Origin of the sequence: Streptomyces sp. TSRI0281, from assembly GCF_001905125.1 — a bacterium.
Taxonomy (GTDB): Bacteria; Actinomycetota; Actinomycetes; order Streptomycetales; family Streptomycetaceae; genus Streptomyces.
On the sequence record NZ_LWLE01000033.1, the window covers coordinates 240,508 to 295,578 of the forward strand.

Annotated in this window: 55 protein-coding genes, 1 other RNA gene and 1 pseudogene (2 of these 57 cut by a window edge); 26 read left to right on the top strand and 31 right to left on the bottom strand. The window is 70.7% G+C overall.

What is annotated here, in order from left to right; translation table 11 throughout:
* Nucleotides 1-590, top strand: partial view of a bifunctional RNase H/acid phosphatase gene (locus A6A29_RS30290; RefSeq protein ID WP_073724914.1) — the 3' end only. It extends 817 nt beyond the left edge of the window; the window shows 590 of its 1,407 coding nt (coding positions 818-1,407); its start codon lies off the left edge, out of view; its stop codon occupies nt 588-590.
* Between the two features lie 15 nt (nt 591-605).
* Here A6A29_RS30290 and eda read toward each other — a convergent pair whose 3' ends face one another.
* Together eda and yaaA are read right to left on the bottom strand one after the other, a co-directional pair.
* On the bottom strand, nt 606-1,262 hold the full coding sequence (eda, locus tag A6A29_RS30295; protein WP_073724917.1) for a bifunctional 4-hydroxy-2-oxoglutarate aldolase/2-dehydro-3-deoxy-phosphogluconate aldolase: 657 nt from the start codon (nt 1,260-1,262) through the stop codon (nt 606-608).
* Between the two features lie 77 nt (nt 1,263-1,339).
* Nucleotides 1,340-2,140, bottom strand: a complete 801-nt coding sequence (gene yaaA / locus A6A29_RS30300) for a peroxide stress protein YaaA (protein WP_073724919.1) — start codon at nt 2,138-2,140, stop codon at nt 1,340-1,342.
* A 270-nt stretch (nt 2,141-2,410) separates the two neighbouring features.
* On the opposite strand from yaaA, the gene A6A29_RS30305 reads away from it, so the two are divergent.
* From A6A29_RS30305 to A6A29_RS30325, 5 genes are all read left to right on the top strand, one after another.
* Entirely contained in the window at nt 2,411-3,853 is a 1,443-nt protein-coding gene (locus A6A29_RS30305; RefSeq protein ID WP_073724921.1) for an RNB domain-containing ribonuclease, read from the top strand.
* A gap of 73 nt (nt 3,854-3,926) precedes the next feature.
* Nucleotides 3,927-4,346, top strand: coding sequence for a DUF4260 family protein (locus A6A29_RS30310; RefSeq protein ID WP_073724923.1), 420 nt, complete (start codon nt 3,927-3,929; stop codon nt 4,344-4,346).
* Nucleotides 4,339-4,869: a TetR/AcrR family transcriptional regulator gene (locus tag A6A29_RS30315; RefSeq protein ID WP_073724925.1), complete on the top strand. Its 531-nt coding sequence runs from the start codon at nt 4,339-4,341 to the stop codon at nt 4,867-4,869. The genes A6A29_RS30310 and A6A29_RS30315 overlap by 8 nt, the downstream gene beginning before the upstream one ends.
* Before the next feature lie 94 nt (nt 4,870-4,963).
* An RNA gene (gene rnpB / locus A6A29_RS30320) (RNase P RNA component class A) lies at nt 4,964-5,364 on the top strand.
* A 310-nt stretch (nt 5,365-5,674) separates the two neighbouring features.
* Nucleotides 5,675-6,520: a hypothetical protein gene (locus A6A29_RS30325; RefSeq protein WP_143197118.1), complete on the top strand. Its 846-nt coding sequence runs from the start codon at nt 5,675-5,677 to the stop codon at nt 6,518-6,520.
* A gap of 304 nt (nt 6,521-6,824) precedes the next feature.
* Here the strand turns inward: A6A29_RS30325 and A6A29_RS30330 are convergent, their stop codons facing one another.
* Complete coding sequence (locus tag A6A29_RS30330) at nt 6,825-8,084, bottom strand: nucleotide sugar dehydrogenase (RefSeq protein ID WP_073724929.1); 1,260 nt, start codon at nt 8,082-8,084, stop codon at nt 6,825-6,827.
* Between the two features lie 65 nt (nt 8,085-8,149).
* Between A6A29_RS30330 and A6A29_RS30335 the strand changes: the two genes are divergently transcribed.
* Nucleotides 8,150-8,923, top strand: a complete 774-nt coding sequence (locus A6A29_RS30335) for a glycosyltransferase family 2 protein (protein ID WP_073724931.1) — start codon at nt 8,150-8,152, stop codon at nt 8,921-8,923.
* Between the two features lie 36 nt (nt 8,924-8,959).
* Here A6A29_RS30335 and A6A29_RS30340 read toward each other — a convergent pair whose 3' ends face one another.
* The 3 genes from A6A29_RS30340 to A6A29_RS30350 are packed head-to-tail and all read right to left on the bottom strand — an operon-like array spanning nt 8,960 to nt 10,755.
* Nucleotides 8,960-9,397 carry an ankyrin repeat domain-containing protein gene (locus A6A29_RS30340; protein ID WP_073724933.1) on the bottom strand — a complete coding sequence of 146 codons (438 nt, stop codon included), beginning with the start codon at nt 9,395-9,397 and terminating at the stop codon, nt 8,960-8,962.
* Nucleotides 9,398-9,436: 39 nt separating this feature from the next.
* Nucleotides 9,437-10,312, bottom strand: a complete 876-nt coding sequence (locus tag A6A29_RS30345) for an IS5 family transposase (protein ID WP_073724935.1) — start codon at nt 10,310-10,312, stop codon at nt 9,437-9,439.
* 20 nt (nt 10,313-10,332) lie between these two features.
* Nucleotides 10,333-10,755, bottom strand: coding sequence for a hypothetical protein (locus tag A6A29_RS30350; RefSeq protein WP_143197119.1), 423 nt, complete (start codon nt 10,753-10,755; stop codon nt 10,333-10,335).
* Between the two features lie 294 nt (nt 10,756-11,049).
* Here A6A29_RS30350 and A6A29_RS30355 point away from each other — a divergent pair, with 294 nt between their 5' ends.
* Nucleotides 11,050-11,922, top strand: coding sequence for a helix-turn-helix domain-containing protein (locus tag A6A29_RS30355; protein ID WP_073724939.1), 873 nt, complete (start codon nt 11,050-11,052; stop codon nt 11,920-11,922).
* A 5-nt stretch (nt 11,923-11,927) separates the two neighbouring features.
* Nucleotides 11,928-12,140, top strand: coding sequence for a DUF397 domain-containing protein (locus tag A6A29_RS30360; protein WP_198953388.1), 213 nt, complete (start codon nt 11,928-11,930; stop codon nt 12,138-12,140).
* Nucleotides 12,141-12,441: 301 nt separating this feature from the next.
* On the opposite strand, the gene A6A29_RS47670 is transcribed toward A6A29_RS30360, so the two are convergent.
* From A6A29_RS47670 to A6A29_RS30370, 4 genes are all read right to left on the bottom strand, one after another.
* The gene (locus tag A6A29_RS47670) at nt 12,442-12,570 is read right to left on the bottom strand and encodes a hypothetical protein (protein WP_274535847.1); all 129 of its coding nucleotides are present in this window, start codon (nt 12,568-12,570) and stop codon (nt 12,442-12,444) included.
* A gap of 123 nt (nt 12,571-12,693) precedes the next feature.
* Nucleotides 12,694-13,401, bottom strand: a complete 708-nt coding sequence (locus A6A29_RS30365) for a toprim domain-containing protein (RefSeq protein ID WP_241838727.1) — start codon at nt 13,399-13,401, stop codon at nt 12,694-12,696.
* Nucleotides 13,402-13,758: 357 nt separating this feature from the next.
* A complete protein-coding gene (locus tag A6A29_RS45510; RefSeq protein ID WP_158074488.1) occupies nt 13,759-13,905 on the bottom strand; it encodes a hypothetical protein in 147 nt (48 codons plus the stop codon).
* 40 nt (nt 13,906-13,945) lie between these two features.
* Nucleotides 13,946-14,290 (bottom strand): hypothetical protein, encoded by a 345-nt coding sequence (locus tag A6A29_RS30370; protein ID WP_241838728.1) that lies wholly within the window; start codon nt 14,288-14,290, stop codon nt 13,946-13,948.
* 152 nt (nt 14,291-14,442) lie between these two features.
* Here A6A29_RS30370 and A6A29_RS30375 point away from each other — a divergent pair, with 152 nt between their 5' ends.
* The 4 genes from A6A29_RS30375 (at nt 14,443) to A6A29_RS30390 (ending at nt 18,923) form a co-directional block, all read left to right on the top strand.
* Entirely contained in the window at nt 14,443-15,429 is a 987-nt protein-coding gene (locus tag A6A29_RS30375; protein ID WP_073725463.1) for a transcriptional regulator, read from the top strand.
* Between the two features lie 16 nt (nt 15,430-15,445).
* Nucleotides 15,446-15,799 carry a hypothetical protein gene (locus A6A29_RS30380; protein WP_073724941.1) on the top strand — a complete coding sequence of 118 codons (354 nt, stop codon included), beginning with the start codon at nt 15,446-15,448 and terminating at the stop codon, nt 15,797-15,799.
* Between the two features lie 461 nt (nt 15,800-16,260).
* Complete coding sequence (locus A6A29_RS30385) at nt 16,261-16,719, top strand: hypothetical protein (protein ID WP_073724943.1); 459 nt, start codon at nt 16,261-16,263, stop codon at nt 16,717-16,719.
* The gene (locus A6A29_RS30390) at nt 16,716-18,923 is read left to right on the top strand and encodes an NB-ARC domain-containing protein (protein WP_241838729.1); all 2,208 of its coding nucleotides are present in this window, start codon (nt 16,716-16,718) and stop codon (nt 18,921-18,923) included. The genes A6A29_RS30385 and A6A29_RS30390 overlap by 4 nt, the downstream gene beginning before the upstream one ends.
* A 25-nt stretch (nt 18,924-18,948) precedes the next feature.
* Here the strand turns inward: A6A29_RS30390 and A6A29_RS30395 are convergent, their stop codons facing one another.
* Entirely contained in the window at nt 18,949-20,664 is a 1,716-nt protein-coding gene (locus A6A29_RS30395) for a hypothetical protein (RefSeq protein ID WP_073724945.1), read from the bottom strand.
* A 409-nt stretch (nt 20,665-21,073) separates the two neighbouring features.
* On the opposite strand from A6A29_RS30395, the gene A6A29_RS30400 reads away from it, so the two are divergent.
* Nucleotides 21,074-21,577: a GNAT family N-acetyltransferase gene (locus A6A29_RS30400; RefSeq protein ID WP_073725467.1), complete on the top strand. Its 504-nt coding sequence runs from the start codon at nt 21,074-21,076 to the stop codon at nt 21,575-21,577.
* On the opposite strand, the gene A6A29_RS30405 is transcribed toward A6A29_RS30400, so the two are convergent.
* A complete protein-coding gene (locus A6A29_RS30405; protein ID WP_073724947.1) occupies nt 21,570-22,472 on the bottom strand; it encodes a glycosyltransferase family 2 protein in 903 nt (300 codons plus the stop codon). The genes A6A29_RS30400 and A6A29_RS30405 overlap by 8 nt on opposite strands.
* 175 nt (nt 22,473-22,647) lie before the next feature.
* Nucleotides 22,648-24,114 carry an MFS transporter gene (locus A6A29_RS30410; protein ID WP_073724949.1) on the bottom strand — a complete coding sequence of 489 codons (1,467 nt, stop codon included), beginning with the start codon at nt 24,112-24,114 and terminating at the stop codon, nt 22,648-22,650.
* Nucleotides 24,115-24,216: 102 nt separating this feature from the next.
* On the opposite strand from A6A29_RS30410, the gene A6A29_RS30415 reads away from it, so the two are divergent.
* Nucleotides 24,217-24,831, top strand: coding sequence for a TetR/AcrR family transcriptional regulator (locus A6A29_RS30415; protein WP_073724951.1), 615 nt, complete (start codon nt 24,217-24,219; stop codon nt 24,829-24,831).
* Between the two features lie 212 nt (nt 24,832-25,043).
* On the opposite strand, the gene A6A29_RS30420 is transcribed toward A6A29_RS30415, so the two are convergent.
* From A6A29_RS30420 to A6A29_RS30430, 3 genes are all read right to left on the bottom strand, one after another.
* Nucleotides 25,044-25,976: a PhzF family phenazine biosynthesis protein gene (locus A6A29_RS30420; RefSeq protein ID WP_079183092.1), complete on the bottom strand. Its 933-nt coding sequence runs from the start codon at nt 25,974-25,976 to the stop codon at nt 25,044-25,046.
* A 166-nt stretch (nt 25,977-26,142) separates the two neighbouring features.
* Nucleotides 26,143-26,610, bottom strand: coding sequence for a lamin tail domain-containing protein (locus A6A29_RS30425; RefSeq protein WP_073724953.1), 468 nt, complete (start codon nt 26,608-26,610; stop codon nt 26,143-26,145).
* Between the two features lie 223 nt (nt 26,611-26,833).
* On the bottom strand, nt 26,834-27,589 hold the full coding sequence (locus A6A29_RS30430) for an SDR family oxidoreductase (protein ID WP_073724955.1): 756 nt from the start codon (nt 27,587-27,589) through the stop codon (nt 26,834-26,836).
* A 142-nt stretch (nt 27,590-27,731) separates the two neighbouring features.
* On the opposite strand from A6A29_RS30430, the gene A6A29_RS30435 reads away from it, so the two are divergent.
* Entirely contained in the window at nt 27,732-29,399 is a 1,668-nt protein-coding gene (locus A6A29_RS30435; RefSeq protein ID WP_073724957.1) for an alkaline phosphatase D family protein, read from the top strand.
* Between the two features lie 93 nt (nt 29,400-29,492).
* Here the strand turns inward: A6A29_RS30435 and A6A29_RS30440 are convergent, their stop codons facing one another.
* Nucleotides 29,493-30,524 (bottom strand): Gfo/Idh/MocA family protein, encoded by a 1,032-nt coding sequence (locus A6A29_RS30440; RefSeq protein ID WP_073724959.1) that lies wholly within the window; start codon nt 30,522-30,524, stop codon nt 29,493-29,495.
* Between the two features lie 81 nt (nt 30,525-30,605).
* Here A6A29_RS30440 and A6A29_RS30445 point away from each other — a divergent pair, with 81 nt between their 5' ends.
* Nucleotides 30,606-31,937: a multidrug effflux MFS transporter gene (locus A6A29_RS30445; RefSeq protein ID WP_073724961.1), complete on the top strand. Its 1,332-nt coding sequence runs from the start codon at nt 30,606-30,608 to the stop codon at nt 31,935-31,937.
* A gap of 178 nt (nt 31,938-32,115) precedes the next feature.
* Here the strand turns inward: A6A29_RS30445 and A6A29_RS30450 are convergent, their stop codons facing one another.
* Nucleotides 32,116-33,435: a hypothetical protein gene (locus A6A29_RS30450; protein ID WP_073724963.1), complete on the bottom strand. Its 1,320-nt coding sequence runs from the start codon at nt 33,433-33,435 to the stop codon at nt 32,116-32,118.
* A gap of 152 nt (nt 33,436-33,587) precedes the next feature.
* On the opposite strand from A6A29_RS30450, the gene A6A29_RS30455 reads away from it, so the two are divergent.
* Nucleotides 33,588-34,583 carry a small ribosomal subunit Rsm22 family protein gene (locus A6A29_RS30455; protein ID WP_073725471.1) on the top strand — a complete coding sequence of 332 codons (996 nt, stop codon included), beginning with the start codon at nt 33,588-33,590 and terminating at the stop codon, nt 34,581-34,583.
* 4 nt (nt 34,584-34,587) lie between these two features.
* Here A6A29_RS30455 and ddaH read toward each other — a convergent pair.
* Nucleotides 34,588-35,424 (bottom strand): annotated as a pseudogene (gene ddaH / locus A6A29_RS30460) (dimethylargininase); the annotation flags it as partial.
* 238 nt (nt 35,425-35,662) lie between these two features.
* Here ddaH and A6A29_RS30465 point away from each other — a divergent pair.
* The gene (locus A6A29_RS30465) at nt 35,663-36,292 is read left to right on the top strand and encodes a TetR/AcrR family transcriptional regulator (RefSeq protein WP_073724965.1); all 630 of its coding nucleotides are present in this window, start codon (nt 35,663-35,665) and stop codon (nt 36,290-36,292) included.
* 139 nt (nt 36,293-36,431) lie between these two features.
* Nucleotides 36,432-37,178 carry a bifunctional DNA primase/polymerase gene (locus A6A29_RS30470; RefSeq protein ID WP_073724967.1) on the top strand — a complete coding sequence of 249 codons (747 nt, stop codon included), beginning with the start codon at nt 36,432-36,434 and terminating at the stop codon, nt 37,176-37,178.
* Between the two features lie 59 nt (nt 37,179-37,237).
* Here the strand turns inward: A6A29_RS30470 and A6A29_RS30475 are convergent, their stop codons facing one another.
* From A6A29_RS30475 to A6A29_RS30505, 7 genes are all read right to left on the bottom strand, one after another.
* Nucleotides 37,238-38,221, bottom strand: coding sequence for a hypothetical protein (locus A6A29_RS30475; RefSeq protein ID WP_079183107.1), 984 nt, complete (start codon nt 38,219-38,221; stop codon nt 37,238-37,240).
* Nucleotides 38,109-39,077, bottom strand: coding sequence for an iron uptake transporter permease EfeU (efeU, locus tag A6A29_RS30480; RefSeq protein WP_073724971.1), 969 nt, complete (start codon nt 39,075-39,077; stop codon nt 38,109-38,111). The genes A6A29_RS30475 and efeU overlap by 113 nt, the downstream gene beginning before the upstream one ends.
* A 35-nt stretch (nt 39,078-39,112) precedes the next feature.
* Nucleotides 39,113-40,378 (bottom strand): iron uptake transporter deferrochelatase/peroxidase subunit, encoded by a 1,266-nt coding sequence (gene efeB / locus A6A29_RS30485; protein WP_073724973.1) that lies wholly within the window; start codon nt 40,376-40,378, stop codon nt 39,113-39,115.
* A 25-nt stretch (nt 40,379-40,403) separates the two neighbouring features.
* Complete coding sequence (gene efeO, locus A6A29_RS30490) at nt 40,404-41,540, bottom strand: iron uptake system protein EfeO (protein ID WP_073724975.1); 1,137 nt, start codon at nt 41,538-41,540, stop codon at nt 40,404-40,406.
* Nucleotides 41,541-41,726: 186 nt separating this feature from the next.
* A complete protein-coding gene (locus A6A29_RS30495) occupies nt 41,727-42,566 on the bottom strand; it encodes a heme ABC transporter ATP-binding protein (protein WP_073724977.1) in 840 nt (279 codons plus the stop codon).
* The gene (locus tag A6A29_RS30500; protein WP_073724979.1) at nt 42,563-43,765 is read right to left on the bottom strand and encodes a FecCD family ABC transporter permease; all 1,203 of its coding nucleotides are present in this window, start codon (nt 43,763-43,765) and stop codon (nt 42,563-42,565) included. Before A6A29_RS30500 ends, A6A29_RS30495 begins: the two co-directional genes overlap by 4 nt.
* Entirely contained in the window at nt 43,762-44,826 is a 1,065-nt protein-coding gene (locus A6A29_RS30505; protein ID WP_073724981.1) for a heme/hemin ABC transporter substrate-binding protein, read from the bottom strand. Before A6A29_RS30505 ends, A6A29_RS30500 begins: the two co-directional genes overlap by 4 nt.
* Nucleotides 44,827-44,980: 154 nt before the next feature.
* Between A6A29_RS30505 and A6A29_RS30510 the strand changes: the two genes are divergently transcribed.
* The 3 genes from A6A29_RS30510 to A6A29_RS30520 all read left to right on the top strand — a co-directional run bounded on the left by A6A29_RS30510 (nt 44,981) and on the right by A6A29_RS30520 (nt 48,998).
* Complete coding sequence (locus A6A29_RS30510; RefSeq protein WP_073724983.1) at nt 44,981-46,384, top strand: HtaA domain-containing protein; 1,404 nt, start codon at nt 44,981-44,983, stop codon at nt 46,382-46,384.
* A 284-nt stretch (nt 46,385-46,668) separates the two neighbouring features.
* Nucleotides 46,669-48,222 (top strand): HtaA domain-containing protein, encoded by a 1,554-nt coding sequence (locus tag A6A29_RS30515; protein WP_073724985.1) that lies wholly within the window; start codon nt 46,669-46,671, stop codon nt 48,220-48,222.
* A gap of 104 nt (nt 48,223-48,326) precedes the next feature.
* On the top strand, nt 48,327-48,998 hold the full coding sequence (locus A6A29_RS30520) for a PhzF family phenazine biosynthesis protein (RefSeq protein WP_073724987.1): 672 nt from the start codon (nt 48,327-48,329) through the stop codon (nt 48,996-48,998).
* Between the two features lie 80 nt (nt 48,999-49,078).
* On the opposite strand, the gene A6A29_RS30525 is transcribed toward A6A29_RS30520, so the two are convergent.
* Together A6A29_RS30525 and map are read right to left on the bottom strand one after the other, a co-directional pair.
* On the bottom strand, nt 49,079-49,744 hold the full coding sequence (locus A6A29_RS30525) for a biliverdin-producing heme oxygenase (protein ID WP_073724989.1): 666 nt from the start codon (nt 49,742-49,744) through the stop codon (nt 49,079-49,081).
* Between the two features lie 188 nt (nt 49,745-49,932).
* Nucleotides 49,933-50,790: a type I methionyl aminopeptidase gene (gene map, locus A6A29_RS30530; protein WP_073724991.1), complete on the bottom strand. Its 858-nt coding sequence runs from the start codon at nt 50,788-50,790 to the stop codon at nt 49,933-49,935.
* 58 nt (nt 50,791-50,848) lie between these two features.
* Here map and A6A29_RS30535 point away from each other — a divergent pair, with 58 nt between their 5' ends.
* The gene (locus A6A29_RS30535; RefSeq protein ID WP_073724993.1) at nt 50,849-51,082 is read left to right on the top strand and encodes a hypothetical protein; all 234 of its coding nucleotides are present in this window, start codon (nt 50,849-50,851) and stop codon (nt 51,080-51,082) included.
* A 48-nt stretch (nt 51,083-51,130) separates the two neighbouring features.
* On the opposite strand, the gene A6A29_RS30540 is transcribed toward A6A29_RS30535, so the two are convergent.
* Nucleotides 51,131-52,378, bottom strand: a complete 1,248-nt coding sequence (locus tag A6A29_RS30540; RefSeq protein WP_385729659.1) for an MFS transporter — start codon at nt 52,376-52,378, stop codon at nt 51,131-51,133.
* A gap of 280 nt (nt 52,379-52,658) precedes the next feature.
* On the bottom strand, nt 52,659-53,261 hold the full coding sequence (locus tag A6A29_RS30545) for a hypothetical protein (protein ID WP_073724995.1): 603 nt from the start codon (nt 53,259-53,261) through the stop codon (nt 52,659-52,661).
* 140 nt (nt 53,262-53,401) lie between these two features.
* Between A6A29_RS30545 and npdG the strand changes: the two genes are divergently transcribed.
* On the top strand, nt 53,402-54,112 hold the full coding sequence (gene npdG / locus A6A29_RS30550; protein WP_073724997.1) for an NADPH-dependent F420 reductase: 711 nt from the start codon (nt 53,402-53,404) through the stop codon (nt 54,110-54,112).
* An 83-nt stretch (nt 54,113-54,195) separates the two neighbouring features.
* Complete coding sequence (locus A6A29_RS30555; RefSeq protein ID WP_073724999.1) at nt 54,196-54,375, top strand: hypothetical protein; 180 nt, start codon at nt 54,196-54,198, stop codon at nt 54,373-54,375.
* Between the two features lie 19 nt (nt 54,376-54,394).
* Here the strand turns inward: A6A29_RS30555 and A6A29_RS30560 are convergent, their stop codons facing one another.
* On the bottom strand, nt 54,395-55,071 hold the 3' portion of the coding sequence (locus A6A29_RS30560) for a site-2 protease family protein (RefSeq protein ID WP_073725001.1). Its footprint extends 133 nt past the window's final position; the window shows 677 of its 810 coding nt (coding positions 134-810); its start codon lies beyond the right edge, outside the window; it ends in the stop codon at nt 54,395-54,397.

Below are 55,071 nucleotides of genomic sequence, written 5' to 3' on the forward strand. Positions count from 1 at the left end.
GCGAGACCGCCCTCACCCCCGAGAAGCGGTTCTCCGGCAGCGGCGGCACCGACCCCGAGCTCTCCGCCACCGGCCGGGACCAGGCCGCCCGTGCCGCCGAGCACTTCGCCGCACAGGGCACCGTCCAGGAGATCGTCAGCTCACCCCTGCGCCGCTGCCGCGAGACCGCCGCGGCGGTCGCCGCCCGCCTCGGCCTGGAGGTCCGCGTCGAGGACGGTCTGCGCGAGACGGACTTCGGCGCCTGGGAGGGACTGACGTTCGCCGAGGTGCGGGAGCGCCACGGCGAGGACCTCACCACCTGGCTGTCCTCCCCGGAAGCGGCCCCGACCGGCGGCGGCGAGAGCTTCATCGAGGTCGCCGACCGGGTCGTGGCCGCGCGCGACGGCCTGATCGCCCGCTACGCGGGCCGTACGGTGCTCGTCGTCACCCATGTCACCCCGATCAAGACGCTGATCAGGCTGGCCCTGGAGGCCCCGCCGCAGTCCATGTTCCGCATGGAGCTCTCGGCGGCGTCGCTCTCGACCGTGGCCTACTACGGGGACGGCAACGCGTCCGTACGCCTGCTCAACGACACCTCGCACCTGCGCTGAGAGCTGCCCCGGCGCTCAGCCGCGCAGCGCCGCCGCCTCGGCGGCCAGCCGCTCCACCCGGGCCCAGTCCTTCGCTGCCACCGCGTCGCCGGGAACCATCCAACTGCCGCCCACGCAGCCGACGTTGGGCAGGGCCAGATAGGTGGGGGCGGAGGCGAGGGAGATACCGCCGGTGGGGCAGAAACGGGCCTGGGGGAGCGGCGCGGACAGGGCCTTCAGATAGGCCGTGCCGCCCGCCGCCTCGGCCGGGAAGAACTTCATCTCCGTGACCCCGCGCTCCAGCAGCGCGACGACTTCGGAGGTCGTGGAGACGCCCGGCAGGAACGGCAGCCCCGACGCCTTCATCGCGGCCAGCAGCGCGTCCGTCCACCCCGGGCTGACCAGGAAGCGGGCCCCGGCGGCGACCGTGTCGGTCACGTTGCGCGCGGAGATCACCGTGCCCGCGCCCACGACGGCACCCGGGACCTGGGCGGCGATGGCCCGGATCGCGTCGAGCGCGGCGGCCGTCCGCAGCGTCACCTCGATGGCCGGGAGCCCGCCCGCGACCAGGGCCCGCGCCAGCGGCACCGCGTCGGCGGCGTCATCGAGGACGACGACGGGGACGACGGGTGCGAGGTCCAGCACGGAGGCGGACGGGGCGGCGGGGGCGGCGGAGGGCGCGGAGGAGGTCATGGGGTCATCCTGCGCGCACCCAGCGTTCTATGCAACGAGCGTTGCGCATGATGCAATGACGCGACCCTGGGGGGCGGTCAGTGAATCTCCGTCACCACCACGTCGAGTGCCCACGCCTGCCCGGCCCGGGCGGGGGCCGCCGCCTCGACGGCGTACCCGAGATCCCGCAACACCTCCACCAGCTGCGCCGGGCCCTTCGGCCGCGCGCCCGCCACGAGCAGGTCGCGGACGATGCGGCCCTTGGTCGCCTTGTTGAAGTGGCTCACCACGGACCGCTTCTCGACCCCGTTCACCATCTGGGAGTGGAGCACCCGCACGCTCGCCGTGCGCGCGGCGACCTCGCCCTTCGGCTTCCACGCCGCGGTGTACGCGGACGACCGCAGATCCAGGACGAGCCCGTCCCCGGCCGCCTCCGGCATGACCGCGTCCATCGGGGCGCGCCAGAACCCGCCGAGAGCGCCGAGGCCCGGCAGCTTCACCCCCATCGAGCAGCGGTACGAGGGAATCCGGTCGCCCACCCGCACCGCGCCCCACAGCCCGGAGAAGACCAGCAGAGACTTTCCGGCCCGACGCCGGGCCGCCGCGTCCAGCGACGCCAGATCCAACGCGTCGTACAGCACGCCCGTGTAGACCTGCCCGGCCGGACGCGTCCCGGCCGTACGCAGCTCCACGTTCTTCGCGATCTCGCCCCGCAGGCCCTCGCTCAGCCCGAGCACCTCGCGGGCCTTCTCCTCGTCCGCCAGGCACAGCTCGACCAGCTCGTCCAGGACCGCCGCCCGCGCGTCGGCCAGGCCCGGCAGCGACAGGGACTCCGGCTTCAGGGGTGCTCCGCGCCCCGAGGCGGCCTTTCCTTCGGAGGGCGGCAACAGCACGAGCACGGCGGTTCTCCTTCGTACGCAAGCAGGGGACCCCGGCCTGCGCGCAGGGCCCTCGGCAAGGGTACGGGGCGCGGCCACGCCCACGGGGACACGGGACGACGACCGCCGCCACGGGCTCCTCCACGCCCTCCGACCCTCCGGACACAGGAGTGGCCACGCCCCCCGCCACGCGCTCCTCCACGCACTCCGACCCTCCGGACACAGGAGTGGCCACGCCCCCCCCCGGACCTCCGGGATGCCGGTTGTCCCGCCCCGCCATACGCTCGGTCCATGCCCCGCCGCCATCTCCATATGACCGGAGCGGCCGACACCGCGCTGGGGGCCGCGCTGGGTGCCCTGCGCACCGGGCTCGGCATCCCCGGCGAGTTCCCCGCCGATGTGCTGGCCGAGGCCGGGCGGGTGGCGAAGGACCCGGATGTGTCGGCGCACGAGGACGCGACGGACCTGCCGTTCCTCACGATCGACCCGCCCACGTCCACCGACCTCGACCAGGCGATGTACCTGGAACGCCGCAGGCGCGGCTTCCGGGTGCACTACGCCATCGCGGACGTCGCCGCGTTCGTCCGGCCCGGTGGCGCGCTGGATGCCGAGGCACACCGCCGGGTGACGACGCTCTACTTCCCCGACGGCAAGGTGCCGTTGCACCCCACCCTGCTCTCGGAGGGCGCCGCGAGCCTCCTGCCGGGGGAGACGCGCCCCGCCGTGCTCTGGCGGATCGACCTCGACCCGGAGGGCCGTGCCGTCACCACGGAGGTGCGCCGGGCTCTCGTACGCAGCCGGGTCAAGCTCGACTACGAGGAGGCCCAGCGACAGATCGACCGGGGCACGGCCGAGGAACCCCTCGCCCTGCTCCAGGACATCGGGCGGCTGCGGGAGGAGCAGGAGATCGCACGCGGCGGCATCTCGCTCAATGTGCCCGAGCAGGAGATCGTCGAGCACGCGGGCAGCTACGGCCTCGACTACCGTGTTCCGCTGCCGGCCGACGGCTGGAACGCCCAGATCTCCCTGCTCACCGGCATGGCCGCCGCCCGGCTGATGACCGAGGCGGGCACCGGCATCCTCCGCACACTGCCGGTCGCCCCGGACGGTGCCGTGGCCCGGCTGCGGCTGTCCGCCCGGGCCCTGCGCATCGACTGGCCGCACCACGTCCCGTACGCCGAGGTCGTCCGCTCCCTCGACCCGAGGAAGGGCAGCCACGCCGCGTTCCTCCAGGAGTGCACCACGCTGCTGCGGGGCGCCGGATACACGGTCTTCGACCACGGTGAACTGCCCACACCCGCCGTCCACGCCGCCGTCGCCGAGCTCTACACCCACTGCACCGCACCCCTGCGCCGGCTCGTCGACCGGTACGCGGCCGAACTCTGTCTGGCGGCGGTCGCGGGAGACGAACCGCCGGACTGGGTACGGGAGTCGCTCCCCGCCCTCCCGAAGGAGATGGCCGACGGCACCCGCCGCGCCAACACCGTGGAACGCGGCTGCGTCGACCTGGTCGAGGCGGCACTGCTCAAGGACCGCATCGGCCAGGTCTTCGAGGCGTACGTCATCGATGTGAAGGACCACGAACCGGCCGTCGGCACCGTCCATATCGACGACCCGGCGATCGTGGCCCGCGTCGAGGGCGGCACCACCCGCCTCCCGCTGGGGGAACGCCTGCGCGTCCGGCTCACCCAGGCGGACCCGGGCTCGGCGAAGGTCCTGTTCGCCCCCGCGTGAGGGCTTGACTTGGCTAACGGTGTTAGTCAATAGTGGAGCTAACGCTGTTAGCCCACCTCTTGGGGGACCCGTCATGAGTGCCACGACGACCACCGCCCCGCCCAAGGCCGGCCGCCCCGCTCTCACGCGTCGTGCCGCCTGGTCCGTGGGCGCCCTCTTCTGGACCGCCCTCGCCGTCATGGAGGGCGTCAACCACGGCTGGACCGCGGGACTCTTCGCGCTGGCCTTCGTCATCGCCCCCGATCTGACGATGCTCGTCGGTGTCGGCGCCGCCCGCGACAACGCCCCAGGTCAGCTCCAGGCCCGCGCCGTGCCGTACTACAACACCGCGCACCGGGCCCTGATCCCGCTCGTCCTGCTGGTGGCCTACACCTTCGCGCCCCTGACCTGGGCCCCGATCCCGGCGGCCCTGTGCGGCTGGCTCGCTCACATCTCGTACGATCGCGCCTTCGGCTACGGACTCCGTACCAAGGAAGGCATTCAGCGTGACTGACCCCGCCACCGGCCCCGCGATCGGCCGGCCCCGGCAGATCATCGCCGCCGCCCGTGCGCTCCTGGAGGAGGAGGGCCCCGACGCCCTCACGATGCGGCGGCTGGCCGACCGGGTGGGCGTCAAGGCACCGTCCCTGTACAAGCACTTCCCCGACAAGTCCTGTGTGGTGACCGCACTGGCCGAGGAGATGCTCCGGGAGACGGCCGATGCCCTGGAGGCCGCCGAACGGGCCGCCCCCGGCTCCTTCCCGGCGCTGGCCACCGCGTACCGCGCCTACGCCCTGGCCCACCCCCACCTCTACCTCCTCGCCACCGGCCGCCCCCTGGACCGCGCCGCCCTCGCTCCGGGGGTGGAGTCCGCCGCGGCGGCCCCGATCCTGCGCGTCGTCGACGGCGACGAACACCGGGCCAGGGCGGCCTGGGCCTTCGCGCACGGCATGGTCGTCCTGGAGCTCCACGGCCGTTTCCCGCCGGGCGCCGACCTCACGGCCGCCTGGGACACCGGCGTCGCGGCCTTCGCCTGAGCGGCGGGCCCCCTTGCCCGCCTCCTCCACGCCGCCGTCCGACCCGTCCGTCCGGCCCGTCCGTCCGGCCCGGTAGCATGGTCACCACGGCAGACGAGCCGGGCGGACGGCCGCGTGGGGATCTTCGGATTCTCCCGAGGAACGTCCGGGCTCCACAGGGCAGGGTGGTGGCTAACGGCCACCCGGGGTGACCCGCGGGACAGTGCCACAGAAAACAGACCGCCCGGGACCTCGGTCCCGGGTAAGGGTGAAACGGTGGTGTAAGAGACCACCAGCGCCTGAGGTGACTCAGGCGGCTAGGTAAACCCCACCCGGAGCAAGGTCAAGAGGGGCCGTCGCAGGACGGCCTGCGCGAACGTCCGAGGGCTGCTCGCCCGAGTTCGCGGGTAGACCGCACGAGACCGGCAGCAATGCCGGTCCTAGATGGATGGCCGTCTCCCCGGCCGCCGCGAGGCGACCGGGCGACAGAACCCGGCGTACAGCCCGACTCGTCTGCCCCACCTCTCTTCTGAGCGGATAAAACCCCCTCTGATCTGCATGTTTGCGGGGCAGGGGGGCTTCTCATCTCACGATCGAGCCCCTGGGCTTTCTTCTTGTTTGTCCGTTTCTTCGGGCTGTTCTTCAGTGCGCTGTGGCGATGAAGTGGCGGCGAAAGCGCCGCTTGAGGCCCCTTAAGGGGGTGCTCGAACCCCATTCCGAGAGGTGACCGGAAGCACTCTCGATCGAGCGTGCTCGAACACCTGCTCCCATGGGCTAATCGTCCTTGGGGTTTAGACGTACGGGACCGGAATCAGGTGATTCCCCCATGGCTCAGCGAGCACACCGAAAACCGGGCAGGAGAGTTGCCAGAGTCCTGGCTGTCCCTGCCAAGGGTGAGAAGGGCCGCAGGGCGGCGCTCCTCGGCTATGGGGGCCTGGCGTTCTCCCTGGCCACAGGCACCACGTTTCACGCCGTGGCGACCGAGCGCAGCCCAGCGACCGTCGCGGTCCTGACGGGAGACATCTACACCGACGACCCCGCCAAGGCTGAGCGAACGACCGTCTTCGACGGGGCCGGTGGTGTCGCAGGTGTCCCCTTCACCGACGAACAGCGCAAGGCGATCGTCAAGGAGAGCATGCGACGGGGCCTGAGCGAGGCCGACGCCTACGCCCTGGCCTACGGCGACGATGCCAAGGTCCAGATTCACGAGGACGGAACCGTCACTGTCGACACCCGCGAGGTCGTGCTCGCGAACGGCCCGGTCTACCGCAAGGCCAAAGAGGCGACGTCGGCCGACGAGAAGGGGATAGAGACCCAGTCCGCAGGCACCGAGGCGGAACCTGTGACCAAGCCCGACGCTGAGCGGAAGGCCAGCCAGGGGAACAGGGGGCAGAAGGAGGCGGGGAAGGCCAAGGGCACCGCCACGACACCCAAGAGCCCCACTCAGGAATCCCCGGTCGCGGACGGCGGCTCTCGGCCCCGTGAGGGACAGGCGGGTGCAGCGGTCGCCTCGGAGGGGCCCTACTACCCGGACAGCGGGGAGAACCCTTACGACAAGGGTCTAGGCGAGGCGATGAAGGACGCCCTCAACCGTTCAACCGGTTTATGGACAGCATCGCCGTGGGGGAAGGAGCTGCCCAAAGGGTTGAACAGTCACCGGACGGCAAACTGATACTGACCTCCACATCTCGGATCACGCCCACGCTCGAAGTCGTCGTGGAAGTCGTGTGCTCGGTGGTGACCTCCCCGGAGGAACCGGCGAAGGTTTCCGCGACTGTCCGCAACCCCCTTACCGGACAAGTGCTTTCGAAGACCTCGCCGACTGACGTAAACGAACCCGACGAGGTTTCGAACGCGGCGATCGGTGTAGCGGTTGAAGCCGTTGTTGATGCCTCGGCAGGGGGGGAGCGTGGCCACGTCACAGGAGCCGGGCGGCGAGTTCCCTGACGGGCTCCTTGGCAGCTGAGCGCCGACGCTTACAGAACGTCGACGTTCGAGCCGGACGCAAGCCGGTTCCGACAGTCGAGCACATACGGCGCGTGTTCAAGGATTGTCTCGTAGTCGAATTCCGCATGGTCCGTGAGCAGTACCACGGCGTCCGATGCCGCGATCTCCTCCGCAGTTGCTTCTACTCGGATCAGGCGTGCGTCGGTGCGGATGTCATCTACGACGTGCGGGTCCGCGCCGCGCACCTCGGCACCGAGATCGAGGAGCAGCTCAGCAACGCGCGCTGACGGCGACTCGCGGGCGTCGGAGGTGTTCGCCTTGTAGGCCAGGCCGAGCAGCAGGATGCGAGATCCGCTGACGGCCATGCGACGCGCATTTAGAGCCTCCATGAGCCGCCGGACCACGTAGTCGGGCATGTGGTTGTTGACGTCGTTGGCGAGTTCCACGAACCGGAATGGGACGCCGGCCGTGCGTTCCACCTTCCACGACAGAAATGACGGGTCGATCGGCAGGCAGTGTCCGCCGACACCGGGGCCGGGGGTGAACCGCATGTAGCCGAAGGGCTTGGACGCGGCTGCGTCGAGCGCTTCCCAGACGTTCACGCCGAGCGGCCTGGCGAGCATCGCCATCTCGTTGACCAGTGCGATGTTGACGTGCCGGAAAATGTTCTCGATCAGCTTGGCCATCTCGGCCACCTTCGTTCCGGAGACTGGAACCGTGGTCTCCACCAACTCGTCGTAGAAGCCCTTGACCGCGCCAAGCGATGCGGCGTCGATGCCGGACACCACCTTGGGCGTCCTCTCGAACGGCCACGACCTGTTTCCCGGATCGATGCGCTCGGGGCTGAAGCCGACGTGGAAGTCCGCACCAGCGATCAGGCCGGACGCCTTTTCCAAGATCGGCGTCATCAGCTCCTCGGTGGTGCCGGGGTAGGTCGTGGACTCCAGGACCACGGTCGCACCGGGGCACAGGTGCGCGCCTAACGTGTGGGCACAGGACTCGATGTAGGTCAGGTCGGGCACGCCGTCCCGCAGCGGGGTCGGCACGGTGATTACCGCGATGTCGAACCGGGGCAGCGCGGCGGCTTCGGCGGTCACGGAGTAGGCACCGGAGTCCAGCACTGCGCGGAGTCGTGCGGACGTCACGTCTTCCACGTACGACTCGCCAGTGGCGATCTGCTGGACGCGATGCGGGTCCACGTCGTAGCCGACGACACGGTGGCCAACTTCTGCGGCGCGTACGGCCAGCGGCAGCCCCACGTAGCCCTGACCAGCGACAACAACATGCATGGCAGCTCCTACCGATCGCAGTGCTTGAATGGACCGTCGTTCCTGACTTAGCAAGGAGAAGCGCTGTGCCTCTGGTCTCTGTCGTGATGCCGGTGTACAACTCGGCAGCCACTCTCGGTGCAGCGATCCGGTCGGTGCTCACGCAGACTCACAGCGACCTGGAGCTGCTGGTCACCGACGACAAATCTTCCGATGACTCCATGGACCTGCTCATGGATTTCGCCCGGCAGGACAAGCGCGTGCTGCCGGAATCGGCACCCGAACGGGGCGGCGCCGGCCGGGCACGCAACCTCGCTATCGAGCGGGCCAGAGGGGACTACGTCGCCTTTCTCGACAGTGACGACATGTGGCTTCCGGAGAAGACCGAGCGGCAAATCGCATTCGCTGCTGCGGGCAACGTGCCATTGACGTTCACCTCCTACTTCAAGATGGACGCCGACTACGACGGTGAGAGCACCGACTTCATCCCGAACGGGCGCGTGGTCCGCGCACGAGAGCACGTGGACTACCGCGCGATGCTGGTCCAGGACCACATCGGTGCTCTGACCGCCATGTACGACCGTACGGTCCTCGGCACGAGGCTGATGCCGGAGATGCTGAAGCGACAGGACTACGCCCTGTGGCTGTCGATCATGCGTGAAGGCAATAACGCACGGGGTCTGGCCGAGCCGCTTGCGGTGTACAGGTCCCACCAGGCGGGGTCGCTGTCCTCCAACAAGCTGTCGCTTGTCCAGTACAACTGGGCGCTGTACCGCGAACACGAAGGGCTGTCGGTTCCCCGCTCGACGCGGGCGCTGGCTGGCGCTGTGTGGCAGTCGCTGCGTAACTCGCGGATCTAGGGCCTGTTGCGAAAGCGAGTGCCGAGGTCGCGCTAGCTACGGAGTTGGGTGAGCTGTCGGTTGCGCCCCTGCTGCCCGGAGGATCTTGGCAGTGTCGGGGTGAGGGCCGCTGTTCGCCCAGTCCAGCGGGGTCTTACCTGTGCCGTGGTCTTCGCGAAGGTTGGGATCGGCGCCATGCGCCAACAACTGCCAAATCGTTTCGGTGTGCCCCCAGCAGGCGGCTGCGCAGAGCGGTGTGCCCTCAGAGCCGAGGCCGCTGCTTTCGGTGTCGGGAGAAGCCCCGGCTTCCATGAGCAAACGGGCTATCTCGGCTTCGCCCTGCACTGAAGCCAGGTACAGCGGAGTGGTGCCGTCACTGTTCCGTCTCTCTGGACTTGCTCCACTGCGCAACAGGGCCTTCGTGTGCATGGCGTCACCTGTCAGGACTGCTTCGAAGAGGTGGCGGGAGAGCTTCTTCTGTTGGCGCTGCTTCATAGCCGGTGAGGCTAGCGATCATGAGTACGCCGGAGCCATTCATATCCATTCGTTGATCGCCGCGACCAGCACAGTGGCTTCGTAGCGGACGGCAAGTTTGTCGTATCGCGTGGCCACGGCCCTGTGCCGCTTGAGGCGATTGATCCCACACTCGACCGCGTGGCGCTCGCGGTAGTCGGCCGGATCGAAATGCGGCGGCCGGCCGCCACGGGAACCAAGCTTCTGGCGGTTGCGTGCCTGGTCGGCCTTGTCGGGGATGGTGCAGCGGATCCCGCGTCGGCGCAGGTAGGCGCGGTTTCTGCGGGAGGCGTACGCCTTGTCGGCACGCACCCGATCGGGGCGGACGCGTGGCCGGCCCGGCCCGATGCGGGGCACGCGGACCTTCTCCAGTACGGGTTCGAACTGCGGCGAGTCGCCGCGCTGCCCTGCCGTCACCACGATCGACATGGGCTTTTGGCCCTGCTCGACCGCCAGGTGCAGCTTGGTGGTGAACCCGCCGCGCGAGCGTCCCAGTCCGTGATCATTCGGCTCGGTGAACATGCCGCCCGGTGGTTCCTTCTGCAGGTAACCCTGCTTGCGGGCCCCGGCCGCATGCTGATGGGCTCGGCACACCGTGGAGTCGACGCTCAGATCCCACGTGATCGCACCCTTCGCATCGGCAAGGGACTGGAGACGGGTGAACATCCGGTGCCACGTGCCGTTCCGCTGCCATCGGCGGAACAGGTCGTAGACCCGGTTCCACGGTCCGTATTCGACCGGGATGTCTCGCCACGGAACTCCGGTGCGGACCCGGAACCGTATGCCGTCGATCAGCTGCCGTCGAGGCCAGACGGGTGGCCGCCCCGCCCTGGCGCCCTTCGGCAGCAACGGCTCCAGCTTTGCCCACTGCTCGTCCGTGAGATCTCCCCGCCCCATGAACGGTGATCATTCACCGCTCAAGATCCACTTTCGATACACGGCCTAGCGGGTGGCTCACCACCCTCGCCCTCCTGGTTCACCTGGTACTGACTGATGTGGCGCCGGAGCACCCGGCCCAACGCCCGCATGTGCGTGTGGACGGAGAAGGCGGGGTCCTGAAGAGTCGGGGTCGCCGCGAAGAGAGCCCGGATCTCCTCGCGCTGCTGGTCGGCCTCGATCACGTCCTCCGGGAGCCCGGCCTCGGAGAAGGCTTCGATCTGCTCCTTGAGCAACTCTGTCTGGCGCTCTATCACCGAGCGGGTGGTCGTGCCGATCTGGAACGCAAGCGCGTCGCTGGCGATGAGCGTCGCGGCATCGGGGTCGAGGCCCGGCGCCGGGGTGACGTGGACATCGCTGTTGGAGGGCGGGCCTGAAGGCTGGTGCGTCGTAGTTTCTTCCATGAGGGGCTCCTGGCCCTGAAGTAGGGGAACGGAGAACGGCTGCGCGCTGGCGGGGGGCTGCGCGCTGTGAGTCATCTGGAGCGCTCTGTGAGCAACCGCTAGTAATCGTGGAAGCAGGACCGATACCGTGGAAGTGCCACAACAGAATTCTGCGAGCGTGTTTCTGCGCGAAGTGCCACACGCAAAAGCCCTGTTCACGGTTCTGCAAGGCGTCTTCTGCTGCACAGCAGAAGACGCCTTGCGGCAGCGAGACATTCTCGGTCACACTGGGTAACACGCGCTGGGAGGCGAAGGATGATCACGGATGTAGAGTCGGCCACGCCTGCTCTCTGCCGTCTCCAGTTAGGTCGCGAGCTCCGCCAACTGCGTCAGGAGGCCGGGCTCACCTCAACCCAGGTGGTCCGCACCTTGATCTGTAGTCCGTCGAAGCTGACACGGCTGGAGATGGGAGAGAACGCGGTCGTTGAGACTGCGGACGTGATGGCCCTGTGCGAGATCTACGGGGCAGCTCCTGAGAAGCGGGCCCTGCTGCTCGGGTACGCCGCGGTGACCAAGACCAAGAAGGACTGGTGGCAGTCGCCTGAGTATCGACCGGCCATCGCTCCTAGCTTCAAGGCGTACTTGGGCCTTGAGGCCACGGCAGAAGCGCTGCACAACTACGAGGGCGAGTTCGTTCCAGGGCTGCTACAGACCGAGGACTACGTCCGTGCGATTCACCAACGCGCGCACGAAGGTCTGCCTCGCGATGAGATTGACCGGCTCGTCGCCGTGAGAATGACACGGCAAGAGGCCCTGCACCGCGAGTTCGCCCCGCTGAAATTCGCAGCAATCGTCAACGAAGCAGTGCTGTACCGGCAGGTCGGAGGGCCGGCCGTCATGCGCGCCCAGATAGAGCACATGATGGACATGGCCGCACACCCGTCAGTTCGCGTTCAGGTCGTACCGTTCAAAGCAGGCGCCCACGCAGGTATGAATGGCGCCTTCACTTTGCTCCGACTCCAAGACGCGCACCCGATCGTCTATCTGGAGAACCTCGGCAGCGCGTCGGTCACGCGCAAGCGTGGGGACGTCACCCAGTACGAAGAGGCATTCACAGACCTCCAAATCCTTGCCGTTGGACCGCAAGAGTCCGTCGGCATGATCAGAGAAGCGATCAAGGAGCATTGATTCACATGACCACTCACGCTGCGCTGACCGGTGCCCACTGGTTCACGTCGAGCTACAGCAACGACCAGGGCGGCCAATGCGTCGAGGGCGCCCGGCTCGAAGGGGCAACCATGGCCGTGCGGGACTCCAAGGACCCCCAGCGGGGAGCCTGCCTCTTCCGGGCCGCTGCATGGCACGCCTTCGTTGACGGAGTTAAGGGTGAGGACGCACCACTCTAAACGGATGGCCTGGCCTAACCCAAGACAACTGCCCCGCCCCGCACGGGAATCCGTGCAGAGCGGGGCAGTTGCAAGTTGGGGTGCCAGTAGGAACGCTGTCACCCAGCCGCAAACGGCGACCATTACCCCAGCGCCGTTGCCGCAGTCATGGTCGGGGGGTCAGCTTGCTCTGCCGCACTCAGGGAGACAGTGCCTCGACTGGTGCCGCAGCCCAGTCAGCCACCGGTTCCGGAGCTGCTGAGACAGCCACCGGTACAGGAGCCCCGCCCCCCGGCGAGCATCGCGCGAGCCTCGTCGGTCTTCATTCCTGCCGGGCGTCATCCGCCTCCAGGGCGAGGCCATACTCCCGCCCCACCTTCGCGGCCACCAGGTTGACGACCTTCCGAACCTGCGGCTCGTCGAGGAGCGACCAGTCGTAGGCGCCGTTCATCGGACGACCTCCTTGTCGTCTTCACTTCGGCGAGGATCGCGGTAGCCGGGTCGGCCTTGCGGCCCGTCGGCCTCTTCGTCGTCTTCGGTGTCTCATTTCATTGGTGGTGCTCCAGTAATCAGGTCAGGACGCCAGCCGGTAGGCATCAGGGGTACGCACGGCGGTCGGGCACAGTCCGAGAAGGGCCTCGGCTCCGCCGGTCATGTAGGTCTCGGTCACGTCGCCGTCCCGCAGGCGAACACCCTGGGCGGACCGCAGCGACTTACTTATGCGGGTCACCAGTTCGGCCCCCGCCTCGTCCGGGTCGCCCCACACCCTGACCGCCGAGAACCCGGCGAGCATCCGGCGGTGTCTCGGCTGCCAGAGGGCCGCTCCCGGCACAGCCGTGGCGTGGAAACCGATCCGGCGGAGGGTGATTGCATCCAGCTCGCCTTCGGTGACATGGATTTCGTCACCCGCCTTGTGGATCGCATCCACCCCGTACAGCCGGGGCGGATCGTCCTTCAAGGTGTTGTACTTCCCGTGACGGAAGGCTCGGTGGTCATGGTCTTCGAGGCAGCGGAACCGAATCGTCAGAACACGGTTGTCGTGTCCCAGGTAGGGGATCCCCAGCCGCCCGAGCTGCCGTTCGTGACCAGGGTGCGGGTCAGCGACGACGCCAAGCCGGTATGTAGCCGCCTCTTCCGGACCGATTCCGCGACTGAGCAGGAACCGTCCGCCGTAAGCGCTGCCTGATAGCTTGCGGTCGCCTCCTCCAGCATCGTCCGTTGCGAGGGACAGAGAGGCCGCAAGGGCTCGTGCTCGGGCAAAGGTCAGGCCGTCCTTTTTCATCAGCGTGTAGTTGTCGCCGCCCCCGCCGCAGGAATGGCACTTCCAGAGGCCGCAGTCGAGGTGGTAGCTGAAGCTCGGGGTGTGGTCTTAGTGGAGCGGGCACGGAGCCATGCCCGTCACTCGCTCGCCGTTGAAATTGACTTCGTAGTGTTCGAGGACGGCTGCCAGGGTGGGCTTCTCGTGTTCCTGACCTCGAAGCCCTGTCCGGGCCGCGCGAAGGCCAAGGAAGCATCCAATCCAGGTCGTCCACGGGCACCCCGTACAGCTCTTCCAGATTCATCAGGAGGGGTCCGTCGAAGTCCGGGCCATCCAGGCAGTCAAGGAACGCCTCGAACGCCAAAACGTCGTCTGGGTCGATCACGCGACACGCGCCCCCACGAACAGGCGCTGGCCGACGTCGTAGCCGAGATTCGAAAGGCCCTGCGGCTCGGTGAACTCGTCCAGCAGCGCGACCAGTTCGCCACGAAGTCGCGCTTCTTCTTCGGTCTCCTCGTACGGCCTCACGCGGACTCCGATGGCAGGTCGAAGTACTCCTGAACGGTGCTCAGAACGTATGCGTCGCGCCAGCTCGCGCCTCTGCGGCGGACGACCACCACGGCTTCAACGTCGCTGGGTCCAGTCCACGGTGCGCCGCGAAGTTGTCCCGCTCGCGAAGGGCCTCCTTCATGAAGGTGCCCGGCTCGAATTTTGCGTTCTTCGTTTCGATGATCAGATATCGGCGGTGCCGGACAGGCGCACGGCGAATCACATGGTCGCCTTCGTCCTCCGTGCCGGTGAGGCGAAGCCGCTCGATATCGAGGCCGGCCCCGCGAAGCTCGTCACGGAGTTCCGACTCCCAGCGGGCGCCCGCCCTCTTGTTCCGGCGATTCCTCGCCGCAATGTCGGTCACACTAAGCCTTTCAGGTCAAGACTTGTCGAGCACAGCCGTGGGCGTCCAGGGTGACCCTCCCTGAGCTGGAAGCCCTTTTCTCCGACGAACAGCCGGCCGAGACAGCCGGGCTCTCCGCTGCTCCACCCCTCCTCCATGGTGGTGATGACGACATGAAGCGCCGCGAAGTCCTGGGTCTGCTCGCCGTTACGGGTGCGCTGGTCGCTCTTCCCGATTCCGGTGAGGCCGCCCGAGGACGGGCGGCATCGACGCTCTTGGAGACGGGGGACGCCCTGCATCGCGGCCTCTGGCAGGTCTACGTGCTATCGGACTCCAAGCAGGTCGTCTTCCCCGCGGTGCGCGCACAGCTCGATGTGATGGCGAAGGGGCTGACCGAGACCCGTACTGCTGTGGATCGGTCCCGATTGTGTCGGATGACGGCCGACCTCTACCAGCTCGTCGGTGAGCTGTTCTTCGACGCCAACCGGTACACCGACGCCGCGCAGTGCTACACACTGGCCGCCAACGCGGCCTACGCAGGCGGCGACCACGACCTGTGGGCCTGTGCCATGACCCGCCACGCGTACGTCGAGCTGTACGCGCGCCGCGCGCACGCTGCCCAACCCCTGCTCGCGGCAGCTTTCCGCATCGCCCGCAGGGGCGACGACACTCTCTCCACCCGTCACTGGGTCGCGGCCGTCCAGGCGCAGGCGTACGCGGCCGTGGGCGATCTCGACGCGTGCAACCGGGCTCTGGACGAAGCCGAGAAAGTGCACGCCCTCGACGGCGCTCACTCCCACAACGGCGGCTGGCTCCGCTTCGACGGCTCCCGCCTGGCAGAGGAGAGAGGGGCCTGCTACCTCCAACTGGGCCGCCCTGATCTCGCCGAGGAAGCGCTCACCGCAGCCCTTGCCCAGCCTCTGTCCCTGCGTCGCCGCGCTGCCGTTCTGAGCGACTTCGCCGTGCTCGGGGCGCACAGGCGGGACATCGACCAGGTCGTGCACTACGCGGAGCAAGCACTCGGACTGGCCGACCGGTCGAATTCGGGATTCATCGGCAAGAAGCTGGACGGGCTTCGGGGGCGTCTTGCCCCGCTCATGTCCGATGACCGAGTCTCGACTCTTGATCACCGAATCGGGGCGCTTCCGCGCACCGCATGATGAGAGGGACACGCGCATGAATGACGGCCGGATCTTCCGCGAGGCGTGGATCGACGGTGTGAACAAGCACTACCCCGGCGAGCCCAAGCCCGGCTACGTCACGCCGTGGGACGAGACGCCCACGTGGGAGCGCGAAGCCGCCACCGCCGTGTACCGGCAGGTGCGCGACTTCATCGAGGTCAGCGGCGGCCATGCGGCCCGGCTCACCCGCGAGCAGAAGGGCCGATTCGTCGCGATCTGCTGGACCGCCCAGATGTTCAGGCACTTCGAAGACCCGAAGCCCGGATATGTTGCCGACTGGTCCGACCTGCCGGTCTGGCAGCGGGAGACGGACGCGGACATTTTCGAACGCATTGAAGGGACCGTCTGATCTCAGGAGCGACGATGTCCCCGTCCGGGCCGATCCGGGCGGGACGTCTTGTTACTAGCCATCAAAGTAGCCACGGAAGCACCATCCCGGCACGTTTGTACAGGTCATGGCGTTGCGTTGACTGTTCCCGGCGTACAGCCCGACTCGTCTGCCGTTCCGACCTTCCACAGGTCAGGGGCGTGCTTCCTTCGAAGGTGCAGTCACGGTCCCCCGCCCGGCCCCGCTCGTGCGCGGTCCCGAAAGCGTTCGACGGGGCTTCTCGCCGCCGGTGGCCCGGACGTTCTTCCTCCCCGTACGCCGCCGCCGCGATGCTCGCGGGAACCGTCCGCACCGACCCATGGCCCGTTCTTTGTCGCGCCGCGCCCCCGATTGCGCTTCCGCAGGGCCGGTCCGCTCTCTACCGTGGCCAGAAGCAACTTCACACCCGCGCGGGTAGCGCGACGGGGATACAAGGGGGGACCGTGGAAGCCGAGTTGGCGACGCTGGCGGCGACGGGTGCGACGACCTTGGTGGGGCTCATGGTCTCGGACGTCTGGACGACGACGCGGGAGCGCGTGGCACGATTCCTCGCGCGGGGCGAGGACACCGGTGTCGTGGACGCCGAACTCGAAACGTCGCGGGAGGAACTCATCGCGGCCCGCGACGGCGCTGATCCGGACGTCGCGGCGGATGTCGAGGAGGAGTGGCGGCTCAGGCTGCGCCGAGCGCTGCGGGCGGACCCGGCGGCCGCGCAGGAGCTGCGGGCACTGATCGACGACCTCGTTCCCCCTACCGCGGGTGTGCCCACCGTCATCCTCACCAACAACGTCAGTGGGGGCACCCAGAACGCCCCGTTCGTCCAGGGCCAGCGCTTCTCCGGCGGCATGACCCTCTACGGTTCGGGCGCGACTCCGCCCGCGCAGGGACCGGGGACGGCGTGACGAACGACGAGCCCGGTGCCCGCGCGGAATCCACGTACATCAGGAACGACCTGTCCGGGCACGTGTACGGGCCGAGCGTCCAGGCCCAGCGGATCCACGGCGGAATCACCTTCAACGTCCAGGCGCAGCCCCCGGTGGGGACGGATGTGAGGCCGGACGAGATTCCCCCGCTGACCTTCGGGTTCGTCAACCGTACGAAGAGCCTCGCCGTGCTCGACGGCTGGCTGGGAGCGGGCCGCTCGGGGGCGGTGAAGGTCGGGTTCGGAGCCCTGTACGGGATGTCCGGTGTCGGCAAGACCGCGCTGGTGTCGCACTGGGCGGAGCGCGAGCGGGAGCTGTTCCCCGACGGTCAGATCTACGTCGACTTCGCCGCGCTGCGGGAGGAGGAGGGCGGGGACGTCTCGGAGGCCGCCCGACGGTGCCTCAGATCTCTGGGGGTCGACGAGTCGTGCATCCCCGCGTCGCTCGCCGACCGTACCCGGCTGTTCCGGTCACGCTCGTCCGACCGGCGGCTCCTGGTGGTCCTGGACAATGTGAGCCAGCCCGCCCAGGCGGCCTCGCTGATCCCCAAGGGTGAAGGCAGCGCCCTGCTGGTCACCAGCGGCGGGCTGCTCGGTGAACTGGCGCTGGACGGCGCGCGGATGGTGCCGGTGGAACCCCTGGACCCTGACAGCGGGCTGGAGTTGCTGGCCGAACGCTGCGGTACGGAAGCCGTCGCCGCTGATCAGGAGGCGGCCGAACGGCTGGTGGAGCTGTGCGGCGGTCTGCCGGTGGCGTTGCACATCGTGGCGGCCCGGCTCCTGACCGACCCCCGGCTCACGATGGCCCGGCTGGTGGGAGAACTGGCCGAAGAGTCCGGCCGGCTGGCCGGGATGTCCCTCGGAGGGGAGCGGTCGGTGTCCGCTGTGCTCGATCTCGGCTACCGGGAGCTCGGCCCGGAGGCGGCCCGGCTGTACCGGCTCCTGGGCCTGCTGCCGGGCAGCACGTTCGACGCGGGCGTCGCCGCGGTGGCCGCCGCCCGCGACCCCTCGCGTACCGAGGTCATGCTGAGGACGCTGGAATCGGCGAGCCTTCTCGATGCGGCCGGGGACGACCGCTACCGCTTCCACGGTCTGGTACGCCTGCATGCCGGGGAACGCGCGGCCGAGGAGGAACCGGAGGGCGAGCGGCTCGCGGTGCTGCGGCGGGTGACGACGCACTATCTCGCTCTCACCGCGCTCGCGGACCGTTCGATCAGGCAGGACCGGCTGCGCATCGCCGATCTCACGGCCCTGCTGGGCGAGGCGCCCGACCCCTTCGCGGCCGAGGGCGGTCCGGCGGCTCTGGACTGGCTGGAGGCGGAACACCGCAACATCCTCGACGTGCTGCGGGCCGCCGCTCGCGAGGAGGCATTCCACACCGAGGTGTGGCAGCTGTCCGAGGCGTTCACCGTGTTGTTCTTCCACCACCGGCATCTCGGCGACTGGCGGGAGTCGCTCGAACGGGGAGCGGCCGCCGCGGCAGCCGCCCTGGAACCGGCCGCCGAAGCCCGGCTGCGCAGCCTCTTGTCACGCCCCCTGATGGACCTGGGCGAGTACGACGCGGCGCGACGGGAACTGGATACCGCCGTCGCCTGTGCCGAGGTGTCGGGACACCTGGTGGTGCGCGCCTCCGTGCAGGAGTTCGCGGGCCGTTACTGGGAACGTGTCGATCTCTCCCGCGCCATGGACGCCTACCGGAGCGCCCTCGAACTCAGCACCGAGGCGAATGAGGGGCGCGGCGCTGCCATTGCCGCCTACTTCCTCGGCTGCGCGCAGGACACCGACGGTGACCACCGAGGGGCTCTGGTCACCCTGCGCGGGGCGCACGAGGACCTGACCGCGCGGAACGATCCGCGGATGGCCGCACGGGTCCTGGCCGCCATGGGCCTCGCCCATGAGCACCTCGGGGAGAACGACGAGGCGATCCGCACGCTGAGCGAGGCCGCCCGGGCCCTGCGCGAGCAGCGGGCGACACACTACGAGGCCCAGGCCCTGGAGGTCCTGGCCGGACTCAAGGAGCGCTTGGCCGCCGACCCCGCAGAGGTACGGGCCCATCTGACACGCGCCCTGGAGATCCATGAGGCGGGCGGCAGTCCGCAGGCCGACGTACTCCGGCGGCGGATCGAGGCGCTGGGCGACAGCGACAGCGACAGCGATGGTGATGGTGATGGCGGGGGTGGGTGAGACGGAGGGCGGGCCGGGAACGTCCTCAGCAGGCCGGACCGGTTGACGGACGGCGCGGGCGCAGCCGGAGGGAGACGTCCTCGTCGCGTACGCCTGCGATGCGCAACGTCACCATGACGTCGTCCAGCGGTGCTCCCGTACGCAGGAGGGTGTAGACGGTCGCGGCCACCAGGCCGGGATCGGCCGCCGGGCCCGTGACGGACGCCTCGACCACGCGCCCGTCACGCAGCCCCACCAGGAAGCCGCCCCCGGCCGGAGCGACCGCCGCGAGACGGCAGCCGGGGAACCGGCCGAGGGTCTCCTCCACCCAGCGGAGCGCCGCGGCCGTCGTCGGGAGGGCACGGCGCCGGACCAGCACCGACGCGCTCTCGACCAGGCGCCGGTCCCGTTCCGCCTCGTCACAGGCCAGGTGGGTGAACGTCTCCGCGGTCTCCCGGTCCGCCCCGTACACGGCCGCGGGACGGCGCCGTACGGTGACGGCCGGCTGTCCGTCGTGACGGGAGGCAGCGGTGGCCACGGTCCAGGCGGAGACGGACGACACCGCCTCCTCCGGCGCGGGCAGCATCAGACCGGGCGGGCTGCTGTCGGGAGCCGGCTCGGGCAGACCCATCAGGCGGTACAGGGCGGTACGCAGGTGGGGGAGCGCCTGCCCCGGCTCGGCGAACGCCTGCTCCGCGATCGCGCGGTAGCGCTCCGGCGTGTGCTCGCCGACAGCCGCCGTGATCTGCCGGAAGACGTCGCCCAGCGGATCGAGCCGGGGCGCGGCCCGTCCGAGACTGTCCGCGGCCGTACCCGGCACGGCATCGCTCCCGAACGCGGCGAGCAGCACTGGCTTGCCCAGCGCCGCGCCGTACAGCGTCACCGAACCGTGGTCGCCGACGACCGCGTCCGCCGCGACCAGTGCCGGCCTCCAGGCGTGTACGGGGGGAACCAGGATCAGCCCCGCGTCCAGCGCGGCTGCCAGAGTGGTGCGGATCTGCCAGGAGCCGTGCCCCGACCAGACATTGGGATGGATGATCGCGGCGACCCGGAACCCGTCGTACGGCAGCGCCGCCAGCACGCGGGCCGGAAGGCCGGGATCCTGCCCGAGCAGGGACGTGGGGCCCCAGGTGGAACTGAGCACCACGAGGCGCTGCCCCTCAGGGACGCCCAACGCGGCCCGGTACGCCCCGGCCCGACTCGCGCTGAGGAGCATCTCGTCGAAGCACGGGTCGCCGATGAGCAGAGTGCGCCCGGCCACTCTCGGATGCGTGGCGAGCAGTTGCTCCTCCTGGTCCGGATGCGAAAGGGCGAGCCAGGCCCGGCCGGACTCCAGGAGGCGGTCCGGCACGACGCCGGACAGACGGCTGCGGGGCGCCCGCGAATCCGGCACGTGCTTCTGGAAGCCGATGCCGTGGGGCAGCACCAGAACGGGACAGTCCCCTTCCGGTACGTCGATGTTCTCACTCGCGGAGACGATGAGATCGGGAGCGGCGGCGGCCACATGCCCCCACGGGATCACCCGGCATCCCTCGTCATGGAGCAGATCGAGCACACCGTCGCTGAACGCGGACGTGGGGTCATGGGCGAAGACGACGGCCACCCGGCTGTCGCCGCGCAGCAGTGCGGGCAGGCATTCGAGGACCCGTGCGGTCGACGTGACGGTGCGGGCCGCTACGACCAGCGTCTTTTCACCGCGAAAGGTGCTCCAGCGCAGGGCTTCCCGCCCGACGGGAACGCGAAGGGGCTGCCTAGCGTGCATGGCCACCCCAGGAAGCTACGCCGAATCTGACGGCACGCGGCACGCGGCACGCGGCACGCGGCACGCGGCACGCGGCACGCGGCACGCGGCACGCGGCACGCGGCACATGGTCGATCTATCGCATTTCAAGCGGTGAAACAACCCTTCTGGAGGGTCATATGACAGGAACGGACATCCCTACCGTATCCAACGGGGAGGACGGCCGGGCCGGTCCCGCCGACCGGCCGGCACATACACTCGGGCCCGCCGGACCGGCAGGAACTCCGGCACTCCGGCACGGACTCCGGTACGGACTCCGGTACGAACCGCGGTGATATCACCGGCATCCGACGAGCCGTGGGTCACCGAAGAATGCGACGAGCGACGGCACGGGGCGCGGAGCCCCGGCCGGGAACGTGGAGCGATGGACATGGCCGAGAACGAATCAGGCGCCGACCGCCGGGGCGCGATACGGCTGCGCAGGGCCGCCGTCGAGGACGCGCAGGCCGTCACCCGGGTGTTCCTGGCCTCGCGGGCCGCGGCCATGCCCTATCTGCCCCGTGTCCACAGCGACGAGGACACCCTCGCGTGGATCACCCACGTCGTGCTGCGCGACAGCACCGTCTGGGTCGCGGAGAGCGGGGACGACGGCACCGGCGCGGTGGAGCTGCTGGGCTTCGCCTCCCTCGACGGGGCCGAGCTCGACCACCTCTACCTGCGCCCCGACGCGCTGCGCCGCGGAATCGGCACCAGGCTGCTGGAACAGGTCAAGGAGGCGTCTCCCGAGCGGCTGACCCTCTACACGTTCCAGCGCAACACCGGCGCACGGGCCTTCTACGAGCGGCACGGCTTCACCGCGGTCGCGTTCGACGACGGCAGCCGCAACGAGGAGAAGGAGCCCGACGTGCTGTACCGCTGGGCGCCCGTCAGATGACCGGCGGCCGTCCCAGCCGCGTCATCCGCCACACCGTGGACCAGCGCATCGGGCGCCGGTCGCCGCACGGGGTGCGTACCCCTTCGGCGAAGCCGCCCGCCCAGGCGCGCAGGCCCTTCGCCGAGCGGGTACGGGCCACGGTCAGCAGGGTCCAGGTGCCCAGGTAGGCCGGGATCAGGGGGAGCGGAAGGTTGCGGCGGGCGAGCCAGACCCGGTTGCGGGCCGTCATCCGGTAGTAGACCGCGTGCCGGGCCGGGGAGGTCTTGGGGTGCTGGAGCAGCAGGTCGGGTTCGTACAGGATCTTCCAGCCCGCGTCGAGCGCCCGCCAGGACAGGTCCGTCTCCTCGTGGGTGAAGAAGAACTCCGCGGGCCAGTGGCCGGTTCCGGCCAGCATCTCCATGGAGAGGGCGTGGCCGCCGCCGAGGAACGCGGTGACCGGTCCGCGCCGCATCGGGTCGCCCGCCCGCAGCCGCGGGATGTGACGGCGCTGGGTCTCGCCGAGCTCGTCGGCGATCCGGAAGCCGACGATGCCCAGGCGCGGGTCCGCGGCGAACAGCTCCTGGACCTTGCGGAACACTCCCTTGTCGACCAGCAGCCCGTCGTCGTCCAGCTCGATGACGACATCCACGTCACCGAGTTCGGCGAGCCGGTGCAGGCCGACATTGCGGCCGCCGGGGCAGCCGAGGTTCTCGTCCAGCTCGATGGTGGTCACCCCGCCCGCCAGGCCGGTCAGGCCGGGGAAGGAGCTGTAGTCCGGGAGCTCCGTGCCGTTGCCGATGATCACGAGCCGGGTGGGGCGGACGTCCTGCATGGCCACCGACGCCAGCAGCGCCTCGACCGCCTGCGGACGGTCTCCCATGGTCACGATGGATACGCCGATGCGTGGTGCGGACAAGATCGGTACTCCTGGGCTCGACTGCGGCTCGGCTGCGGCACGACTGCGGCGGGGGCAGCGCCTCGGCCGCGGTGCCCGTGATCGTAACCTCTCGTTGTTCAGCCCATGGACGGTGACCGGTCACCTGTGCGCCGTTCCGTGTCCTGTCGTGCTTCACCCCGCCTCGCGGGCCGGTTCATCCGGCGGCCGGGCGCGAACCGCGCCGTGCGAGGAAGGCACCGGCGAGCAGGGCACCGGCCAGGACGAGCGCGGAGTTGACCAGGATCGCGACCGTGACCCCGGACAGGACGGCGTCCGGCCCCGTGGCCGCTCCCATCCGGGCGGTGACGACGGCGCTCATGACCGGGATACCGAGGGCGATGCCGACCTGCTGGGTCATCGTCGCCAGACCGGTGGCCAGGCCCTGCTCCTCGTCCGGCAGGCCCGAGGTGGCGGTGACCATGAAGCCCACGATCATCAGCATGTTGCCGACACCGCCGATGAACGTGGCGGCCAGCAGCAGCCAGATCCAGGCCCCGGACGTGCCCAGCGCCACCAGGGAGAGCGTGGCAGCCGCCTGCACGATGCCGCCGGACACGATGGTGCGCCGACTGCCGAACCGGCCCACCGCACGGCCCCCGAGGGTGCCGCCGAGGACGGTGCCGATGCCCAGGACCCCGAAGGCGAGACCGGTGGCGAGCGGGGAGTGGCCGAGGACCTCCTGGAGATAGAGGGTGAGCAGGAAGACCAGTGAGGTCTCGGTGACGAAGGCGATCAGCCCGGCGGTGTTGCCCCAGATGACACTGCGCCGCTTCAGGATGTGTACGGGGACCAGCGGTGCGGCGGCCCGCTGCTCGACGAGGACGAACGCGACGAGCAGAACGGCCCCGGCGAGCAGGGCGGCCAGTGTGGTGGGCGCGGTCCAGCCGGATTCACCGGCCCGGGTGAGCCCGAACACCAGGAGCAGCAGCCCACCGGTGACGGTCATCGCGCCGGGCAGGTCGAGCTTCGGGCGTCCGGCGGGCCGGGACTCGGCGATCACGGACGGCGCGAGGGCGACGACGAGCGCGGCGACGGGGACGTTGATGAAGAAGGCCCAGCGCCAGGAGAGCAGATCGGTCAGCAGGCCGCCGAGGATGGCCCCGGCGGTGAACCCTGCGGACATCAGCGCGCCGTTGAGGCCGAGCGCGCGCTCGCGCAGCGGGCCCTCCTTGAACGCGGTGGTGAGCAGGGCGAGACCGGCCGGGGTGACGGCGGCGGTGGCCAGACCCTGCAGCACCCGCGCGGTGAGCAGGACTTCGGGCGAGTGGGCGAGTCCGCCGAGTGCGGAGGAGAGGCCGAGGACGACCATGCCGCCGATGAACAGGCGCTTGCGGCCGACGAGGTCGGCGATGCGGCCGAACAGGAGGGTGAATCCGGCCGCGGCGAGCGCGAAGGAGGTGGCGATCCACTGGAGGTGGGAGAGCGGGAAGCCGAGCCCCTCGCCGACGACCGGCAGGGCGACGTTCAGGATCGAGAAGTCCACGGCGATCATGAACTGTGCGCCGAGAAGGAGGGTGAGCACGAGCTTCTGGCGGCCCGTCATGCGCAGGGGGGACGGTGGCGTGCCGGTGGGAGCCGCGCTCGGGGCAGGGGCGAGGGGTGTCGTACGGGACGCGGACATGGCGTGCCCTTCCTGAGGCCGACCGCTTTAATGGTTCTGTGGTTCCGTTAAGGTGGAATCACCATAACAAGGGAAGGCTACTAATGGAACTGGAGACCCGTTATGGATGCTGAGGATGGAGAGCCGGGCACCGTCCGGCCCGGCGGCCGTACCGCCCGGGTACGGGAATCGGTCCTGCGGGCCGCGGGGGACGCGCTGGCGGAGCACGGCTTCGACCGGCTCGACCTGGCCGAGGTCGCCCGCCGCGCGGAGGTCGGCAAGACGACCGTCTACCGGCGCTGGTCCACCCCCGCCGGACTGGTCGCCGACCTCCTCACGGACATGGCGGAACACTCCGTGCCGCGCGCGGACACCGGCTCGCTGACCGAGGACCTCAGGGCGAACGCCCGGCTGGTGGTCCGCACGCTGGCCGATCCGCGTCAGGGGGCGCTCTTCGCGGCGGTGATCGCCGCGGCCACCTGCGACCCGCGCACGGCCGAGGCGCTGCACCGCTTCTACGCGGTACGGATCAAGGAGTGGGCCGGCTGTGTGGAAGCCGCGGTCGAACGCGGGGAACTGCCCGCCGGAACGGACGCGGGCGAGGTGATCCTGGCCGTCTCGGCGCCGCTCTACTACCGGCTGCTGGCCAGCGGCGGCACCCTGGACGAGGCCGCCGCCGACCGGGCCGCCGAAGCCGCCGCCGTCGCCGCGCGGGCGGGAGTGTTCGTACGGACGTGAGCGGTGAGCCGTGCGCGGTGCGACGTGTGCGGGGTTCGCACGGGCGGGAGGGGTGTTTCGGGGCGGGCGCGGGGTTCGTACGGGCACGGGGGGGCGTGCGTCAGGCGTCCGCCGGGCGGCGGCGCCGTACCGGAATGCGCCCTCGCTCCGGGGGAGACGTGCGCGACGGGTCCGCGCACGTCTCCCCGGCCGGGGTCGTCACCGGCTGACGCTCAGCCGATCCGGGCGCCCGTCCCGCCGACCCTGATCCGGGCGTCGCCGGCACGCAGTTCGACGGTGAGTGTGCCGGGGCGGCCCATGTCCGCGCCCTGGTGCAGGGTGAGTACGGCGGTGTCCGGGACGAGGCCGCGGTCGCGTGCGTACGCGCCGAAGGCTGCCGCCGCCGCTCCGGTCGCCGGGTCCTCGACCACTCCGCCGACGGGGAAGGGGTCCCGGACGTGGAAGACGTTCCCGGACTCGCGCCACACCAGCTGGAGCGTCGTCAGGTCGAGCCGGTGCATCAGCGCTTCGAGCCGCGCGAAGTCGTAGTCGAGGTCCGCCAGCCGCTCACGGGTCGCGGCGGCCAGCACCAGGTGCCGGGCGCCCGCGTAGGCGATCCGGGGCGGCAGCGCGGGGTCGAGGTCGGCGGCCGGCCAGTCCAGCGCGGCCAGAGCCTCCGTCAGGTCGGCCGGGCCGATGTCCGTGACCTGCGGTTCGACGCTGGTCAGGACGGCGCGCAGCTCGTCGCCGTGCCGGGTGACGGTGACCGGGACGGTACCCGCCCGGGTGGCGAACACCAGGTCGCCGGGGCCGTCGCGTTCCGCGAGCGCGATGGCGGTCGCGACCGTCGCGTGGCCGCAGAAGGGGACTTCGGCCTTCGGGCTGAAGTAGCGGATCGTGTGGGCCGCGTCGCCGGTCCGCTCCGTCAGGAACGCCGACTCGCTGTAGCCGAGCTCCGCGGCGGTGGCCAGCATCTCCGCATCGTCGAGGCAGGACGCGTCCAGGACGACTCCGGCGGGATTTCCGCCGTCCGGGTCGGTGGAGAAGGCGGTATAGCGCAGGACGTCGATCCCGGAGGCCGGGTGGCCGGGATGGTTTCGGTCCTGGCCCTGGCCCTGGTCCTGGTCATGGTCCTGGCTCTGGTTCCGGCTCTGGCTGTCGCTCATGTGGCAGCTCAACCGTGCCCCCCGGCGGGGCATTCCCGACGGGAGCGCCGGGAGCGCCGGGAGCGGCGGAAGCGCCGGGTCCGGTCGGGAGCCGCCGGAGCGGCCGACGGCCGTCGCGGTCCCGACCGGGACCGCGACGGCCGGATCAAGGCTGCCCGACGACGGGTCAGTGGCAGTTCTTGACGCCCTTGCTCGACTTCTTGAAGGAGCAGGAGTCCTGGAGCTTGCCGTTCGGCTTGATCAGCCGGGCCTTGTCACCGGTGTTGTTCCAGACATACGAGCCGCGGTTCCAGTACACGCTGCCCGAGGCGTTCTTGCCCTTGCCGGTGCGGACCTTGACGGTCTTGCCCGCACCGACGGTGTAGCTGCCGAAGGTGTAGGTGTAGCCGGTGTTGTCCTTCAGCTTGTAGCCCTTGAGCTGGAGCTTCTTCTTGCCGTTGTTGTGGATGTCCACCCACTCGGCGTTGAGGGACTTGTTCGAGCGGTTGTCCTTGCCGGGGCTGTCGTACTGGATCTTGCCGAGGTGCAGCCCGCCCTGATGGGCGGCCGCCGAGGCCGGTGCCGTGGCGAGGAGCGAGCCGGCCAGAGCGGTGGCGGCGGCCAGGGCGAGAGGCGCAGCGGTGCGTATGCGCATGCTGTGTGGTCCTTACGTGTAGGAACGGTGAAGGCGTAAGGGTTGCGAGCATACGGGTTGCACGCGTTCGCGTGGTGGTCGGATGACGATATCCGTAAAACCTGCCATTTCGCGGCGAGTTCCGGCCACCCGGCCGGTCCCCGAAGGGCCTGGTCCCCGCCGTAAGCCGTCACCCGCCGAAAGCCGACACCGGCCGAGCGCCGCCCCGCGCAAGCGCGCGGCGTCAGCCCCGTCCGACGTACGGCATCGTCGTCGCCAGCACCGTGGCGAACTGCACGTTGGCCTCCAGCGGCAGTTCGGCCATGTGCAGTACCGTCCGGGCCACGTCCGCCGCCGCCATGACCGGCTCCACCGCCAGTTCCCCGTTGGCCTGGAGAATGCCGGTCCGCATCCGCTCGGTCATCTCCGTCGCCGCGTTGCCGATGTCGATCTGCCCGCAGGCGATCCGGTACGGACGCCCGTCCAGCGACAGCGCCTTCGTCAGACCTGTCATCGCGTGCTTCGTCGCGGTGTACGCGATCGAGTGCGGGCGCGGCGCGTGGGCGGAGATCGAGCCGTTGTTGATGATCCGGCCGCCCTGCGGGTCCTGCTCCTTCAGCTGCCGGTACGCCGCCTGCGCGCACAGGAACGCCCCGGTCAGATTCACCTCCACCACCGCACGCCAGTCCTCGTACGCGAGGTCCTCGACCGGCACCGAAGCCGGTCCGAAGGTGCCCGCGTTGTTGAAGAGCAGGTCCAGACGGCCGAATCGCTCCCGAACCGAGGTGAAGAGCGCGTCGACCTCGTCCGGGTCGGTCACATCGGTGCGTACGCTCAGCACGTCCTGTGAAGCCGTGGCCTCGGCCGTCCGTGCCAGCGGCTCTTCCCGCCTCCCCGCCAGGGCGACCGACCAGCCCGCCCCCGCCAGGGCGAGCGCGACAGCCCGTCCGATACCCGAACCCGCACCCGTGACGACGGCAACTCTCCGCTCAGTGTTCATGGCCCGGCAGCGTACGGGAGGTGTGGTCGCAGGTGGCACGCGGTGCTCATCGAGCCGCCATGAGGATGTTGTGTACCCGACAACGGCAGGTCGTCGCCCCGCACTCCAATGCCTCTGACAACAGCCGTCAGGGGAGGGGCACATGACACCCGCACCGTTCAGTACCGCGCCCGGTCAGCAGAGCCATTCCGCGGAACTCCGCGCCGCGGCCCGCCACATCGGTGAGGGCGTCGGCCGCCGCCGCCTCCTCACCGCCACCGGCGCCGCCGCCGCGCTCGCCTTCGCGGTCAACCTGCCCTCCGCGGGCGTCGCGAGCGCCGCCGAACTCGACGCGCGGCGCATCACCGAGGACCCCTTCACCCTCGGCGTCGGCTCCGGCGACCCGCTGCCCGACTCCGTCCTGCTCTGGACGAGACTCGCGCCGCGCCCCTACGAGCCCGGCGGCGGACTGCCCGGTGTCCGCGTCCAGGTCGGCTGGGAGGTGGCCCGCGACGAGCGCTTCCGCCGCATCGTCCGGCGCGGCTCGGTCACCGCCCACCCGGAGTTCGCCCACAGCGTCCGCGCGGACATCAAGGGCCTCGACTCCGACCGCACCCTCTACTACCGTTTCCGGGCCGGCGGCTGGATCAGCCCGGTCGGCCGCACCCGCACCGCACCCGCCCGCACCGCCCGCAACAGCTCGCTGACCCTGGCCGCGGTCTCCTGCCAGGCGTACCACGACGGCTACTTCACCGCGTACAAGCACCTCGCCCAGGAGGATGTCGACGTGGTCTTCCACCTCGGCGACTACCTCTACGAGTACGCGGTCACCGCGACCGGCGGCGCCCGCGACTACACCGACCGCAGGCTCCCGGCGCACTACAACCGCGAGACGGTCACCCTGGAGGACTACCGGCTGCGGTACGCCCTCTACAAGTCCGACCCCGATCTGCGGGCCGCCCACGCCGCGCACCCCTTCGTCGTCACCTGGGACGACCACGAGACCGAGAACAACTACGCGGGCGGGACCCCGGAGAACGACGTCCCGCCGGAGGAGTTCCTGCTGCGCAGGGCCGCCGCCTACCGCGCGTACTGGGAGAACCAGCCGCTGCGCACCCCGCAGCGGCCCACCGGTCCCGACATGCGGCTCTACCGACGCCTTCAGTTCGGCCGGCTCGCCCAGTTCGACATCCTCGACACCCGTCAGTACCGCAGCAACCAGGCGTACGGGGACGGCTGGAAGGTCCCGGGGCCGGAGTCCGAGGACCCCGCCCGCACCATGACGGGCGCCGCCCAGGAGCGTTGGCTGATCGACGGCTGGCACGCCTCGCGGGCCACCTGGAACGTCGTACCGCAGCAGGTCACCTTCGCGCAGCGACGTGACGTTCCGACCGACGCCTTCAAGCTGTCCATGGACTCGTGGGACGGCTATCCGGCCTCCCGGCAGCGGCTCCTGAACGGTGCGGCGGCGGCCGGGGTCGACAACCTGATGGTGCTGACGGGCGATGTGCACGTCGGCTACGGCTTCGATCTCAAGCAGGACTTCGACGACCCGTCCTCCCGCACCGTCGGCACGGAGATCGTCGCCACGTCCGTCGCCAGCGGCAAGGACGGCTCGGACAAGCCGGCCAACTGGAACAACCAGACGCGGGCCAACCCGCACATGAAGTTCTACAACGGGCGCCGCGGCTACGCGCGCATCGCCCTCGGCACGAAGGAGGCACGCGCCGACTTCCGTACGGTGTCGGCCGTCACCACCCCCGGAGCGCCCCTCACCACCGCGGGGTCCTTCGTCACCGAGGCCGGGAACCCGGGGCTCACGCCCGCGTAACGCGTACGGCCTCCCACCGGCGCCGGACACCGGCCGGTCAACGGCCTCCCGGCGGACAGGGCGGTGCGGAGCGGCCCCGTGAGCGGTACGGGGTCAGTTCCGCGCGTCCGCCGGATACGCGTCCGCCGGATACGCGTCCGCCGGATAGCGGACGCCGATGCGGTCACGTACCGCGTCGAGCGTCCGCATCACCGCGAGCGAACCGTCCAGCGGCACCAGCGGGGACTCGGTCTCGCCCGCCCGCACCGCGCGCATCACCTCGGCCGCCTCGTACTGCAGACCGGTCAGACCCTGCGGCCCCGGCCCCGTGGTGATCTCCTCGGGTTCCGCGCCCGCCCGGCGCAGCACGAAGCGGCTCGGGTAGAAGAAGCTGTCCGGGAAGTCGATCCGCCCGGCCGTGCCGATGACGGTGGCGGCTGTCGGGTGGTGCCCGACGATCGAGCAGGCGAGCAGGGCGGTGGCCCCCGAGTCCCAGCCCAGCAGCATCCCGGTGTTCAGATCGACGCCCTCCGGGGACAGCAGCGCGTCGGCCTGCACCCGGTCCGGCTCACCCAGCAGCAGCTGCGCGAACGACACCGGATAGACCCCCAGGTCCAGCAGCGCGCCCCCGCCCAGCGCCGGATCCCGCAGCCGGTGCCCGGGACCGAAGTCGCCCGCGAACCCGAAGTCGGCCTGCACCGTGCGGATCTCACCGATGGCACCGTCCCGCACCAGCTCGGTCATCCGCCGGATCACCGGGTTGCAGTACGTCCACATGGCTTCCATCAGGAACAGCCCGCGCTCCCGGGCCAGCGCGACGAGCTCCTCGGCCTGCGGGGTGTCGAGCGTGAACGCCTTCTCGCACAGCACGTGCTTCCCGGCCTCCAGGGCGAGCCCGGCCGCCTCCCGGTGCGCGGAGTGCGGGGTGGCCACGTACACGATGTCGACGCCGTCGTCGGCGACCAGCTCCGCCCAGCTGCCGTAGGCCCGCTCGATCCCGAACCGTTCGGCGAACGCCTTCGCCGAGGCGTCCGTACGGGAGGCCACCGCCACCACTTCCGCGTCCGGCATCGACCGCACATCCGCCGTGAAGCTCGCGGCTATGCCACCCGTCGCCAGCACGCCCCACCGCACAGTCCTGCTCATGCCCGCCCCCACAGAAAAAGGTATCGACCACTCCGGTTGAGCTGAGAGCATAGATGCGGATTCAACGATGTGGAGACGAGAATGCCGGACAGCGGCGGAAGCCGGGCCCAGCAAGAGCACATACCCCTGACCCGGACCGGAGCCGGAACCGGTCCAGGTCCCCTGCCCACCGCCCCGGTCCCCGGGGCCACAGCGACCCGGCGTACCGGGCTGCTGGTCACCATGGTCCTCGGCGGACTCACCGCGCTGCCGCCCCTCTCCATGGACATGTACCTCCCGGCCCTGCCCGAGGTCACCGACGCCCTGCACGCCCCCGCCTCGACCGTCCAGCTCACGCTGACCGCGTGCCTGGCCGGCATGGCGCTCGGCCAGCTCGTCGTCGGACCGATGAGCGACCGCTGGGGCCGGCGCAGGCCACTGCTCCTCGGCATGGTCATCTACGTCCTCGCCACCGCGATCTGCGCGCTGGCACCCACCGCGGAACTCCTCATCGGCTTCCGCCTCCTCCAGGGCCTGGCGGGTGCGGCCGGCATCGTGATCGCCAGGGCGGTGGTGCGGGACCTCTACGACGGCGTGGAGATGGCGCGGTTCTTCTCCACCCTGATGCTGATCTCCGGGGTCGCCCCGATCATCGCCCCGCTGATCGGCGGACAGGTCCTGCGGATCACCGACTGGCGCGGCATCTTCGTCGTGCTCACCGTCGTCGGTGTCCTGCTCACCCTCGTCGTCTGGAAGTGGCTCCACGAGACACTGCCGCCCGCCCAGCGCCACACCGGCGGGGTCGCCGACGCGCTGCGCACCATGCGCGGGCTGCTCGCCGACCGGGTCTTCACCGGCTACATGGTCACGGGAGGTCTCGCCTTCGCGGTCCTCTTCGCCTACATCTCGGCGTCCCCGTTCGTCGTGCAGGAGATCTACGGGGCCTCCCCGCAGACCTTCAGCCTGCTCTTCGGGGTCAACTCGATCGGCCTGATCATCGTCGGCCAGATCAACGGCAAGGTGCTGGTGGGCCGGATCAGCCTGGACAAGGTGCTCGGCTTCGGCCTCGCCGTCATCGTGCTGTCCGCCGTGGCCCTGCTGCTCATGACGACCGGTGTCTTCGGCGAGGTGGGCCTCGTGCCGGTCGCGGCCGGGCTCTTCGTGCTGATGTCGGCGATGGGCCTCGCGATGCCGAACACCAACGCCCAGGCCCTGATGCGGACCAAGCACGCGGCGGGCTCCGCCTCCGCGCTGCTCGGTACGTCCTCGTTCCTGATCGGCGCCATCGCCTCCCCTCTGGTCGGTATCGCCGGCGAGCGGACGGCCGTTCCGATGGCGGTCGTGCAGGTGGTGTGCGCGGTGGCGGCCGTGGCCTGCTTCCTCGGCCTGTGCAGGCCGTGGCAGCGGCAGGGCCGCGAGGCGGGCGGTCTCTGAGACGGCCCGCGAGGCCGGCGGTCCCCGGAACGGCGGAAACCCGGCCCGGGGAAAGCCGGCCCCGGCCCGGGGAAAGCCGGCCCCGGCCCGGGGAACGCGGAAACCCGGCCCGGAGAACGCGGAAACCCGGCCCGGGAAGCTCCCGGGCCGGGTTTCGCGCGTCAGTGGCCGTACGTCGTCAGTCGCCGCGCGGGTAGCCGATCAGATGGATCCGCTCCTGCCGGTCCGTCCAGCGGAACACCCCGACCCCCGTCGTCTCGACCACCGGCAGCCGCGCGTTGCGCGACAGCGAGTCGGTCGTCCAGGTCGCGAAGTCCATCGAGACCGGCAGCCCGCCCCCGGCCAGCGCGTCCGACGCGTCACGCGCGTTGGTCGCCCCGTAGGCGATCCCGTCGTCCGTCACCGTGGCGAGGGTCAGATGGCTCGAACCGTCGTCGTCCTCGAAGCAGAACCCCTTCTTCGCCTCCAGGTCGAACGCGAGGTTCCCGGCGATCAGATAGCCGCCCGAGGGGGACAGGACGGCCTGCGGATAACGTCCGGGCTTTATGGCGGGCTTGTGGCACTCCACCGAGACCAGCGGCTTCCCGGTCAGCGAGTCGTGCACCGCCCACAGCTCGTGCGTGGCCGCTCGCTTCGACTTCTTGTCGAGCGTCCACTTCGCCAGCACCTGGCCCGGCGTCACGGACGTCGGAACACCGCTGAGCTTGTCGACGCCCTTGGGCGCGACGTTCCGGCTGAACCAGCCGTCGCGCGTCCAGAACTCCCGTACGCCGCTGACCAGCAGGCCCTGCGCGGTCTGGCCCCGCACCTCCGTGAGCTGCTTGCAGGTCTTGCAGCCCTTGGGGTACTCCAGCTCCGCGGCCGGGACCTTCGTCACCGTGCCCGTGATCGGGTCGACGAGCGCGCTGTTCGCCTTGCCGTCACTGATCACGATGTCCGGACCGGTGGCGGTGATGTCCGGAGAACCGGACCACGGCACCTCGATACGCTGCCGGGTGCCGTCCGCCACCGCGTACACATCCATGGAGACGAAGGTGTCGGAGGGCGAGAGCCCGTCGCCGACCTTCCCGTAGGACCAGGCCACGAAGTACTGCCGGTCGTTCTTGGTGACGGTCAGCAGATTCGGGTAGTGCAGGGGGTCCGGCGGGCGCCAGGCCTGGCCGCGCCACCCCAGTTCACCGGTCGCCGTGTCGACGGTGCGCAACCGGTAGCGGTTCTCGGCGGACTTCTCCAGGTAGGCGATCCGGCCCGTCGCGTAGGAGACCGCGACATCGGGCGAGGAACCGATGATCTCCCAGCCGCGGTCGGTCGTGTACTCGGGCGGGGCGGTGAGCCGGGTCACCGGACCCGCGCTCGGCAGGACGGATCTCTTCGGCTTGGCGCCGCTCTTGGCTCCGTCCCCGTCGCTCTTGCCGCCGCCGCAGGTCGCCAGCAGGAGCAGCAGGGCGAAAAAGAACACCCCACCGACCAGGGCCAGCCGCACAATCCGTTGTCTCATGGCTCTCCCGATGGACAATCCTGATCTCGCGCGGGTCAGCGTAGCAACAGCCTCGGAAGGATGCGGAGTTCGACCGGGTCGCTGTTGTGTACCGGTTACGTGGAGGCGAAGCGGAATACGGCCGGGGCGACACATCCGCCTACAATTCGCCGGTGAACGTCACCCTCCCCACCGCGGAAACCCTGCGTTCGGCCCTGGCCGGACTGCTCGACGGGCTGCCGCCCAAGCAGGCCACGCAGGCCGTCGACCGGCTGATCGCCAGCTACCGCGGCTCCACGCCCACCGACGCCCCGATCCTGCGTGACCGCTCGGACGTCGCCGCGTACGCCGCGTACCGGATGCCCGCCACCTTCGAAGCGGTACGGTCCGCCCTCGCCGCGCTGTGCGACGCGGCGCCGGAGTGGGCGCCCGCCACGCACACCGACATCGGGGGCGGCACGGGCGCGGCGAGCTGGGCGGTCGCCGGGGCCTGGGAGGGGCCGGCGACGACCGTCCTGGACTGGTCCGAGCCCGCCCTGGAGCTGGGCCGGGAGCTGGCGGGGCTGTCGGGCGTCCCGGCACTGCGCGACGCCCGTTGGGAGAAGGCGAGGATCGGCGCGGAGCCGGCGCCGGCCCCCACGGATCTGGTGACCGTCTCCTACGTACTCAAGGAGCTCACCGAGCGGGCCAGGACCGAGCTCGTCGACGCGGCGGCGGCCGCCGCACAGGCCGTGGTGATCGTGGAACCCGGCACGCCCGACGGCTACGCGCGGATCATCGAGGCCCGCGACCGGCTGATCGCGGCCGGGCTGACCGTGGCGGCACCCTGCCCGCACAGCGCCGCCTGCCCCATCGAGCCGGGCACGGACTGGTGCCACTTCTCGGCGCGGGTCAGCCGGTCCTCGCTGCACCGGCGGGTGAAGGGCGGTTCGCTGAGCCACGAGGACGAGAAGTTCAGCTACGTCGTCGCGACGCGTTTCCCCGTCCTGCCGGTCGCCGCACGCGTCACCCGCAGGCCGCAGATCCGCAAGGGCCAGGTGCTGCTGGAGCTGTGCACGCGGGACGAGGGCCTGGCCCGCTCCACGGTCACCAAGCGGCACGGGGAGCTGTACCGGGCGGCCAGGGACATCGCCTGGGGCGACGCCTGGCCGCCGGCCGACACGGAGTAGCGGCTCAGCCCCGCAGCTCCTGCGTGCAGCACTTCACGCTGCCGCCGCCCTTGAGCAGCTCGCCCAGGTCCATCGGGACCGGTTCGAAGCCCCGGTCCCGCAGCGGGTCCAGCAGCCCCGTCGCGGCCTGCGGCAGCAGCACATGACGCCCGTCGCTGACCGAGTTCAGCCCGAACGCCGCCGCGTCCGCCTCCCGGGCGATCAGCGCGTCGGGGAAGAGCCGGGCCAGCACGGACCGGCTGCCGGGAGAGAAGGCGTCCGGGTAGTACATGATCTCGTCGCCCGCCTCGTCGAGCACGCACAGGGCCGTATCCAGGTGGTAGTAGCGCGGATCCACCAGATCGAGGCCGATGACGGGCCGCCCGAAGAACTCCTGCGCCTCGTCGTGCGAGAGCGGGCTGGACCGGAAACCGCGCCCGGCCAGGACGTAGGTGGAGGTGACCGCGAAGTCCCCCTCGCCCTCGTTGACATGGTCCGGTTCCCGGATCTCGGTGAAGCCGTGCTCCCGGAACCAGTCGCGGTGGGCCTCGGCCTCCGCGAACCGCTCCCGGTAGGCGAACAGGGCACCGAGCACCCGCCCGTCGATCACGGTGGCGCCGTTGGCGGCGAAGACCATGTCGGGCAGGTCGGGGCGCGGGGTGAGCAGCTCGACGGTGTGGCCGAGCGCGCGGTAGCGGTCGCGCAGGTCCTCCCACTGGGTCTGCGCCAGCGGCAGGTCGACGGGCTTCGAGGGGTCCATCCACGGGTTGATGGAGTACGTGACCCTGAAGTGGGAAGGGGCGCACATCAGATAGCGACGAGGGGTGGCGTCACGGTTCAACTGGGGCTCCTCACGAACGGCGGCCGGAGCCGCGGAACGGTGGGATACGCACGGTCTGCGCGTGAGCCCATGGTGCGCCGTGCGGGGCCGATCCCGCAGCTGACCGATCGTGGTTCACCCGGGGATCGCGGGACAGACCCGTGCCGAAGGGGGCGACGCCCGGTGTGCGGGCCGGGCGTACAGGACGAGCCGGGCGTACAGGACGAAGTCTGGCGGACAAGACGATACGTATCGGCTTGCGGGGCGATAGATTGGCCGGATGGCATCCCACAAGGCTCCCGACTCCAGCCGCCGCAGCGACCGCTCCCGCCGGGCGATCCACGACGCCGCTCTCGCGCTCGTCGGGGAGATCGGCTACGGGAGGACGACGATCGAGGGTATCGCCGCCCGCGCCGGGGTGGGCAAGCAGACGATCTACCGCTGGTGGCCCTCGAAGGCGGCCGTCCTGCTGGAGGCGTACCTCGACCTCCAGAACCGGTCGGCGGAGCAGGGTTCGCAAGAGACGGACGAGGCGCCGTACGCGATTGCGGACACCGGCGACCTGGCCGCCGACCTCAAGGCCGTACTGCGGGCCACCGTCGACGAGCTGAACGACCCGGTGACCGAGGCGCCCACCCGGGCACTCGCCGCCGAGGGCATCATCGATCCGGAGCTGGGTGCCGAATTCGCCGAGAAACTGCTCGAACCGCAGATCGGGCTCTATGTCACACGGCTGCGGGCCGCGCAGCGGGCGGGCCAGGTGCGCGACGACGTCGATCTCAGGGTCGCCGTGGAACTGCTGATCGCCCCGCTGACCCACCGCTGGCTGCTCAGCGGCCTTCCGCTCACCCATGACTACGCGGACACGATCGTCGACCACGCCCTGCGGGGACTGTCCACAGACGCCTGATCGATATCCGGTATGTGGTGACATCGGGCGTGATGGTGCTCACTCGGTGCAGTGGTCCCCGGCCCCGCTGGTGAACTCTGGCCACCCGAGGCGCAGGATGGTGGGACCATGGATGCGTAACGCTGAGGTGAGGGGATAGATGGGCGCCGATTCCGGCCGCTATCGCGGCACAGAGAGCAGGATCTCCCAGTGGCTGCGGCGACGACCCAAACCGCAGCGGGCCGAGGCCGACGACACGGCCCGGGTGGCGCTGCTCCTCGCCGTCGCCGAGGCGGGCATGCCGATCTCACCCGCCGCCCATCCCCACGGATACCGATGTTCGTGCGAACGCGTCGGCTGTCCCACCCCCGCCCGGCACCCCGTCTCCTTCGCCTGGCAGACGCAGTCGACCACCGACCGCGCCCAGATCGAGCGCTGGGCCCACAGCCAGCCGCTGGCCAACTTCATCACCGCGACCGGCATGATCCACGATGTCCTGGACGTCCCGCTGACCGCCGGCCGGGAAGCTCTGGAACGTCTTCTCGCCGCGGGCATCGACGTCGGCCCCGTCGCCCAGTCCGGTGAGGACCGGATGCTCTTCTTCACCGCCACCCGGGGTACCCCGGCGGACGAGGACGAGTGGTGGCCCTGCGAGCTGGACTGCCACCCCGAGACGATGGACGAGCACCCCGGGCTGCGCTGGCACTGCCGGGGCAGCTATGTGCTCCTGCCGCCCGCCCGGCTCCCCGGTGAGCTGGACGTGCACTGGGTACGGGGCCCGGAGCACGAGCTCCCCGACCCGCTGACCCTGCTGGAGACGCTGACGGACGCCTGCGCGAGCTATGCGCACAGCGCCGAGCAGAGCGACCTCGACCACGATTCGGTGGCCTGGCCGCTGAGCCGCTGAGCGCCGTGGCACGGCCGCCCGCCGGACCGGCGGGCGGATCGGCGCCCGCGCCCGTTACGTTACGAACCCTGCGCCGACGTCAGACCCGGCAGCCGGTTCAGCACACGCACCTTGCCGCCGGAGTCCCCGCCGCCGCGCTTGGGGACGTACACCAACTGGCTGGAGACCCGCTCCTTGGTGAGGCTGCTCTTCACCTCACCGGTCAGCAGCGCCTCCACGTCCGAATTGACCTCCGGCCGCAGCCCCTTCGCCGCGGTCTGCCGCTCGAAGTGCTTACTGCTGAAGAAGACCAGGGCCCCGCCGTCCTCGGTGGCCAGACCGAGCGGTGCGTACGTCCCGCTGTCCAGCGGCCGGTCGACGTACTGGTACGAGAAGCCCGCCCGGCGCGTGGTCCTGCGCGTCTCCCGCCACCCCGACGTCGTCGACCCGGGGGCGAAGACATCCGGCTCGCCGTCCTTCAGATAGCCCGTGTACGTCGAGCTCAAGTCCTCGGGCGCGACGGCCAGTTCGCCGCCGCCCGACTGCACGGGCGACGCGAAGCCGTCCGCGTCCAGGCGGAACTCAGGGACCTGGGACGGAGCGATGACCGCCAGATAGGACGCCTTCCACAGCGCGTCGGGGCCCGTCTTCACGAACACCACGAGCCAGCGGGTGTCCAGCTTCCCGCTGTCCCGGTCACGGTTGGAGTCGGTGTCCGCGAGGAACCAGCGCGGCCAGCCGGCCTTCTTCGGGATCGTGTAGGCGGCATCCGTCAGCTCCAGCGGCGAGTGACTCGCGTTGCCGTCCGGATTGTTCTTCTGCCGCGCCTTCAGACCCGCCTGATTGATCGCGCCGAGCGAGCCGGTCACCCGGTCCGCGTCCAGCGCCGGATCGTATGCCTTGTCCGCCTTGTTGTAGGCGTCCGTGAAGTCCTTGAGGGCCTGTGCGGCCTCAGACTTCGTCGCTCCCGGCAGTACTTCCAGCTCGCCGTGCACCGTCACGCAGCCGCTCGCGCCCACGCTCAGCACCGTCGCTGTCGCGAACCCCGTCGCCAGTCGACCCAGCCTTCTCATCCGTTGCCTTCTGCGCCTTCTGATCCGTCGCCCGCACTGACCGTCCGAACCCTACCGGGGCGAGGAACAGCGCGAGGGTGGGGATCAGATACAGCGCCCACACCGTGACCTGAAGCACGGTCGGATCGGGCTGGAAGTTGAACACACCCTTCAGCAGCGTGCCGTACCAGCTGTCCGGCGGAATCGTGGCGCTGATATCGAACGCCTTGTTCTGCAGTCCGCCCAGGAACTCGGCCTCCTGGAGGTCATGGACGCCGTACGCGAGCACGCCCGCCGCCACCACGACCAGCATCCCGCCGGTCCAGGTGAAGAACTTCGCCAGGTTGATCCGCAGCGCACCCCGGTAGAACAGCCAGCCCAGCACGATGGCGGTGGCGATCCCCAGCAGCACCCCGATCAGCGGCTCGGCGGACCCCTCCCCGCTGGCCCGCACCGACGCCCACACGAACAGGGCGGTCTCCAGACCCTCGCGGCCCACCGCCAGGAACGCGGTGGCGACCAGCGCGCCGGTGCCCATCGCGAGCGCCGCGTCGAGCCTGCCGTGCAGCTCCTTCTTCAGATGCCGCGCGGTGCGCCGCATCCAGAACACCATCCAGGTCACCAGACCGACGGCGACGATCGACAGGGAGCCGCCGAGCAGCTCCTGCGCCTCGAATGTCATCTCCTGCGAGCCGAACTCCAGCGCGGCGCCGAAGGCCAGCGAGATCGCCACGGCGATCCCGATGCCCACCCACACCGGGCGCAGCGCGTCCCTGCGTTCCGTCTTGACGAGGTAGGCGACCAGGATGCAGACGACGAGACTGGCTTCGAGTCCCTCGCGCAGGCCGATCAGATAGTTGCCGAACATGCCGGTCCTTCCACTGTGTCAGTCACGTGCGCCGGTCAGGAGAGAAGCGCCCGGCCCCACCAGTCGTCCTTGTCGCGGACGCCCGGCGGGACGGCGAAGTGCGCCGAACCCACGTGCTGGATGTACTCGTTGAGCGCGTCGTGCGCCGCGAGGCCGCGCTGCACCGGAAGGAACCCCGTGCGGACGTCGCGCTGGTAGGCGAGGAAGAACAGACCGGCGTCCAGCCTGCCCAGACCGTCCGTACCGTCGGTGAAGGAGTAGCCGCGGCGCAGGATCGTCGCCCCGCCGTTCGTGTCCGGGTGGGCCAGGCGCACATGCGCCCTCGGCAGCATCGCCTTCAGGAACGGCTCGTCGCGCTCCTTCGACCTGCCGACCGGAGCACCCTCGCCCTTGTCCCGGCCGAAGATGTCCTCCTGCTCCTGGAGCGGGGCGCGGTCCCAGGTCTCGATGTGCATCCGGATGCGCCGGGCGACGAGATACGAACCGCCCGTCATCCACCCGGCGTTGTCCTTCGGGCCGACCCACACATGCTTGTCCAGCGCGGCGGAGTCGGTGCCCGAGATGTTCCGGGTGCCGTCCTTGAACCCCATCATGTTGCGCGGGGTCTGCGCGTCCGGCGTCGTCGAGGACGTCTTTCCGAAGCCCAGCTGCGACCAGCGGATCGCGGTGCGGCCCATGCCGATCCTGGCCAGATTGCGGATGGCGTGCACCGCGACCTGCGGGTCGTCCGCGCACGCCTGGACGCACAGGTCGCCGCCGCTGCGGGCGGCGTCCAGGTTGTCCCCGGGGAACGCGGGCAGATCCACGAGCGCCTCGGGCCGCTTGTCCTCCAGGCCGAACCGGCCCGCGGCGAACAGCGAGGGCCCGAAACCGATGGTGAGCGTCAGCCGGGACGGCTTGAGCCCCAGCGCCTCGCCCGTGTCGTCCGGCGGAGCCTCGGCGGGCCCGCCGTACGCCCCGTCACCGACCGGCCGCCCGGCCGTCATCCGCTCCGCGGCCCGCGTCCACTCCTTGAGCAGCGCGGCCAGCTCGGCCGGGTCCTTCGTCGTCACGTCGAACGCGGCGAAATGCAGCCTGTCCTGTACGGCGGTGGCGATCCCGGCCTGGTGCGCCCCGTGGAACGGCACCGCGGCCCCGCTCTCCGCGGCGGGCTCGCTGCCCCCGTCGGACCGCACCGCGGCGACCGCGCCGCCCGCCGCGACGGCGCCGAGCGCCAGCCCGGCACCGCCCCAGCCCAGCAGGGCGCGCCGGGAGGGGCTGACGTTCTCCGGCCCAGGGGTGCTCGGGGTGTCCTCGTTCATGGCGGGAGCCTCCTCGAACCCTCGGTTACTTCGTGACCGCGGCGGCCAGCTTGGACAGCGGCTCGGCGAGCGCGTTGACCGCGTCCGAGAGCTCCTTGCGGTCCGCCTTGCCGACCTTGTCGTACGAGGTGAACTCGTAGGAGTTCTTGTCCGCGCGGTACTTGTCCAACAGCGTGTTCAGCGCCGCGAACTGCTTGTCCAGCGAGGCGGTCAGCGCCGCGTCGTTCCTGGCGGCGATCGGCTTCAGCAGCTCGTACGACTTCTCCGCGCCCTCGACGTTCGCCTTGAAGTCGACGAGGTCGGTGTGGCTGTAGCGCTCCTCCTCACCGGTGACCTTGCCGGTGGCGACCTCGTCGAGGAGTTCCTTGGCGCCGTTGGCCATCGAGGTCGGGGTGATCTCGGCCTTGCCGACCCGGTTCTGCCAGTCGACCAGGTCCTTGTGGAGGACCGGGGCCAGCGCCTTCTCCTCGGCGCCCAGCTTCTTGTCCTGCCACAGCGCCTTCTCCAGGCGGTGCCAGCCGGTCCACTTCTGGCCGTCCTCCAGGCCGTCCTCGCGGACGTCGACCTTCGGGTCGATGTCACCGAACGACTCGGCGACCGGCTCGGTGCGCTCCCAGCCGATACGCGAGTCGGCGTACGCCTTCTTCGCGGCCTCGATGTCGCCCGCGGCCACCGCGTCCGTGAAGACCTTGACCTTCGGCAGCGTCTCGTCGGCCTGCGCCTGGACGTAGGTGCGGTATCCGGCGACGGCCTTGTCCATCTCCGGGCTGCGCTTGGCCGCGGCGCCGCCGGTGACCTCGATCTTCTGCCGGATGCCGTCGCCCTTCATACCGGGCTTGCAGGCGATCTCGTACGAACCGGCCTTCACCTCGGCGGTGATCTTCGCCTTGGTGCCGGGGCCGATGTTCTCCCGCTCGGTCACGATGCGGTCGTCCGGGAAGAGCACATAGACCTCGGTGACCTTGGACCCCTTGTTCTCCACGGCCAGTTCGACATGGCCGGCGGGGAGCTTCGTCTTCGAGACCTCGCAGGAGTCGTCCTTGGCGACGACCCGGACGGCGCCTTCCGCCTTGCCGTCGCTCTTCTCGGCGCAGCCCGTGACGGCGGTCAGAGCGGCCACGGTCGCGGCAGCGGTGACGACGGAGAAACGAACGGCTCGCATGCGGGCTCCACGGAGAGGAAGGAGAAGGGGAAGGGTCGGACAAAGTCGGGTGAGGCGGACCTAACTTAACCGAGCCTTACCTGACCGGTACCCCTCTGTGCAGTGATTCAGCTCTCACCCTTCACGAGGGAGAACGAGCCGGTCACGGGTGACCCTCGAACGACCCACGCGCAGGTCAAGGGATGGTCAAGAGGTCCGTTCCGGTACGACGAGGGGTACCCCGGTCCGCGGGTGCGGGAACACCTCCACCGGCTGCCGGTAGACCTCTCCGAGCAGCTCGCCCGTGAAGATCCCGGCCGGTGGACCGGTCACCGCGATCCGTCCCTCGTGCAGTACCGCGGCCCGGTCCGCGTACGCCGCGGCGAGCCCCAGGTCGTGCAGCACGACGACGACCGCGTCCCCCGCGGCGGCCCGCTCGCGGCAGATCCGCAGCACCAGTTCCTGGTGGCGCAGATCGAGCGCGGCGGTCGGCTCGTCGAGCAGCAGCAGCGGTGCCCGCTGGGCCAGCACCCGGGCCAGCGCGACCCGGGCCCGCTCACCGCCCGACAGCGCGGAGAACGGGCGGCCGGCGAACCCGGTGACCTCGGTGGCCGCCATCGCCGCCGCCACCGCCGCGTCGTCCTCGTCCTCCCGGTCCGTACCCGCCCAGGGGGCCCGCCCCATCCGTACGACGTCCTCGACCGGGAAGGGGAAGGACAGCACGGCGGACTGCGGCAGCACCGAGCGGCGCAGGGCCAGTTCGGGCGCCGACCACTCGGAGACCGGGCGGCCACCGACGCGGACCTCGCCGGTCCCGGCGGGCAGATCGGCGGCCAGGGCCGCCAGCAGCGTCGACTTGCCGGCGCCGTTCGGCCCGACGAGCGCCACCACCTCGCCCGCGTGGGCGGTCAGATCGATGGAGTCGAGCACCGGCCGCTGCCCCAGCCGGACGGAGAGACCGACGGCTTCGGCGACCGGCGAACCGGGGGCGACGGGGGCGGGCAGCCGACGGCCGCGTACCGCGAACGGATTTCTCGGCATCCTCATGCCCAACCACCTTGCTTACGACGGGTCCTGCGCAGCAGCCAGAAGAAGAACGGGCTGCCGAAGAGCGCGGTCAGCACACCGAGCGGCAGCTCGGCGGGGGCGGCCACGGTCCGGGCCGCGAGATCGCCCACCACCAGCACCAGCGCGCCGCCCAGCGCACTGCCCGGGACGAGGAAGCGATGCCCGGGGCCGTTCGCCATTCGCAGCAGATGCGGCACGAGCAGACCGACGAAGGAGATGATCCCGGCGACGGCGACTGCGGCGGCGGTCAGCAGCGCCACGACGAGGACCAGGACGACCCGCAGCCGCTCGACATCCACCCCCAGGTGCCGGGCGGGCCGTTCACCGAGCGCGAGCAGATCCAGTGTGCGGGCGTAGAACGGCGCGACGATCAGGCCGAGCGCCGCACACGGCAGTACGGCGAGCACCTTGGGCCAGGTGGCCTGGGCCAGTGAGCCGAGCTGCCAGAAGGTGATCTGGCTGACCTGCGCGTTGTCCGCGAAGAAGATGAACAGGCCGATCAGCGCGCCCGCGAAGGCGTTGACGGCGATCCCGGTGAGGATCAGCGTGACGACCTCGGTCCGGCCGCCGGAGCGCGACAGCGCGTACACGAGCAGGACGGTCACGAGCCCGGCGACGAACGCGCAGACGGTGATGGTCCAGTTGCCGAAGAAGCTGAGGCCCAGCGAGATCGAGGCGACCGCCCCGACCGCCGCGCCCGCGGAGATCCCGATCACTCCGGGCTCGGCGAGCGGGTTGCCGAACACGCCCTGCATCAGCGCGCCCGCGCAGCCGAGGGACGCGCCGACGAGCAGGGCGAGGACGACCCGGGGCAGCCGCACGTTCCACAGGACGCTCTCGCCGACCCGGTCCAGCGGGTGGCCGCCGAGCCCGATCCGGTGCTGGACGGAGGCGAGGACATCGTCGAGGGGAATGCTGTACGCGCCGAGTCCCGCAGAGAGCAGAGCACCGGCGAGCAGGGCGAGTGACAGCCCGACGGTGAGGGTGAACGCGTTGCCGCGCGTGGCCCCGGCACCGCCCTTCGGGGCCGGGGGAGCGGTCGGTGCCTCAGGTGCGGCCGGGGCCGGGGCCGGGGACGCGGCCGGGGCTCGGCGTGCGGCCGGGGCCGGGGCCGGGGACGCGGCCGGGGTGCCGTCCGCCGCGGTGGCTTCGGCGCGTTCTCCGTACGAGGTGGTCACTTGCCCTTCCCGCCCTTCGGGTGGAGCTGCTCCACGAGTTCGGCGAGCACCCGGTCCGTGCGTGGCCCGTAGTTCAGCAGGACGCCGTCGTCGATGGAGACGATCCGGCGGTCCATTCCGGCCGGGGTCTCGGCGACTCCGGGGATCTTCACCAGTCCGTCCACCCCGCCGACCGACGTGAGTCCCTTGCTCATCACCAGGATCGCGTCGGGCGCGGCCTCGGCGAGCGCCTCGCTGGTGATCGCGGTGAAGTCCTTCTCCAGCCCGGATGCCTTCCCGGCGTCGACGGCGCCCGCCGCCTCCAGCAGCGAACTCGCCCCCGACTCCCGGCCGCCCAGCAGATAGACGGAGGCCGATCCCCGCAGATAGAGGAACGCGACCCGGGGCTTGCTTCCGTCCTCGTGGGTGGGGACGGACTTCTGTACGGCGTCGATACGGGACTGGGTGCGTGTCCTCAGTTCGGTACCCGAGGAGGGCACACCCAGCGCGGCGGCCACGGTGTCGATACGGCGGCCGACATCGGCGAGTTCCTTGGCCGCGTCGACGACCACCAGCGGGACACCTGCGTCACGGATCTGACCGATCGCCTCGCTCGGGCCCGTCGTGGTGTCCGCGAGGACCACGGTGGGCTTCAGCGAGAGCACGCTCTCCGCCGAGACGTCATGGGCGCGGGTCACCACGGGCAGCTTCTCGGCCTGTTCGAACGTGGCGGTGATGTCGCGGGCCACCACCTGCTCGCCGAACCCGAGCGTGAAGACGATCTCGCTCAGCGAGCCGGTCAGCGGCACGATCCGGTCGGTGGAGGTGATGGTGACATCGGCACCGTCCGCCGACCGCACCGTCACCGGCATCCGCGGTGCGGGCGCGGTCCCGAGGGGCTCGACCCGGTCGACCGTCGCGGCAGGGGTGCCGGACCCGGCGGCCCCGGCGGCGGGGCCCGCCGTACCGCCGCAGCCGGTCAGGACCAGCGCGAGGACCACGACGGCGGTCAGGGCGGCGCCCACCCGGCCGGGAGCGTGTCCGCGAAGTCCCCTCGGGGCGTAGTCCTGCGAGAAGCGCACGGGGCACCGTCCTGTCGTTCCGCGGTGTGCCGCGGTGTGCGGTTGATGGTTCTTCATGAGGTTGTGCGAACTATGCGGTGGAAAGGGTTCCGGCATCGGCCGAACCTAGCTTAGGTTAGCCTTACCTCACTCGCTAGACCTCGGAGGGGTCCTCATGCTGTCGTCCCGATCTGCCCGCGCGCTCGCCGTCGCGCTTCTCGCGGTACTGCTGGGGGCGCTGCTTCCGGTCTCCGCCGCGCAAGCGGCGAGCCGCACGGTGCAGGGCGGCCGACTGGACTGGGGCATCAAGTCCTCCTTCCAGAGCTATGTCACCGGGCCCATCGCGGGCGGCAGTTGGAGCCTGACCGGCGGCGCCGCCACGGTCGGCGGGAGTCAGTTCCGCTTCCACTCCGCCACCGGCTCCTACGACCCGTCGAGCGGTGCCCTCAGCTCCGGCTTCTCGGGCGGGGTGCACTTCACCGGCCACAAGAAGGCCGACGGCGGCAACGAGCTCGACCTCACCATCAGCCGGCCCACCGTCAGGATCAGCGGGGGCGGCGGCACCGTCCTCGCCGACATGGTCAGCAAGGAGCGGGGGAGCGGCCGGGTCACCTCCGCCGCCCAGGTCCCGCTCGCCACACTCGGGCTCTCCGGGATCGACATGACGGGCGGCTCCACCCCCATCGCCCTCAACAACGTCCCGGCGACGCTGACTTCGCAGGGTGCCAAGGCGTTCGCCGGTTACTACACGGCCGGTACGCCCCTCGACCCGATCAGCCTCTCCGTCGACACGACCGGTCCCGCCGCGAAGCAGGACGGCCCGAAGTCCTCCACGTCACCGTCCCCGAAGAAGCCGGCCGACAAGAGGGAGAAGGCGGGCCGCTTCGAGGACGCCGCCGTCGACTGGGGCGTACGCCGTACCTTCCGCGAGTACGTCACCGGGGACATCGGCCAGGGGAAGTGGTCCCTGGCCGACGGTGCCCGGGACGGCGGGGCGTTGTTCCGCTTCCCGGCGGGCAAGGGCACGTACGACGCGAAGAAGCAGACCCTGGACGCCGGGTTCACGGGCAGCGTCCGCTTCACCGGCGCCCATGAACTCGACCTGAAGCTGGCCGGGATCGCCGTCGAGGTGGCCTCGGGCAAGGGCACGCTCTCGGCGGATGTCACGAGCGCGGGCACCACCCGCGAGGACGTCCCCCTGATCACCTTCACCGCCGAGGACTTCGCGCCGAAGAACGGACTGGCCGCCCTCACCGAGGCGCCCGCGACCCTCACCGCGGACGGTGCCGAGGCGTTCGGCGGCATGTACAAGGCGGGTACCGCGATGGACCCGGTGTCGCTCGCCGTCGCCGTCGACGAGAAGGCGCAGCTGCCCGCCCTGCCCGACCTGGGCAGCGGGGCGAAGCCCTCCGCCGGGCCCGCGAAGAAGGCCGCGGCCTCCACCGCGCCGGTGGCAGCCGCATCGGACCCGGGCACGGGGACCGGAACGTATCTCGCCATCGGCGGCGGCGTGGTGCTCGTCGCGGCGGCCGGTGTGCTGTACGCGGTCGGCCGCCGTCGATCCCGCCGGGCGGCTTAGCCCCGCATATTCCCTGGCCCCGCCCCCTCCTCCTCGGCCCCCGCCCCCGCCCCCTCCTCCTCGGCCCCGCGGCTTTCACGGTCCCGCCGCCCCCGCGGCTCGCCCAGCCCCCATAGCTCTCACCGTCCCGTAGCTCCGAGGTCCGTAGCTCCGTAGGGCCTCCATGGCCTCTTGGGCCCACAGGCCACCCCCGTCCCCCCTTTCCCTCCCCTCTCTCCCCTTTCTTCCTCCCCTCTCCCCGTTCTCTCCCGCACCCCCCTTCCTGACCAAGGAGACCCACCGCCATGGCAGCCACCCGCCGCCCCATAGCCCTCGCCGCCGCCGTCGCCACGGCAGCCGCCCTGGGCGCGACCTTCGCCCTCCCCGCGCTCGCCGCCGACAGCACCGTGGCCAAGGACGGGGCCGCCGCAGCCGCGGCCCCGGCCATGGAACTGAAGGACGGCACGCTGGACTGGGGCTTCAAGGAGTCCTTCCGCAAGTACCTCGCCTCCCCGTTCTCGGGCGGCAGGATCACGGTCACGGGCGGCGCCGAGCAGGCCGCGGGCAATGGTGTGTTCACCTTTGTCAACGGCAAGGGCACCTACGACATGACCACCCACGGCACGGACACGGCCTTCGAGGGCGGGGTCAACTTCTACGCCCACAACGGAGTCCTGGACATCACGCTCTCGGACGTGAAGCTCTCCACGGCCGGCAAGGGCGGCGCGATCACCGCCGATGTGAAGACCCCCGAGGGCACCAAGAACGACGTCGCGGTCGCCGCCCTGGACCTGTCGGCCGTACGGCCGGGGCAGGGTGCGGGCGGTGCGATGGTCTTCAAGGACATCCCGGCCACGCTGACGAAGGCGGGCTCCGAGGCGTTCAACGGCCAGTACAAGGAGGGCGACGCCCTCGACCCGGCCACGCTCACCGTGAAGGCGGTCACCGCGCCGCCGACCGAGAAGCCCACCGAGAAGCCGACCGAAAAGCCCACCGAGAAGCCCACGGAGAAGCCGACCGAGAAGCCGACCACGTCCCCGACCGGGAAGCCGACGACGAATCCGTCCCCCTCGGCCACCCGGCCGGCCGCCGACCCGGGCGCGGTCCTCGACGGAACCCTGAACTGGGGCGTCAAGAAGTCCTTCCGTACGTACGTCACCGGCCCGATCGCGCACGGCAAGGTCGAGACGAGCGGCGGCGCCACCGCCTCCGGCGACGGGTACCGCTTCGGCGGTGCCACCGGACGCTTCGACGCCGGCAAGAAGACGCTCAACGCCGAGTTCGACGGCAAGGTCCGCTTCCTGGGCCACAAGGAGGGCGACGCCTACACGCTCGACCTCTCGCTCACCAACCTGGAGATCCGGGCGAACGGGACCTCCGGCAAGCTGATCGCCGATGTCTCGACCAAGGACCGGGAGACCAAGAAGGTCACTCGGTACACCGATCTGTCCCTCGCCGACCTGAAGCTGCCCGCCGGTGCCCTCACCGCGAAGGACGGCGTCGTGAACCTCTCGGGCGTCCCGGCGACCCTCACCGCCGACGGCACCAAGGCATTCGGCGGCATGTACACCAAGGGCGAGCAGCTCGACGCCCTGACCGTCGCGGTCGCCCTCGACAAGAACGCCCAACTGCCGGGCGGCTCGGGCGGCTCGGGCACCGCCGGTGGTACGGGCTCCTCCACCGCCGGTGGCTCCACCACCGGCGGCACGGTCGGTGGCGGTGGCACGGTGGGCGGCGCGGGAGCGCTGGCCTCCACCGGCTCCGACATCCCGACCGGCGACCTGTTCGCCGCCGCGGGCGTCGTCGTGGCGGCCGGTGCCGGAGTCGTGGTCGCGTCGCGCCGCCGCCGTACCGTCTGATCCGTCACGCACACCTCCGCGCCCCGTCAGGGCCGTACCGGCAACACGTCGCCGGTACGGCCCCCGCGGCGTCGCGGGCGCCCGCCCGGTGCTTGAATGCGCACGTGAGCGACATCGACGTACCCGCGGGCATCGACGTACTACGGGTGTTCTGCGGCCCGGACGGCAGGCACGGCAACGCCCTCGGCGTCGTACGGGACGGGAGCGGTCATCCCGACGAGGCGTCCCGGCAGGAACTGGCCCGGCGGCTCGGCTTCAGCGAGACCGTGTTCGTCGACGATCCGGAGCGCGGGCGCGTCGACATCTACACGCCGGGGCTGCGGTTGCCGTTCGCCGGGCACCCGCTGGTCGGCACCGCCTGGCTGCTGGACCTGGAGGTCCTGGAGCTGGCGGTGGGGGATGTGTTCGCCCGGCAGGACGGTGAGTTCACCTGGATCACCGCCCGCCCGGAATGGGCGCCGCCGCGCATCCTGGAGCGGTACGGATCCGCCGCCGAGGTCGAGGCGCTGACCGGACCGCCGCCCGGCGAGGGCTGGGTCTACGTATGGGCCTGGGAGGACGAGGCGGCGGGCCGGGTCCGGGCGAGGGCGTTCCCGCGCCGCGGCGACGGGATCGTGGAGGACGAGGCGACCGGGGCGGCGGCCCTGCTGCTCAGCGCGCGGCTCGGCCGGGCGCTGAACATCAGACAAGGACGCGGCTCCCAGATCCTCACAGCACCCGCGCCGGACGGCACGGTGGAGATCGGGGGCCGCGTCCTGCTGGTCGTCCGCGGCTGAGCCACGGGTCCTGCGCTGCTTCCGGGCGCCGCGTTCCGGGCGCCGCTTCTCCCGGCGCCGGGTACGCGAAGCGCCGGGTGCTACGCGCTGAGCGGGAAGACCTTGCCCAGCTCCTGGAACACCGCGGTGTTCAGCGCGAAGGCGCGCTTGCACTCGTCGATGATGCGCTGCTTCTCCAGGTCGTCCGCGTTCACCGCGTCCAGCATCTCCCGGTAACCCCGCTTGAACGCGGCCGGGTTGGAGATCTCCTCGAAGACGTAGAACCGCACGCCGTCGCCCTTGCGCGCGAAGCCCCAGGTCCTCTCCGCCGTGTCCCGGATGATCTGGCCGCCCGAGAGGTCGCCCAGGTACCGGGTGTAGTGGTGCGCGATGTAGCCCGCGGGCCAGGTGCGTGCGCACTCGGCGACCCGGTCGGCATAGGCGGCGGTGGCCGGCAGCGGCTCCAGGCCCTCGCGCCAGCCGGGGCCCGCCAGATGTGCCAGATCCCGCTCCAGCTCCGCACTGCGCATCAGCTCGGTCTGTATGAACGGGCCGGCGACCGGGTCGGCGCGGAGCGCCTCCGCGCCCTCCTCCAGTGCGCGGTACACGAACCACAGCTGCTCGGTGTAGCGCGTGTACGCGTCCACTCCGAGCCGTCCGCCGAGCATGTCGCTCATGAAGGTCGAGGTCTCCGCCTCGACATGCTGCTCGTGCGACGCGGTGCGGATGAGCGTCGAGAAGGGGGTGGCGGTGGCGGTTGCGTCCAAGGCGGGCCTCCGGGGACCGAGGGGACGGGAAGTCCGATGAGAGACGGAAATACCGGCGGTCGCCGCCGCAACGGGTGCGGGCAGCGCCTGCCGATACGCCGATCCTCCTACTTAGGTTTACCTAAGTCAACTGGTTCCCGACTGCCTGTCGGTAAAAACCGTACCCCCGGAACGAACCGGACGGGACGTTACGGAAGGGTAAGAATCTCCGCCCCGGTCTCCGTCACGACCAGCGTGTGCTCGAACTGCGCGGTCCGCTTGCGGTCCTTGGTCACCACGGTCCAGCCGTCGTCCCACAGGTCGTACTCATGGGATCCCAGCGTCAGCATCGGCTCGATCGTGAACGTCATCCCGGGCTGCATGACCGTGGTCGCGTGCGGGCTGTCGTAGTGCGGCACGATCAGACCGGAGTGGAACGAGGAATTGATCCCGTGCCCCGTGAAGTCCCGCACCACCCCGTACCCGAACCGCTTCGCGTACGACTCGATGACCCGCCCGATCACATTGATCTGACGCCCCGGGCGGACCGCCTTGATCGCACGGTTCAGCGACTCCCGGGTGCGCTCCACGAGCAGCCGGGACTCCTCGTCCACGTCACCGCAGAGATAGGTGGCGTTGTTGTCGCCGTGCACTCCGTTGATGTACGCGGTGACGTCCAGGTTCACGATGTCGCCGTCGCGCAGCACCGTGGAGTCGGGGATGCCGTGACAGATGACCTCGTTGAGCGAGGAGCAGAGCGACTTCGGGAAGCCGCGGTAACCGAGCGTCGACGGGTACGCGCCGTGGTCGACCATGAACTCATGGGCGACGCGGTCGAGTTCGTCCGTGGTCACGCCGGGAGCGATGTGCTTGGCGGCCTCCTCCATCGCCTGCGCGGCGATGCGTCCCGCGATCCGCATCCGCTCCACGGTGTCGGCGTCCTGGATCTCCGGGCCGGTGTACGGCGCAGGAGCCGGCTTGCCCACGTATTCGGGGCGCCGGATGTTTCCGGGTACGGAACGGACGGGAGAGAGCTCCCCTGGTACAAGCAGCGACTGGCCAGACATGCCAGCGAGTCTAACCAGCGTCCTTGGGGCAGCATGGCATCGAGGAAAGGAGCCGCTGATGGCCCTGTTCAAGAAGCGCACCGTCGGCAAACCGGGCGAGTGGTACTACTGCCTGGTGCACAAGAAGGTCGAGGAAGGCCCCGAATGCCCGGCGAAGGACCGGTTCGGCCCCTACACCTCCCGTGAGGAGGCACAGCGCGCGATGGACACGGCACAGGAGCGGAACCTGGAGTGGGAGACCGACCCCAAGTGGCACGACCGCACGGGCGGCCCCTCGGACCCGCCGAACTGATCCGCTCCGGCCCCGGGGCAGCCCCCGGGGCGGGCGGGCCCGCCCCGGTCACGACGCCACGCCCGCCGCCCGCCTCCGTATCGCGTCCTCGTCCGTCTCGGAGTCGTACTTGATCAGCTTCGGCAGCAACGCCGCCAGCAGCGCGACCGAGGCGACGCAGGCCACCCCGCCCGTCCAGATGGCCGAGCGCGTCCCGGTCCAGCCGGCCATCGCCCCGGCCCTGACCTGGCCGAGCTGCGGGCCGACGCTGTACGAGAGCACCTCGATGCCCGCGAGCCGTCCGCGCAGCTCCTCCGGGACGGTCTGGTTCCAGATCGTGGCGCGGCCCAGTCCGCTCAGCATGTCGCCCGCGCCCGCCACCCCCAGGCAGACCAGCACCAGCCAGATGTTGCTGAACCAGCCCGCCGCCGCGATGGCGAGCCCCCACGCCGCGGCACCGAACACCACGAACAGCCCGTGCCTGCGCACCCGTGAGGTCCAGCCGCTGGTCAGCCCCAGTACCAGCGAGCCGACCGACCCCGCCGCGTACATCAGGCCCAGCGACCACTCCGCGTCCAGCTCGTCCGCCAGGAACGGGAAGATCGTGTTCGGGAAGGCGAAGAGCATCGCCGCGAGGTCGATCGCGTACGTCCCCAGCAGTACCGGCCGGCTCCAGGCGTACCGCGCCCCCTCCGCGATCCCGCGCAGCGACGGCTTTCGCGCGTCGTGGGCGGGCGGCGCCGGTGCCAGGCGCAGACAGAGCAGGACGGAGACGGTGAACGTGACGACCGTGACCACGTACGCCGTGGCGTGCCCGGCGTAGGCCACCACCAGGCCCGCCAGCGCGGGACCGGCGATGGCGCCGACCTGCCAGCGCAGCGAGTTCAGCGCGGCGGCGGCGGTCTGCTGGTGGTGCGGCACGATCCGGGCCATCAGGGAGTCCAGCGCGGGCCGTTGGAGCCCGGCCAGCGCGGAGACCCCGCCGGCCACCACGTACAGCGGCCAGAGCAGCGGGTCCGGCAGCAGGGCGTTCACCAGGAGGATGCCGGCGAGCACCCCGAGCCCCGCCTCGGTGAGCAGGATGACCTTGCGCCGGTCCACGGCGTCGGCGAGCGCCCCGCCGTACAGGCCGAAGACGACCAGGGGAACGAGTTCCACCGCGCCCATCGCCCCGACCGCCAGCGGCGACCCGGTCATCTCCTTGATCTGGAGCGGCAGCGCGATCAGGGCCATGAAGCTGCCGAAGAACGTGATCAGACCCTGGACCCACAGCAGCCGGAAATCGGCCGAGGAACGCCAGGGCGAGAGGTCGGGCAGCAGCGCCAGGAGCCTGGCCCGGAGCGAGGAGGCGGGGGCGGCGGCGGAGTGGTCCGGAGCGTCCGGGGTGTGCGGGCCGCCAGGGGCATCCGCGGCGGCGGGGGCATCCGAGGAGTCCGGGGCGTCCGAAGCGTTCGGGCCGGGGGGATCGTGCGGGGCGTCCGAAGCGTCCGGGCCGGGAGGATCGTGCGGGTCGGCCGGGGCGTCCGCGTCGGCCGGGGGAGTAGCAGGAGTCACAGAGGGTCATGCTCGGCCCTTTGGAGGCTCTGCGCAAACCGGTTTACCAGCGGGGCGGTGGCGGCTGCGTCAGCTGGTCGGCCAGCCGGGAGAGCCGGTCCCGGAAGGTCCGGCGACCGTGCGGCGCGGGCCGGCCGTTCTCCCCGGCGGCCGCGCTCACCAGGTGCTGCACGGTGTCGAGGTCGACATCGTCACCGCCCCGGACCACGAGCGCCTCATGGGCCAGGCCCCCCACCTCCGGGTCCCCGCCGTCCAGCGTGAGCACCGTCGCCCCGGCCCGCCGTGCGTCGTGGACCCGCTCCAGCAGCCCGCCGTCCGGCCGCTGCGGCGCCACCATCAGCAGGGTCTCGCCCCGCCCGGCCGCCTCGATCCGGCCGAGGCCCACCGCCAGATGCGCGGGATCGCCCGGCTCCACCCGGTGGCGTACGAGCGTGGGCCGCAGCTCCGGCAGCCCCGACCAGGCGGACTCGTCGACCAGATGCGCCGCCAGATGCCACGGCTCGTACACCTCGGTCCCCACCAGCAGCAGTCCGCCGCCCTGCGGCACGACGGACGAGCGCAGCGCCCCCGCGAACCGCCGGGTCGCCCCGGGCCACTCGGTCCCGGCGAGTACGTCACGGAGCAGGGCGACACGTACGGCATCCATGGCCCGGCATCATGCCCCAAGTCCGGCCGAACCGCCGCCGGTTGGCGCCGCTCCACCCGAAAGGGGCAGGGCGGGAGCGAGGGGGCCGTGTGTCCGCCGACGAGGGGTTCCCCGTACTACCTGGCAGTAGGGTCGCCCTCATGACTACCCATGACAGCGGCAGCGCCCCCAAGCCCCCCGCCAAGGACCCCTGGGACCTGCCCGACGTATCCGCACTCACGGTCGGTGTGCTCGGCGGGACCGGTCCGCAGGGCCGCGGCCTCGCCTACCGCCTCGCCCGCGCCGGGCAGCGGGTGACCATCGGCTCGCGCGACGCCGGACGGGCCGCCGCGGCCGCCGCCGAGCTGGGATTCGGCGTCGAGGGCGCGGACAACGCCGACTGCGCGCGGCGCAGCGACATCGTGATCGTCGCGGTTCCGTGGGACGGCCACGCCAAGACGCTGGAATCGCTGCGCGAGGAGCTCACGGGCAAGCTCGTGATCGACTGCGTCAATCCGCTCGGCTTCGACAAGAAGGGCGCCTACGCCCTGAAGCCGGAGGAGGGCAGCGCCGCCGAGCAGGCCGCGGCCCTGCTGCCGGACTCCCGGGTCACGGCCGCCTTCCACCACCTCTCCGCCGTCCTGCTCCAGGACGAGGCGATCGAGGAGATCGACACCGATGTGCTGGTGCTCGGCGAGGCGCGCGCCGACACCGACATCGTGCAGGCGCTCGCGGGCCGCATCCCCGGAATGCGCGGCATCTTCGCGGGCCGGCTGCGCAACGCCCACCAGGTCGAGTCGCTGGTGGCCAACCTGATCTCGGTCAACCGCCGCTACAAGGCACACGCGGGACTGCGCGCCACCGACGTCTGAGCCGGACCGCGCCGAGGGCGGAACGGGGCATGAGGGACACTGGACGGGACCGCGCACCATCCCGGACACAGGAGCCACTCCCCATGCCCCGCCTCGCCATCTACGCCCTCGTCGTCTGCGTTCTCGCCGTCGTCGCAGCCGTGGTCTCCTTCGCCCAGGGCAATCTGCTCGGGATCCTTTGGGTACTGGTGGCCGGGCTCTCGTCGAACATGACGTGGTTCTACGTGCGCAAGCACCGGATGCGGGCGGCGGACGCGGCCTGAGGGCCGGGGCCGGCGGCCCCTATCCCGCGACCGCGCAGCGCGGGTCCTGCTCGTCCCAGAACTCCTGCCAGAAGCGGTACGTGTCGAGCCCGCAGTGTGTCGAGATCTCGCTGACGCCCAGGCTCCGCAGCAGCGCGTCGATCGCGTCGAAGAACGCGATGTTCACCTCGGGGATCCACAGGATGCCGAACACGGCGATCAGCCCGAACGGTGCGATCGGCTCGACCTGGCGGCGAATCCGGTACGAGAGCCAGGGCTCGATCACGCCGTAGCCGTCCAGCCCCGGAATCGGGACCGAGTTCAGGATCGCCGCGGTGACCTGGAGCATCGCGAGGAACGCCAGCGCGTACTGGAAGGCGGGCGGAACACCGTCCAGGGCGTCCAGCCAGAACGGCGCCGTGCAGACGACGGCGAACAGCAGGTTCGTCAGGGGGCCCGCCGCGGAGATCAGACTGTGCTTCCAGCGGCCGCTGATACGGCCCCGCTCGATATAGACCGCGCCACCGGGCAGCCCGATCCCGCCCATGATCACGAAGAGCACCGGCAGCACGATGCTCAGCAGGGCATGGGTGTACGTGAGCGGGTTCAGGGTCAGATAGCCCTTGTCCGCGACCGAGAGGTCCCCGCTGTGCAGCGCGGTGCGGGCGTGCGCGTACTCGTGCAGACAGAGCGAGACGATCCAGGCCCCGGTGACGA

What these genes read in the sequence shown, in the direction of transcription:
- efeB (WP_073724973.1), bottom strand. Translation starts at nt 40,378, where the DNA reads ATGAACGAGGACACCCCGAGCACCCCTGGGCCGGAGAACGTCAGCCCC.
- A6A29_RS30350 (WP_143197119.1), bottom strand. Translation starts at nt 10,755, where the DNA reads ATGGAAGAAACTACGACGCACCAGCCTTCAGGCCCGCCCTCCAACAGC.
- efeO (WP_073724975.1), bottom strand. Translation starts at nt 41,540, where the DNA reads ATGCGAGCCGTTCGTTTCTCCGTCGTCACCGCTGCCGCGACCGTGGCC.
- A6A29_RS30365 (WP_241838727.1), bottom strand. Translation starts at nt 13,401, where the DNA reads ATGAAAAAGGACGGCCTGACCTTTGCCCGAGCACGAGCCCTTGCGGCC.
- A6A29_RS47670 (WP_274535847.1), bottom strand. Translation starts at nt 12,570, where the DNA reads ATGAACGGCGCCTACGACTGGTCGCTCCTCGACGAGCCGCAGGTTCGG.
- A6A29_RS30395 (WP_073724945.1), bottom strand. Translation starts at nt 20,664, where the DNA reads ATGCACGCTAGGCAGCCCCTTCGCGTTCCCGTCGGGCGGGAAGCCCTG.
- A6A29_RS30495 (WP_073724977.1), bottom strand. Translation starts at nt 42,566, where the DNA reads ATGAGGATGCCGAGAAATCCGTTCGCGGTACGCGGCCGTCGGCTGCCC.
- A6A29_RS30435 (WP_073724957.1), top strand. Translation starts at nt 27,732, where the DNA reads ATGACACCCGCACCGTTCAGTACCGCGCCCGGTCAGCAGAGCCATTCC.
- eda (WP_073724917.1), bottom strand. Translation starts at nt 1,262, where the DNA reads ATGACCTCCTCCGCGCCCTCCGCCGCCCCCGCCGCCCCGTCCGCCTCC.
- A6A29_RS30465 (WP_073724965.1), top strand. Translation starts at nt 35,663, where the DNA reads ATGGCATCCCACAAGGCTCCCGACTCCAGCCGCCGCAGCGACCGCTCC.
- A6A29_RS30510 (WP_073724983.1), top strand. Translation starts at nt 44,981, where the DNA reads ATGCTGTCGTCCCGATCTGCCCGCGCGCTCGCCGTCGCGCTTCTCGCG.
- A6A29_RS30340 (WP_073724933.1), bottom strand. Translation starts at nt 9,397, where the DNA reads ATGAAGCAGCGCCAACAGAAGAAGCTCTCCCGCCACCTCTTCGAAGCA.
- A6A29_RS30420 (WP_079183092.1), bottom strand. Translation starts at nt 25,976, where the DNA reads ATGAGCGACAGCCAGAGCCGGAACCAGAGCCAGGACCATGACCAGGAC.
- A6A29_RS30450 (WP_073724963.1), bottom strand. Translation starts at nt 33,435, where the DNA reads ATGAGACAACGGATTGTGCGGCTGGCCCTGGTCGGTGGGGTGTTCTTT.
- A6A29_RS30545 (WP_073724995.1), bottom strand. Translation starts at nt 53,261, where the DNA reads ATGGATGCCGTACGTGTCGCCCTGCTCCGTGACGTACTCGCCGGGACC.
- A6A29_RS30400 (WP_073725467.1), top strand. Translation starts at nt 21,074, where the DNA reads ATGGCCGAGAACGAATCAGGCGCCGACCGCCGGGGCGCGATACGGCTG.
- A6A29_RS30310 (WP_073724923.1), top strand. Translation starts at nt 3,927, where the DNA reads ATGAGTGCCACGACGACCACCGCCCCGCCCAAGGCCGGCCGCCCCGCT.
- A6A29_RS30440 (WP_073724959.1), bottom strand. Translation starts at nt 30,524, where the DNA reads ATGAGCAGGACTGTGCGGTGGGGCGTGCTGGCGACGGGTGGCATAGCC.
- efeU (WP_073724971.1), bottom strand. Translation starts at nt 39,077, where the DNA reads ATGTTCGGCAACTATCTGATCGGCCTGCGCGAGGGACTCGAAGCCAGT.
- A6A29_RS30330 (WP_073724929.1), bottom strand. Translation starts at nt 8,084, where the DNA reads ATGCATGTTGTTGTCGCTGGTCAGGGCTACGTGGGGCTGCCGCTGGCC.
- npdG (WP_073724997.1), top strand. Translation starts at nt 53,402, where the DNA reads ATGACTACCCATGACAGCGGCAGCGCCCCCAAGCCCCCCGCCAAGGAC.
- A6A29_RS30535 (WP_073724993.1), top strand. Translation starts at nt 50,849, where the DNA reads ATGGCCCTGTTCAAGAAGCGCACCGTCGGCAAACCGGGCGAGTGGTAC.
- A6A29_RS30425 (WP_073724953.1), bottom strand. Translation starts at nt 26,610, where the DNA reads ATGCGCATACGCACCGCTGCGCCTCTCGCCCTGGCCGCCGCCACCGCT.
- A6A29_RS30325 (WP_143197118.1), top strand. Translation starts at nt 5,675, where the DNA reads ATGGCTCAGCGAGCACACCGAAAACCGGGCAGGAGAGTTGCCAGAGTC.
- A6A29_RS30305 (WP_073724921.1), top strand. Translation starts at nt 2,411, where the DNA reads ATGCCCCGCCGCCATCTCCATATGACCGGAGCGGCCGACACCGCGCTG.
- map (WP_073724991.1), bottom strand. Translation starts at nt 50,790, where the DNA reads ATGTCTGGCCAGTCGCTGCTTGTACCAGGGGAGCTCTCTCCCGTCCGT.
- A6A29_RS30515 (WP_073724985.1), top strand. Translation starts at nt 46,669, where the DNA reads ATGGCAGCCACCCGCCGCCCCATAGCCCTCGCCGCCGCCGTCGCCACG.
- A6A29_RS30345 (WP_073724935.1), bottom strand. Translation starts at nt 10,312, where the DNA reads ATGGGGCGGGGAGATCTCACGGACGAGCAGTGGGCAAAGCTGGAGCCG.
- A6A29_RS30430 (WP_073724955.1), bottom strand. Translation starts at nt 27,589, where the DNA reads ATGAACACTGAGCGGAGAGTTGCCGTCGTCACGGGTGCGGGTTCGGGT.
- A6A29_RS30380 (WP_073724941.1), top strand. Translation starts at nt 15,446, where the DNA reads ATGAATGACGGCCGGATCTTCCGCGAGGCGTGGATCGACGGTGTGAAC.
- A6A29_RS30375 (WP_073725463.1), top strand. Translation starts at nt 14,443, where the DNA reads ATGAAGCGCCGCGAAGTCCTGGGTCTGCTCGCCGTTACGGGTGCGCTG.
- A6A29_RS30355 (WP_073724939.1), top strand. Translation starts at nt 11,050, where the DNA reads ATGATCACGGATGTAGAGTCGGCCACGCCTGCTCTCTGCCGTCTCCAG.
- A6A29_RS30470 (WP_073724967.1), top strand. Translation starts at nt 36,432, where the DNA reads ATGGGCGCCGATTCCGGCCGCTATCGCGGCACAGAGAGCAGGATCTCC.
- A6A29_RS30555 (WP_073724999.1), top strand. Translation starts at nt 54,196, where the DNA reads ATGCCCCGCCTCGCCATCTACGCCCTCGTCGTCTGCGTTCTCGCCGTC.
- A6A29_RS30410 (WP_073724949.1), bottom strand. Translation starts at nt 24,114, where the DNA reads ATGTCCGCGTCCCGTACGACACCCCTCGCCCCTGCCCCGAGCGCGGCT.
- A6A29_RS30360 (WP_198953388.1), top strand. Translation starts at nt 11,928, where the DNA reads ATGACCACTCACGCTGCGCTGACCGGTGCCCACTGGTTCACGTCGAGC.
- A6A29_RS30415 (WP_073724951.1), top strand. Translation starts at nt 24,217, where the DNA reads ATGGATGCTGAGGATGGAGAGCCGGGCACCGTCCGGCCCGGCGGCCGT.
- A6A29_RS30445 (WP_073724961.1), top strand. Translation starts at nt 30,606, where the DNA reads ATGCCGGACAGCGGCGGAAGCCGGGCCCAGCAAGAGCACATACCCCTG.